The sequence below is a fragment of the Lacrimispora amygdalina genome (genome assembly GCF_900205965.1).
Classification (GTDB): Bacteria; Bacillota; Clostridia; order Lachnospirales; family Lachnospiraceae; genus Lacrimispora; species Lacrimispora amygdalina_A.
In genome coordinates this window covers 1-57671 of record NZ_OAOF01000019.1, presented here as the reverse complement: position 1 = coordinate 57671, position 57671 = coordinate 1, and the positions used below count along the sequence as shown (strand labels likewise).

The following is a 57671-nucleotide window of genomic DNA, read 5'->3' as shown; positions in this document are numbered from 1 at the left end:
TATTTACCCTGGTTTTTATACCTGGAAAAAACTGTGACCAGCAACTACCATATCATGCATATTGCCATTGATGACTATATTCCTTTTAATGAATATTTCATTGTTCCTTACCTTCTTTGGTTTGGTTATGTGGCTATTTCCATCTGTTACTTTTTCTTTTTTGATGTTAAAGAATATTACAGACTATGCACAATGCTTTTCACCGGAATGACCATCAGTCTGGTGATCTGCACCGTTTTTCCCAATGGAACGGATTTCAGGCCTTACATTGATCCGGGTAAGAATATTTTTTCTTCCATCGTAAAGGGACTCTACGCTGCAGATACCTGTACCAACGTATTTCCTAGTATACACGTTTACAATTCCATCTGTGTACACATTGCGGTCTGCCGCAGCCAGCGCTTGCAGAACAACAATTTGTTACGTGCAGGATCCTTCCTTTTAATGATTTTAATCTGCCTTGCAACTGTATTCTTAAAGCAGCATTCCGCTTTTGACGGACTCGGTTCCATTGCCATGGCATATATTATGTATCAGTTTGTTTATAGCGATTCTCTTGTACCAAAGAGGAAAAAGGTTTCCGAAAAAGCGATCAGTTAAAAAAAGGCTTTCCCACCTGCCGGGAAGGCCTTTTTAGATCCCACTCTAATTAAATCCAAAGAATTTCTGGGTCATTTTATAAATGGCGATGGGGAATTTCATTCCGCCTTTCCCAGGCAGATTTACTCCTTGTCCCAGGAATCCGTAACGCAGTCTTAGATAAAGCTTTAAATTCTGCTTTCTCAGACTCTGCCACAATTCTTCCTTTTTCTCCATATTTTCCTCTGTTCCGGACTTAATGGCAAGAATTGAGGTAATAACCATCATTATCTCTAAATACCTCACCATGTAACGGCGAAGTTTGCGCTGTTTTATCTTCGTTACATCATAATAGGATAGCATCAGCTTTGTCACCCGGATCTGCTGGTCAATACGCCCGATCATAACCTGTTCATTGACAGACTGATCATCCCTGCCTATAAAATAACGGTAAAAGTTTACATTCAGATAATACATTGTTTTTACATGGGGAAGCGGCTGGTAAACAAATATATTATCTACATAGAATGTATGTTTCGGTAATTCCAGGCCGCACTGCTTAAGCAGCTCAGTCCGGTAGATTACAGAGTGCATGAGAATGTACTGCCCCAGCACAAAAACCTTTACATCATCCCAGTCAATCAGCTCATTCTCCGGAAGTGCGGTCCGGTAATTCATGACTTTTTTCCGCTTTGAACCCTGTTTTTCATAGACAAAATTGCTCACCAGCATATCAAGCGTCTTCTCTCCAAAGACAAAGCGCCTGAGCGTGTTGAGAATTTCCATATAAGCAGATTCATCCACCCAGTCGTCGCTGTCCACTACCTTAAAATAAATTCCGGTTGCATTTCTTAATCCTGCATTCACCGCTTCTCCATGTCCGCCATTCTCCTGATGAATCGCCCTGCAGATGCCAGGATAATTCCGTTCATATTCATCTGCAATTTCAGCTGTACGGTCTTTTGTAGAACCGTCATCTACGATAAGAATCTCTACTTCTTCTCCACCTGGCAGCAGGGAATCGATGCAGTGCCTCATATAGGATTCTGAATTATAACATGGAATTGCTACAGATAAGAGTTTCACACAATATCCTCCTTTAGGTTATTTTTCCTATAAATCCGGACAAAACAGATTGCAGTCACAACGACTGCCGCAGCTATAACAGCTGCAGTCACTACAGCATGTTCTCTTTGAAACAGAAAATCAGACAGCTTCGTGTTCGTTATGAAAAGAGAAAATAGATTCGCCGAGATGTGAAGCATGCATGGCGCCAGCAAAGCTTTCGTTCTTTCATAAAGCCATGCTGCCGTAAGACCGATTAAAAATGCATAAACTCCCTGGGGAAGATTTCCGTGGTAAAGTCCGAATAATCCGGCTGATACCACTGCCGATAGTCCAAAAGAGAACTTATCCCGCAGGGAAGCAAATATCATCCCCCTGAAAATCAGCTCCTCTGCTGCCGGAATGATGAAACCGGATGCCGCAAGCTGAATCACAATCGGAGGAGTATACAGGGCATTCGCCGCTTCCTGATACGCCTTCGATATTCTGGTCAGTCCCATGAGTTCCACGATCGAATTTCCCAGAATACAAAGAGAGGCTCCAAGCAGAAAGATAAATATAAGACCACTTCCGGGTTTTCGGCTCTCTGACGGGGAATATCCTCTTCTTTTCTGATCATAGAAGTAAATCCACAGCAAAACCGGAATGTTAAGTGCTGCAGATAATCCCGTAGCTAAAAGAGGTTCAATGGGAACCGCCAGATACAGGAAAGTAGTAGTCAGCGTGTAGGTAAATAAGGGAAGAAGCAGATGCAAAATAATTCCTGTCATACGTACCACTCCTTTCATTTTCTGTATCTTCTTAAACATTATACCATCAGTTTTCAGGATATCCACTTAATTTTTTTAAAATTATTTCTAAATTCTATTGAAATCTTTTCTCAAACCCCCAGTTGTCCGAAAGCGGTTGCTTTTTTCCTCTCCTGATACTATAATATTTCTATAATTTTTGACTAAAATACATGAAACTGAGAGGAAATGATATGGCTAAAAAACGTATTGTGATAGCTTTGGGACACCATGCTTTGGGAACGAACCTTCCGGAACAGAAAACTGCAGTAGCCAAAACTTCCAAAGTAATTGCAGATTTTATTCAGTCCGGCTGGCAGGTAGCTGTTACTCACAGCAATGCCCCACAGGTAGGAATGATCCATACTGCAATGAATGAATTTGGAAAACAGCATGATGGTTACACCTCCGCTCCCATGTCAGTCTGTTCTGCCATGAGTCAGGGCTATATCGGCTATGATCTGCAAAATGGTATCCGTGCAGAACTTATGACCAGGGGGATCTATAAATCCGTAGCTACCATTTTAACCCAGATGATGGTAAACCCCTATGATGAGGCTTTCTACACACCCATGAAACCCATCGGCCGTTTCATGACAGCGGAGGAAGCAAAGGAAGAAGAGGAAAAGGGAAACTTTGTAGAAGAGGTTCCGAGTAAAGGATTCCGCAGAGTTGTTGCTTCTCCAAAACCGGTTTCCATCGTTGAGATTGATATTATAAAGGCAGTTATGGATGCAGATCAGATTGTAATCGCCTGCGGAGGCGGCGGGATCCCTGTCATGGAGCAGGGCTGCTACTTAAAAGGTGCCAGTGCTGTGATTGAGAAGGACAGAGCTGCAGGACTTCTGGCGAAAGAAATCGATGCTGATGTGCTCATGATATTAACAAACGTGGATAACGTAACCCTAAACTTCGGCAAGCCGGAAGAAAAACCCATCGGTCAGATGAACAGAGCGGAAGCTGCATCATATATAGAAGACAATCAGTTTGAATCCTCCTCTATGCTTCCAAAAATTGAGGCATCCTTAGATTTCATTCAGCACGGCAGGAATCGGAAAGCGGTCATTACTTCCCTTGAAAAAGCAGAGGAAAGTCTGATCGGAAAAGCCGGTACAGTCATAACGGAAGAATAAAGACAGAAAGGATTTTTACCTGGTCGGGGTAACCGCCGGATAAAAATCCTTTTTTTGTTATAATTCCAATTCTGTTGAGAAGACAATCACTGCTCTGCCTGTAATTTTTACTTTTACCGGCTTTCCCTGTGCGATTAATACCTTAACTCCAATCTTTCCCATACGCCCGATGGCTTCCCCCTGTACCGCTTCAAACGCAAATTCCTCTTTCTCTTTACCAAACAGTCCGTACGTAATGAAGTAAGCCCCTAAAGGTCCATTGGCATTTCCCGTCACAGGGTCTTCTGCAATTCCAATGGCCGGCGCGAACATTCTTCCATGAACAAGAATGGGTTCATCTGGGTGAAGTGTAAATACATAGTATCCATTGCAGCCGGTTCGAAAGCTGATTTCTGTGAGCTTTGCAAGGTCCGGTTTTAATTGATGAAGCAGGTTTGGCTCTGTGATGCCAATCATTACTTTGGAATGACCGGTTGATGCTATGGCAATTGGGCAATCCTTTCTCTGTTTTTCTGCCGGAATCCCCAGAGCTGCCAGTATCTCCATCTGAACGGGTAAAGGCAGCGGATCTCCGACCTTCACCTCTCCCTGTGTCATGGTGATGGTGTAATCTTCATTTTCAGACCAGATTTCAACAGGAAGAATTCCTGCCCCGGTTTTCTGGATAACCACCCCGGATGTCAGCCCTCTTTCTAACGCTCTGATATAATGGGCTGCGATTGTGGCATGACCACAGACAGGTACTTCGCACAGCGGTGTGAAAAAACGGACATGAACATCATACTCCCCTTCTGATCCGGAAAAAATAAATGCTGTCTCGGAATTATTTAACTCCCTTGCCATTTTAAGCATCATACTGTCACTTAAACCGTCAGCATTGGCCACCACTCCTGCGGGATTTCCTGTAAATCTCTCCCGTGTAAATGAATCTACCTGATAGATCCGATATGATTTTTTCATGATAAATCCTCCTGTTTTTTGTCTCTTCATCTTAATATCTTTTGTTTATCTTGACAAGTAATTACATTTTCGTTATATAATTACACAAAAGATACTAACTATCAAATGAATAATAGCAAGGAAGAAAAAATCATGAAGAATAAAGAAATAAAACCCAAAACCCTGGAATGTCATGTTGAAAAAATGTTTAACATCATTGGGGGGAAATGGTCCTTTCTTATTGTAAAAAATCTTTTCTCAGGCACAAAACGTTTCGGAGAACTTAGAATGAATTTACACGGGATCAGTCCCAAAACTCTGACTGCCTGTCTGCGTCTGTTAGAATCTCATGGTATTTTAACAAGAGAAGTCATCCCAACCATACCGCCAGCAGTTAATTACACCCTGACAGAGAAAGGCATGGATTTACAAAACGTGGTCAATCAGATGAAAATCTGGGGAGAGAAATGGTCTGAACAATAATCCTTCCGCATATATTTCCGAAACTCTGTCATATATTGAAACAAACGTACATAACGGAGTTTTACTATGAAATGGTTCAACCGATTAAGACTGGCCGATAAAATCAGAACAATTTCCGTTTCACCTGAAAAGGGAAAGAACGCCCTGAAGATATTTCTGTTCCTGTTCTGCGCCTTTTATGCCGGGCGAATGGGAGCTATGCTTACCGGGCATCATCGTGCTGTAGAAGCTGCTGCAGAGGGAAACTGGGGATTAAGCTTCCAGCAGGAAGGGCAGCCACCGGTAGCCAATGCTACCATGGATTACTTAAAACAGTTTAATGCTTACTATGCAGATAAAACCAAGGATAAGGTTTTATATTTAACCTTCGATGCCGGCTACGAAAACGGGAATACTGCTGCAATTCTGGATGCATTAAAAAAGCACCATGCACCTGCCACCTTTTTTGTTGTCGGCAACTACATAGAAACTGCACCAGATCTGGTTAAACGGATGATAGCGGAAGGACACACGGTAGGCAACCATACGTTTCATCACCCGGATATGTCCAAGATGAGTTCGAAGGAATCCTTTGAAAAAGAGCTGGGTGACTTAGAAACATTGTTTGAACAAACCACAGGGCAGCAGATGAAAAAATATTATCGTCCGCCTCAGGGCAAATACAGTGAATCTAACTTACAGATGGCAAATGAGATGGGATATAAAACTTTTTTCTGGAGTCTTGCCTATGTGGACTGGTATCAGGATAAACAGCCTACCAAGGAAGAGGCCTTTAAAAAGCTTTTAGGGCGGATTCACCCCGGAGCCATTGTGCTATTGCACAGTACTTCCAGTACGAATGCACAAATACTTGATGAGCTCCTGACCAAATGGGAAGAGCTGGGTTATCAGTTTAAATCCCTGGATCAATTAGTCGGTCAATAAAGAGATGGATGTTTAAAATAAGAGAGTGGCGAATTCTTATAAAATAAGATGCGCCACTCTTTTTATTAATAACTATACCTAAAATGTCAAAATTATCTTCATGGTTGATTCCGGTTCATTTTTTAATTTCTCAAAAGCCTTTTCTATCTCTGTAAAATGGAACCGGTCTGTAATAATCCTGCCCGGATCCAGCTTTCCGCTTTCAAACCATTCAATTACCTGGGGGAATTTATTATTATTGAGTCTGGAACCTCTGATATCCAGCTCTCTTGATGTGATCTGAAATTCGGTAATTGGCGTTAATGTGTCATGGAATCCCATCGTAACAACCACTCCACCGGAACGAACCGCCAGCGCCGCCTCTTCCAGGGTTTTCCCTACACACGCTGCATCTATGGCAACATCTGCACCAATTCCACCAGTTATTTCCTTTACTCTTGCCACCACATCTTCTTTTCCTGAATGGATGGTCTTAAACGCACCAAATTCCTCTGCCCGTTTTAAACGGTCCTCAACCAGATCTGTCATAATGCATCTGGCACCAAGAATATTGCAGACCTGTAAAATGGTCAATGCGATTTGTCCGCTTCCGCAGATCAAAACCGTATCTCCCGCTTCCACTCCTCCACGGGAAGTTACCTGCGCCGCTACCGTATATGGTTCCACGATTGCTGCTTTTTCCCATGGGATATCCTTACTGACGGCAAACACGTTCTTTGCGGGTACTTTTACATACTCTCCGTAGCCGCCATCTCTATGTACTCCCATCACCGATAAATTCGCGCATACATTTTCCCTTTTCTTCTGGCAGATCCGGCATGTTCCACAGCTGCATACCGGATTTACCACAACATGATCCCCGACCTTAAAATCCTTTATCCGGTTAACGTCTTGTCCCATCTGTGTTATTTCGCCAGTAAATTCATGCCCAATTATACGGGGATAAGTAGCAACCGGTGATGTACCTTTATAAATACTGATATCGGAACCGCATATTCCAGCTGCCTGAACTTTAATTATAACTTCATCGGCCTTTTCAATCACCGGTTTCGTATCATCTTGAACTTCTATAACTCCAGGATTTGTCACTCGTAAGACTTTCATTATATATCCTTTCAAAACAGAGCAGGACTTTATAAAACCCTGCTCTGCCGCTTTTATTGTTTTGTTTCAGACAACCACTTTGCATTATCCTTAAAATATTCCGGATAAAGCTCTCTCATCTGAGATTCGTCATCTACCGAATAACCGCTAAGATGCTTTTCCATGCATTTCTTAGCCGCTTCTTTGTCTTTATTCCGGATTGCTTCCAGAATAGTTTTATGATCATTCACGATTTTTAAATCTTTTACAGCATTCAGACTCATATTCCGGACGCGGTCAAAATGGATGGACATCATATCTTTAATCATAAAGATATCCTCCTTTTTGCACATCTTGTATAACTTAAAATGAAATTCGTTATCCAGCTGAAGCAGTTTACTATGCATATGGCTCTCAGCACAGACCTCCTGCATCTTTACATTCATTTCCAGTTCTACAATGTCCTCAGGCCTGACAATATCACATGCCAATTTCACTATAGCTACTTCCAGAACTGCTCTTAAGAATCTTGCCTCCTCTACCATATCCGTATCAATGTAAGCAATAATACTCCCCCTCTGGGGATATACTTCTATAATTCTTGCTCTGTTCAGCTCCAGCAGTGCCTCTCTGACAGGTGTCCTGCTGATTCCAAGCTCTTCTGATAACTCATAAACACTGACTGGGCTTCCTGGTTTTAATTCCATGGAAATAATATTCTCTCTTAACATTCTAAGCGCATACTCTCTGGCAGTTTCTTTCGCATATCGTGCAGTAATTTGCATGCAGTACCATCCTTATATTAAATATTTCTTTCTTATTTTAAAAAGACCTTTACCGGACTTCTTATCACATATTTTACCATATTTTGCATATGAAATCCAGATATATAACCGCGGACAGTCCTGTCCCCCCTGATAATCTTTATAAGATTTACCTATCTGCTGTCTATCTTAACTTTACAGATAATTTTTTTAACGAACTCAGATTTCTCTCCTGGATTGCACAAAGGTTTATGAGGTTCATATGGCCAAACCGCATAGAATTCCCCTGTACCAATGGTAATGGAATCCTTTGATTTACCAGGAAAAAATGTAATATCTGCTTCTTTATCATAACTGTGGGATTCTATATCCTGGGGAAGATCTGCCAGACAGCATAGTTCTTTACCCTTTAGCACATAATGGATGTCCATGAATTTTTTATGAATTTCCATCTCAGCAGACGACTGATTCACCGTATCTTTAGATACCACGAATGCCGTCACCTGATCTTTTATGATTTCATATTTTCCATCCGGCATCTCTGCCTCATCCTTATGGGAATAAATGAACTCCAGGGCTGCCTTTATCCCGTCATCCACAGCAATGTAGCGATTCAAATGAATGATCTGATCCAGTATCATAAGTTACCCCTTCCTGCCTTTATAAGGATTTTATCTCTTCCCATACACTGTCATCAACGAAAATACCGTTTGCATCATGATCCTTCCGGAACTGGATATAATCTTCACCTGGTGCGATAATGCCGGAAGACTTCTCTGACGGTGCAGAACTCTTAATATGCGCAATGGCCTTTTTCACTGTTTCAGACATCTCGTCCATGGTTGTAGTCTTATTCGGATCAATTACAATAATTACCTGAGAAGCGCCGCCGCAGCTTCCCATATTTTTCTGATCCAGATCTGCAGCACCAATTCCTCCTGTTAACGCTGAGCCAAGGATATCAAGCATGAAGGAAAAACTGGATCCTTTCCAATAACCAATGGGCATTATTCTCATAGACTCTTCAATCGCACCCGGATCATCAGTAACATTGCCATCTTTATCAAATCCACCTGGGAACGGAAGCTTTTTGCCAGCAAGTCTTGTAACCTGGAGCTTTCCGTATGCATACTGAGAGATAGCCATATCCATCTGGATTGGATCTCCACCGTCCGGACCTGGCATTGCCATCACAAATGGATTGTTACCAAGCTTACAGTCTTTTCCACCCCACGGCGGCATGCAGGACTCTGTATTGGTCCACATAATTGCAATGTAACCTTTCTTTGCTGCATAAAGTCCATAAGTGCCGCCCCTCATCCAATGGGTTGTATTCTTAAGTCCCACCATGCCGATACCAAACTGGTCTGCAAGTTCCATCGCACGGTCTGTTCCCTTTAAAGCATTTAAAATACCAGGTCCCATATTGCCATTCATGACCTCAATTGCTCCAAATGATTTTTCAACCGTTGGGTCCGCATTCACATCTACCCAGCCTTTTTTAATGTAGTCAACAAATCTTGCCACACGGTTGGTTCCATGTGAATAGATTCCGTCATTAGTAGATTCGGTGTGGATTCTGGCGCAGATCTCCGCCTTCTCTTCACTTAATCCGTATTTCATAAATACTCTTTTTATTTCACCTTGTATTTCCTCAAAAGACAATCTCATATTCTCTTATCCTTTCTTGCTATTAACCATAAACCAGATTTGGTATAAAAAGTACAATCTGCGGGAACAACGCCAATATGACTAAAAGCGCTACGACCGCGATGATAAACGGTAACGATTCTTTGGTGTAGACTTCAACCGGACAATCCAAAATTCCGCATGCCGTATACATCGTTACACCGATAGGTGGAGTCATGCCGCCCATTGTTACTAATATCATGAAAAGAATTCCGAAATGAACCGGATCAATTCCCAGCGTTGTCATAATAGGCAGGAAAATAGGTGTCAGAATCAATACATTAGCAGTTGCTTCCATGAACATTCCAACGACAAAAACAAATACCATTACAATTGCCAGAACCACATATTTATTTGAAGAGATTCCCGAAATCAGTGCTGCCAGCGTCTGAGGAACCTGTCCGGTTACCAGTGCATAGCCAAATGCATTGGAGCAGATGATAATAAACATAATAACTGCCAGGTCTACCCCTGTCTGCTTTAAAACGTGGAACAGTTTCTTAAGCGTCAGCTCTTTGTAAACAAAGATTCCAACCAGAAATGCATATACCACAGCAAACGCACCAGCCTCGGATGGGGTAAATAAACCAAACCGAATTCCCACAATTAATATAATCGGAAACATGATAGCCCAGATATTATCCGCAATCCCCGTAAATACATCCTTTAATGTCGGTGCCTTTTCAAACTCTTTTGCATAATTTCTCTTTTTGGATGTAACATGAACTGCAATCATCAGGAATATTGTCATAAGCAGACTGGGGATTACACCAGCCATAAACAGCCTTCCGATGGAAACTTCTCCTGTTACGCCATAAAGTATCAGGCCGACGCTGGGCGGAAATGTTGCAGTAATCAAACCTCCCATTGCAAGGATTGCTGCTGTAAAGCCTTTATTAAAGCCACGTTTTTCCATATCGGGTCCAAGAATCCGGCATTCCATAGCCGCATCCGCTGTAGCAGAACCGGAAATTCCACCCATCAGCAGGCTTAGAACAACGGATACCTGAGCCAGTCCACCAAGCATGTGTCCGGTAAGTACAGTAGAAAATTTAATTAACCGTTTTGTAATACCGGTCTCATTCATCAGATTACCAGCAAGAACGAAGAACGGAACTGCCAGCAGTGAGAATGACTGGGTGCTGCTTACCATTCTCTGTATTACGATCTGCACCGGTACCTGCTCCACTACAAAATATACCAGACTTGATATTCCCACGGAAAATGCAACCGGCATACCAATTGCTAATAAGAATACAAACGTTAATCCGAGCCAAATCACAGGATATCCCCTCCTTCCGTTTCTGCCTTTACAAGATTTGTATAGTCCTTCTTTATGAAGTTGCCAATATATTTTCTAATATTTGCAACCACAGTAAAAATCATAAGAAGACCACCAACGGGACCGCTTGCCGTTGCAAAGGAATAGCTGATGGGCAGTGTATTAAACTTTCTCTGAAAGTTGGTAACACACAAATTGGTTCCGTAATATACAACAAAAGCCAGAAAGCAAAGCATCAAAATACTATTGAAAAGGTAAATCCCGTTTCTTACTTTCAGTGGGAAACGGTTGACCAGCATATCAACACCCATATGCCTGTTTTTCCGGATTGCCAGATCTGCTCCTATAAAGCAGACCCAGGCAAAGGTAAGTTGTGCCAGATCTGTGGACCATGACATATCAACTCCAAAAAATCGTAATACTGCTGCTGAAAACACCAATACAATCAGCAGCGACAATCCGATGCTTTCAAAAATCTCTTCCACGTGTTCTAACATTTTAAAAACTCCGTTCTGTTATTTTCCAAGTTCAGCTACTAATTTATCCTTTAATTCCCGATAGCCCAGTTCATCATAAGCCTTATCTGCCGCTTTCTTTAACGCTTCCTTGTCACAGTCCACAACTTCTACCCCGCCATCGATACATTTCTGAAGAAATTCACTGTCTTTTTCAATTACAATTGAGGAAGCATGCTTACCGGCATTATAAGATTCTTCTTCCAGAATTTTCTGATAATCTTCCGGTAATTTGTTAAACCAGTCATTTGAGATTACCAGACCGGTGAGCAGCTGGAAATGACCTGTTAATGTAACGTAATCTGTAACTTCATAGATACTGGATCCAACGGCTGCGGAGTTATGTACTTCCACGCCCTCAATTACCTTCTGCTGCAGAGCCTGATATGCTTCTGACCAGGCAAGAACTGTTGTATTGGCTCCCATGGCTTCCAGTGATTTTGTAACTACATCAGAGCCTGAACTTCTGATTCTTAAACCATTTAAATCCTCTGGTTTGGAAACGGGAGTCTTTGTAAAGAGGTTTCTGCTGCCCTGATAATAGTTAAAGGATAAAATTTTAAAACCATCATTCTTAAACTCATCTGCAAGACCCTTATATACAGAAGTGTTCATAAGTGCCAGTGCACCCTCATAATCGTCTGCAAGATACGGACCGCTTAAGATACCAAAATCCTTAATGTAATTTGCCATACGTCCGGGATCTGTTATAATTCCTACACCTGCACCAACCTTAGCCTGCTCTAAAACATCTTCGTCTGCACCAAGCTGGGATCCGGAATAAAGCTCTACCTTTACATTCCCGCCTGTCTTTTCCTCGACATTTTTCTTAAATTGTTCCAGTCCTAAGAAGATTGGATCAGCTTCCGTTAAAACAGTACCTACTTTTAATGTATAGGTCTTTGATTTTCCAGACTGTCCGGAACCTGCTGTATTACCTCCATTTGATGCAGCGCCGCAGCCTGTGGCTGTAACTGCCATAGCCGCAATTAATAATGTTGCCATAATTTGTTTTTTCATGTGAAATCCTCCTCATTAATATGTTACTAACATACTAACATATTAGTATGTTAGTGTCAATATGTCTCTATTGCACATTTTTTCAATGTTTTTTTATGCATATTTCACAATTTATGGGGTTGTGCAAAAAAAGAAGAGATGGAACACACACAATTATCTGTGTTTGTTCCATCCCTTCTACAGTTTAAACTCTATTACAGATCAACCGCAAAAGAAAGCGCCTCATCAATACTCCCCGCCAGGTTTTCTCTTCCTACTAAATCCAGAAATCCAGCCCGATTCATCATGGACATGGGCTGCTCATTTACATGGGATAAAATCAGGGTTACATGCTTCTTCTTTAAATCCTGATGCAGTTTTTCCAGACTTTTTAACGCCGTGGCATCCATGGCAGGAACACTTCTCATACGAAGAATCAGCACGGTCTTTCTCTCATCAATAATCAGTTGGGAAAACTTCTGGGCAGCGCCGAAAAACATCGGGCCACTCACTTCAAAAACCGCCACGTGCTTTGGCACAGGCTTTAAATCTATAGAATCTTTGCTGTTTTCTCCTTCTTCCTCTATATACTTCCAGCTGCTCACTTCAGTGACATCTGCCATACGTTTCATAAACAGCAGGGAAGCAAATAAAATTCCAACTGCTATGGCTGTAACCAGATCAAATGCAACGGTAAATACAAATGTGACAAGAAGAACGGACCAGTCACTTTTGGGAGCTGTTTTCATGATGGAAAGAAAGGATCTCCACTCACTCATGTTATAAGCTACCACAAAGAGAATGGCTGCTATGGCCGGCATGGGTATAAGCGCAGCATAAGGCATTAAAAATACAAGAACCAGAAGAAGCATTACAGCATGAACCATTCCTGCAACAGGTGTTCTTCCTCCGTTTTTTATGTTTGCCGCAGTTCTTGCTATGGCTCCCGTAGCCGGAATCCCCCCAAAAAGTGCGGAACAGATATTTCCGGCACCCTGGGCAACCAGCTCCATATTGGAATTATGTCTGCTCCCAACCATTCCATCTGCAACAACACAGGACAGTAAGGATTCCACCGCTGCAAGCACCGCTATGGTAACTGCATCAGGCATCACCTTTTGCACCATACTCATAGTAAACACAGGAAAATGAAATCCAGGAAGATCCGATGATATGGTATATAAATCCCCTATGGTATTTACAGGAAGATGAAAAGCCTTCACAATCCCCGCTGTAAAGATAACTGCAATCAGTGACGGCGGTATGGTCTTAAAAAACCTGGGCCACACAATGAGAATAATGAGAGCTGTCAATCCTACTAAAAGCGCCATGGGATTAAGCGTACCCATGCTGTTTGTAACCTCACTGACTTTTTCAAGGGTTTCAATGGGCGCATGTTCGAAGGTAAGTCCCAGAAAATCCTTAATCTGCCCGATAAAAATAGTAACTGCAATTCCGGTTGTAAATCCTGTGGTTATTGTATAAGGAATAAAACGGATCAGGCTTCCCATCTGCAATAATCCCATGATAACCAGTAAGATTCCTGCCATGACAGTTGCAAGTACCAGTCCGTCAAAACCGTTTTTTGCGGCAATCCCCGCCACGATCGATGCAAATGCTGCGGTAGGACCTGCGATCTGGACCTTGCTGCCTCCCAGAAAAGAAATCACAAAACCGGCTGTAATGGCTGTATAAAGCCCTTGTTCCGGAGTGACACCGCTGGCTAATGCCAGGGCAATGGACAGCGGAAGCGCAATGATGGCAACAATAATTCCGGAGACAAAGTCTTTAAAAAACTGTTCCTTTGTATAATGCTTCATTGATAAAAAAAACTGAGGTGCCATATCTTTCATTTCTTCATCCTTTGTATATTATAAAATTTTTATAAACTTTTTATAATATAGCGTTCCAGATGACAGAAAGCAAGTTAATTTTCCATGTTCCTGAAATAATACATGAAATCTATCTTAGACTATGGGCAGCCAGCACTTCCAGTTCTTTTTCATCCAGCAGTTCCACCGTTCCCCGTGTAATCTTCACCAGATTTTCTCCCTGGAAGTGGCGAAGCAGGCGGGTTACCACTTCTCTTGCAGTACCTAAATGCCGCGCAATCTGTTCATGGGTAATGGAAAGTTCCTTTGTTTCATTGAGCCTGCACTCTTCCAGTAAAAATGCAGCAAGCCTTCCATCCATTTTTTTATTCATCACCTGATCCATCAGCCACATAACATCTGAGAATCTCGATGCCATCAGTTCATTGGTGAAGTTTGATATAACAGCTGATTCTTCCATTAAATCACGGTAGACATCGGCGGGAATCTGGAACACCACCGTATCCTGCTCTGCCTCCACAGTCACATCAAACTGAATGTTCTTTACCATGCAGGAACCGGAAAAAAGACAGATATCACGTTCAAACAACCGGTACAAAGTCAGTTCCCGCCCTTCATCCGATATGGTAAACACTCTTAACAGACCTTCTGTTACAAGAAGAAAACCACTGCATTCATCGGATTCCCCATGTACCAGCATTCCCTTTTCAAATCTGATTTTCTTTGTCTTTGATGACAGCCTCTCTCTCTGTTTGTCTGTCAGCTTATTCCAAAAGGGCAGATAATCTCCCAGTGTCATATTATCAAACCTCCTTGTCATTATTCATGTAAAAACAAAATCTCATCGTTGGTATCAAACAATCGGAAGAATTCTTCATATCTCATTGTTCCTGATTTTAACCTTTCTGCCAGGATAAGCAGATTCGCTGAATTCACAGCTGCCCCTTTTATACCGGAACGCATGGAAATATTGTTTAACCGGTCCCGGAAGCCGCCTGTAAACTCTCCGGACAAAAAAGCGAAATGATATGTTTTCACATCTTTGCCAAAAATATTCCACCAGCAGTTGGGGTTTAACAGCTCGCTGCGCTCCTTATTTTCTTCTATATAGCGGTACATCTCATCAGCCTGTTTTATGGGAAGAGAATATCCCTTTCCATATGCTTTATTGTCTATGATCAGTCCGTTGTCTTCGTAGTAAATACAGACATCAGGTTTTCTGGTATCCCCAAGCCTTCCCCCATGAAACGAAAGCTCTGCCGTAAGCAGCTGTGCAGTCTGGATCTCGTAATCCCGGTCTGAGGTGCCATCATAGCCTAAATCCACAAGAATTAAGTATTTGTGGTCTATATTGGTCAAATGGGACCGTAAATAATCTTTCAATATGGAAACTTCTGATTTCACGGGAAGAGAAGACTTAAGTGACTCCGGAAATGAAAGCCCGGTAATCTCATCTGTAATCCTGTATGTATCCCTTGTCTTTTGAACCTGTAGTCCGATATTTTCCAGACTCTTTAAATCATCGAGAATGGTTTCAGTCTCTTCATCCAATCCTTTCTGTTTTAAATAATCCTGAATCTGTAAAGGAGAACGGGAGGCTTTTTCCAGGCAAAAAATGATATGGGCCCTCCGGTTGCGTAAATATTCCCGGTCTGCTGCCTTGGTGGCCAGCATATCCCACATCACCCGCTTTGGTATCTTCCTGCATCTGGATCCCCCTGTTATATGGTTGCATATCGTCCTTCCCTTTAAAGTCAGCTGATAGGACTGGGGTATCACCTCTGTATTTCCTCCGCTTCCATTAAGTCCCGGAATCTCTTTTGGTATCTTCCTGACCCAGTCCACGCTAATCAGCCAGCTGCAGATGGTTCTGACGTATTTATCGCTGGTTCCTTCCGTATCCTGAAGCAGCTTTGTCTTTTCTTCCTTCTCTTCTGCAGCCGCAAGCCCCTCCACAATCATGGACTGGGGAATGGAAGTAAATCCCGCTTCTCCGATAAATCCCAGCCTTGCACCTATCTCAAATTTTGTCATATGTCCTTCTTTCATCAGAAGGGACAACACTCTGCACACCGGAGGATAGGAAAGAAGGGCTGTTTTTAATACTTCCTCCTCCTCTTTGCTTCCTCCCTCTGCCATGGCATACTGCTTTCCCAAAACAGATAAGGAACATTCATCCGCTGTCCTGTCATAATCCAGGAAACCAATGCTGACCGCCCATCTTAAAAAGGAATCTGCCGGCCAGTCCGACTGATACTCTTTTCTCTGCCCGGGAAGTACCGCCTGTATGATACCGGAACAGGGTGCATTGCTTCTGGTGTAGCCTTTTGGTGTACCTTTTCCTTTTAAGTGGGTATAGGGAATGCGGATTTCTTCCTGATCCAGTTCTTTTATAAATTCCTCTCGTTTCTCCTCATCCTCAATGAGCCTTGGAATCTTATCCGTTTTCAGCAGCCGGTTTATTCTGGAATCCGGTACAAATACGGATACCACATTTTTTAGATTGTCCAGGGTATAGGCCTCCTGTACCCAGCCAAATGTTCTCTCAGCCACGTTTCATTCCTCACTGTAGTTTTCTTACAGTATAACATAGGGAAAGCAGATAGGCAAAATATTTTGATCTCCATCGCCTCTTCCTGTATCATTATACATCCAATAACTTTGTGTAAAACTATGGTAAAAATTTGTCATTTGTTATATAATATAGGGAAATAACATCGTTATTCACCAAAATGTAACGTCATTTTTCGACTACTTTAGACATCAGTGCGTGGAATAAAAACTTATAAAGGAAGCAGTCGTTACAACCAACACAAAGGAGAAACGAATGAAATCAGTTTATTTCAAAGACAACCGCACTGCTCTTGATGCTGTTAACCATAGCAATGCTGCTTTTGTATTATTTTGTGCACCTTCCGCTGTGCATGAATTATCACAACAGGTCAAGCAATCCACTGTCTTATGTTCAGCAGCAGGTGAATATTGTTCCCTGGGTTATCAAAACGGTATTATATCAGGATTCGAATATGATCCCCAGATGGCCGAAATTGTACCGATTGATCCGGTTCCTGCCCTGAGCATAAAAGATATGAAACAGGCCTATCAGAAAGTAAAGAATAACCCAAATGCATTTTTACTGTTATTATGTGAGGGTCTGTCTAAAATTGAAGAGAAGATAATGACATCACTCTATTTTATGGACAAGGATTTTAAGGTGATCGGAGGTTCCGCCGGAGACGATTTATCTTTTACAGAAACTCCTGTTTATATAGGAAGAGAAAAGGTACATAGTGTGGGGTTGTTCTTTGACTGTAATAGAAGAACGTATTTAGCCAGGGAGAACATTTACAGGCCATCGGGTAAAGAAATGCTGGTAACTGATGCTGACCCTATGAACAGAATTGTCAGATCCTTTAACGGCAGCCCGGCAAGTACACAATATGCCAAAAATCTCGGAGTTTCTGAAAGGGATTTAAATAATCATTTCATGAATCATCCGTTAGGTATTGAATACGACTCAGAAATCTATATTGCATCACCCCAAAAGATAAACGGTAATCAGTCACTGTCATTTTATTGCCAGATCATGCCCAATTCCTTTGTGAAAATCTTAGAACCGTTATCGCCGGAAGAAGTCATAAAAGAAACGCTGAAGGGAATTCCCTTTAAACCCCAGTTTCTATTGGCAATTAACTGCATACTGAGATGTCTCAAATTCCAGCAGGAAGGTCTGTGGCCCGTAATTGATCAGAATCTGACCGGTGCATGCCAGAATACGACCGGATTCATCAGTTATGGCGAACAATTTTATCAGCGACACGTGAATCAGACCATGATATTGCTGGCAATAGAATAGGAGGCCGTTATGTTTAAATATGGGTATGAGAAGAAATTAATTAACGAAACTCAAAACAGATCCGAAGATATACAGGAATTCATTGGCGATTTAGCAATTGATGCCAACCGCAACATGAATGGTCTCCTAAAAGAAGAGGGGAACTTAACGCACGGGTTAAATGAGCTTCTGGCAGGGACTGAATTTACATTGAATGAAATACACAAGGTTGAGATGCAGCTGAAACGTCTTGATGACAGCATTAATACAACAAATGATTCGGTAGATGCCGTATCCGGCAGCTTAAAGTTATCCGCAGAAGCGATTGAGGATACGCGGAATGCTTACTTACGTATGTCAGGCAAGATGGATGAGGTTTCAAATGTATTTAAAGATTTCTACAGCCTGTTCGAACTGCTGAAGCTTCAATATAATGAGATCACCGGATTTACCAATATGATAACCAGTGTTGCCCAGCAGACCAGGCTTTTGTCGTTTAACGCATCCATAGAAGCTGCCAGAGCCGGTTCCGCAGGTGTGGGATTTGGTGTTGTGTCAAATGAAATCAAAAAACTTTCTGATGAGTCCCAGAAAAATGCTGACGATATCATTGAATCATTAAAAAACATGACGGAAACCTTCGAAAAACTGATTGAAAAATCCAGTGACGGTGGAAAGGTTGTGGAAGAAGCAAAATCTATGGTTGAAGAATCCGAAAAGCTGATCGACGGAATTGTAGATGCTGAGAATTATGTAGGGATTAAAGTTACCCATGTAAAAGAGTCTCAAAGCACAAATTTAGAGGCAGTGAAAAATATTACAGAAAATATGGCAAATGTGGCTCATAAATCGGCTGAGGAACGACTCAAGTTAAATGAACTGGTAACAGGCGTCAACCGAAAGACAAAATTTTATTCCTATATTTTAAATCATTTAGATCAGATAAAAAACATAATCAAAGGCTGTACGGTAAGATAATAGTTACAGCCTTTACTCTCTTCGGCCAGACAGTTGTATATTTCTTTCGGAAATAATTCTCCCGTCTGGTCCGAATTCTGACAGGCAATGAAGGTTATTCATCCGCCTCTTCTTCATAGGATCGTTGTGCCGCAATTGGTCTTACTGTTATTCCGTTAATCTCCACATGCTCACTGATCCCGATTACAATACAGGGACGCCCCTCAATCATCCGGTTTTCCACAAGATAGGTCTTATCCGGAGCCACCTTTATGCTCACATCTGTTGTCTTGATTTCAAAACTTCTTGCGTTTACGATATTGGAAGCAAGGAATCCAGAACTCCTTTCCTGTTCTTCCTTGGTAAAACGCTGTTCCAGCTCTTCAAGTTTCTCCTGTGATGCACCATTGTTCTCCAAAAGCTTCTTCATCTGGTATTTATCAATCGTAAAGGGAGCCGGTTCATCCTTAGTTTCTTCCAGCATCTCATTGATGGTTTCATGTATGTTCTTTACCGCCTCAAAATCACAGTTTTCTCCCAGAGTTTCCTCGATAATCGTCTGAAACGACTCTTTCTGGCTTTTTGCTGTCATTGGGATCACACAGCCTAAGAGCTCGTCAATCAGACGCTCCGGCAGCTGTTCCGGATTCTTGGAATAATAAACAAGTCCGTGAATGTCTGTATTGCGGTCTGTAAATGCCGGAAATAAAAAGCCTGTATCAGGAGCCTCTACAATCCAGTCCCTGTTCCTGTTCTCGATTACATTAGCCTGAGAATTATAACAGAGTCCTGCCTTTGACAGCTTCACCGGGCAGATGGTACACTGGATAAATTCATAAACAAAATCAGAGGCATCGTACATCTCAAGACCATCGGAAGATCTTGCCGGTATATCATAGGCACAATGGATCAGGATTATGTAATAGTTCTCACCGTAATCATAGCTTGCTATGACCTTATCGTAAAATTCCTCAATCAGGCTGTCATCCTTTAACTGGCTGTCCCTCAGCTTTAGCAGGAAATTCTGCGTTCCTCCCTCTTCCTCCGTATGGAGCGGAAATTCCATATTCACCAGATTCTTTCCAAGCGTGCCTGAAAGAGCACTTTTAAAGATGGTGAAATATTTAAATGCCTCCTCTTCCGGAAGGGAGAGAAAGGCCTCTTTTAACTCTGTCCGTTTATTCTTTTCCGCATCTACATAACATCCGCAGATCCGGCTGATGGCGCAATTGGCCGGCGTAAAAAGCTTTTTTAATTCGCTTGCTTCTTTCTTATTCATGGAAGATATTCTCCTGTCTTATTGCTTTTTTGTTTCCCTGGATATCACCAAAAAGCCCACACACCAGAGGTCTGTGAGCTTTTTATTTTATTTATTTCTCTGCTTTCCATAATCCGTGAAGATTGCAGTATTCATAGGCTGCCAGGACCTCATCGCCTTCGACCATCATGAACTTTGCAACCGGTTTGTCACCCGGATTTAAGATCTTTCTCTGGTTGCCCGTCTTTGTCTCTAATACAATCCAGCCAATGAAATGTTCAGGAAGCATGGGATGTTCTACAGAACCAACGGTAACAGTAACGCTCTGGCCATCAACCTCAATAACCGGAACATGTTTTTCAGTCGCCGCATCTGTGGTATTGGCTTTCATCTCCTGCATGTTGTCTCCGCAGCAGGTAATGGTGCCGCCTTTTTCTTCTACTACCGCTACAATATTTCCGCAATGATTACACTTTAAAAACTTCATGTGAATACCCTCCTTTTTCTTTTGACTGCTGTAAAACTGCATGGTAATTATACCATAAATCCCACAATCTTACAACATAATCCTCCGCTATCCGATTGACCAGTTCTGGCTCTGATTCTGCAAGTCAGTCATATGGCGGTAGATTCCTCCTTTCTTATAAAGAGCTTCAGGACTCCCCTCTTCTGCCACTCTTCCGTCTTTTAAAACCACGATTTTATCGGCCTGGGCAACGGTTCTCATACGATGGGCGATAATAAGAACCGTCTTGTTCCGGATCAGGTTTGATATGGCGTTCTGAATCAAGGATTCATTTTCCACATCAAGAGATGCGGTGGCTTCATCAAGAATAATGACAGGTGCATCCTTTAATAAAGCTCTTGCAATAGACAGCCTCTGCCTCTCTCCTCCGGAAAGTGCTGACCCGTTCTCACCAATTCTGGTCTGAAAACCTTCCGGCAGCCGGTTGATAAATTCCATACACCTGGCTGCCTCTGCCGCTTCCATCACCTCTTTATCCGATGCATCCTTTCTGCCGATCCGTATATTTTCCATAACTGTATTATTAAAAAGCATCACATCCTGAAATACAACGGAAATATGCTTTAAAAGATGTTCGGGATCAAACTCTTTTACATCTGCGCCTCCAATTGTAACTCTCCCTTTCTCCACATCCCAGAAACGTGCCGCCAGCCTGGCTGCCGTACTTTTTCCTCCGCCTGACGGACCTACCAGTGCGGTTACCTGGCCCTGTCTGGCACAAAAGGACACATCTTCTAAAACTGTCTCATTCTGATGGTAGGAAAATCCCACATGTTCATATACAATATCATATCCATTCAGCGCTTTCATCTCTGCTCCGTCCTGGACCGGTTCCTCCTCAATCGCCCGCATCCGCTCGACCTGCAGCAGCGTGGAATAAACAGCTGATAAATTATTTAAGCAGCCCGTGAGCGGACCGTAAATACGGGTGGCTGCAACCATGAATATAAGAAATACCATAAGATCCAGCTTCTTCTCCGTCATAAGAAATGCACCGGTAAGAACAGTTGTTGCCATACCAAGGCGCAATACCATCTGAGATGCTGTTACAAAACTGCCGTTTAATGTTTCCATTCTGACTGTTCCTTTTTCCACTGCTATAATCTCTGAATCTAATTCCTTTAAATAAGATTCTCTTTGATTGTTCGCCTTGATATCCTGTAGGTTCTCGATACACTCCTGGATTCCATCAGAGACAGCCAGCTTCTTAAATTTTTCCTTCCGTTCCAGCCGGTCAATAACGGGCCTGGTTCCTGCTGAAAGCATAAATGCGGCAGGAATCACCCACAAAAGAGCCAACGCCATTTTATAGTCCAGAAAGAACATTCCCAATCCGACAAAAGCGGTGGAAAGAAGCGCACCAATGAGTTCCGGAATAAAATGTGAGAAAGCCGTCTCCATCCAGGCACAGTCTGACATAATGGTGGTTGTTAAATCTGCCAGATCTCTCTTGCCAAAGAAGGAAAGTGGGATCTTTCTTAATTTTTCCGCCAGCCGTATGCGTAAATTGGCGCTTTCCTGATAGGAGGCAAGGAACGTTTTGTTATATTGGATATACTGAAGAATAAAAATAAGAAACAGAAAAAGCACGCTCATTCCTATAAATCCCATAAGCCCCATTTCCGTTCCTTTTAATCCTGTAACGGGTGACAGCAGCTTCTCAAGAAAAATAATCAAAAGTCCCATGGGAAAAATAAGACCCACATTTGCCGCTGCGCAGGCAAAAACTGCTCTTGTAAGATCTTTTCCTCCCTGCTGGCTGAGTGCAAATCGTCTCTGTAAATACTTACTCATGCTTTTCACCTACTTTCCATGAAACTGAGGTCTGATAATTCTTCCACATGGCGGCATAAAGCCCCTGCTTTTGTATCAGTTCCTCATGTCTTCCTTCCTCTTCTATCCTTCCCTGATTCATGACTAAAATCCGGTCGGCCCCCCTGACAGTGGAAAGGCGGTGGGCAATCATCAGTACTGTCTTTCCTTTTACCAGAGTTTCAAAAGCTTTCTGAATCTGATATTCATTGTCAGGGTCTGCAAATGCCGTTGCTTCATCAAGCAGGACAACAGGTGCATTCTTCAGTACAGCTCTGGCTATTGCGATTCTCTGACACTCTCCTCCCGATAAGTAAACACCCCCGGTGCCGACAACGGTCTCATAGCCATCGGGGAACTTGTCGATGATATCCTGACAGCAGGCCGCTTTTACTGCCTGTTCTACTTCCGCTTCCGATGCTTCCGGTCTTGCTGCCCGGATATTATTAAGGATGGTATCTTTAAAGAGATGGCTGTCCTGAAATACAAAGCTGATATTTTCCATCAGCTTTTCTGTGTTCATTTCCCTGATATCCACTCCACCCAGACAGATGCTTCCGCCATCCACATCATAAAAGCGGGGGATGAGTCTGGCTGCTGTTGTCTTTCCGCCTCCCGATGGACCTACAATTGCTACAGTGGCTCCCTGGGGAATCTGAAATGATACATTTTTCAAAACAGGTTCCTTTTCCTCTTCATAAGAAAAGGTTACATTTTTAAATTCCACAGAGGAATCCATGGGAACTTTAGATTGCTCCGGTTCTTTTAAAAGATTTTCCTTTACAATGGTCATCACCCGGTTTAAAGCATCTTTCGCTTTTAAGGTATTCTCACTGGTCCACATGATTTTATCCATCATGGTAACGCAGACAGGTGTAAACAGAACATAAAAGATAATATCCAAAATGACCTTAAGGTAAGAGGCTCCATAACCTGAATCTGCAGCCACAATAAGCCCTGCCGGGATGAGAAAAGCAAAAATCCCATTTATACTGACGGTATAGGCACACATAGGAATCCGTAAAGAAATGGTATAGTTAACTACCCAGTTTTTATAACGAAGTATGGCCTCATGAAAATTTTTAAAGGAAAAAATGCTTTGCTGAAATGTTTTCACAACAGGAATTCCTCTGATATATTCCACAGCCTCATTATTCATATCCTCCAGAGCGTTCTGATACTGCGCCATGGTTTCTTCCATGTTTCCCATCATTACACGGCTTAAGATAAAGAGCCCTGCTGCCATGGGCAGAAGACTTACAAGCCCAAGCCTCCAGTCGAAAAACAAAAGGAGAAATAAAACCGCGGCAGGGGTCACCATGGCTCCCACTAAATCAGGAAGCTGATGGGCCAGATAGGTTTCCGTCTGTCCGGCCCCGTCATCAATAATCCGGCGCAGTTTCCCGCTTCCCACCCGTTTCATATAACCTACAGGCAGTTTTGTTAAATGATGAAGGGCAACTGTCTTCATATTCCTTGCTGTGCGGAATGCGGATAAATGGGTGCACATGAGAGCGGCGAAATAAATGACCATACTCCCAAGCGCAGCTGCCACAGCATACCAGCCATACGTAATCATCTCACCCGCTTCATTGACATCCGGCCAGGCCGTTACTGCTGCTCTCACCGCCTTCCACATAAATACATACGGAAACAGTCCAACAACAGCACTGATTCCGGAAAGAATACATCCCAGCCACGTTAAATATTTGTAATTCCCTGCAAACGTCAGGAGTGTGACCGTTCCGGTATCCGGAAGTTCTGTCATCACATTCATTTTTTCTTCCACCTTTTTTCCTCCTCTGGCATATGTTGATCAGCCATTAGTTAGTTGTGACTAATCTAAGATTAAAATAATATGGGGCATTAAAGCCCCATAATCTTTTTCCAGCCCGCATGCTGGAATGTTCCAAGTACCAGCCCGTAAGACAGGGCCTTTTGTCTGGGAACGTCATGTGCTACAAACTCCCAGAGCTGCTGAAAAAATGACCTGGACAAAATATGAATGATGGTGCTGTCAATATCCATGACCTCATGCCCCAATTCCTTCATCGCCTTAACAAATTCCCAGGTCGAGGCTTCTTCAATTTCAGTCAGCTGGCTTAAGTAGCTGTCACAGTATTCTTTGCTGCTTTTACAAAAAATCAGTTTAAATAAATCAAACCGGTCGTAAACATAATCCACCATCCATGGAATGTTTTCGTCTGAAATCACATCAAGGGCTGCTGCCTGTTTTTCGGGAGGCAGAGCGGCAAAATCCACATGCATTTTTCTGTAACCTTCCATCAGCCCGTCTGCAGCATCTCCGGTCAGTTCCTCAAAAAGCGCCTCCTTGCCTGGAAAATACCCGTAAATCGCCCCTGTTGTGACACACGCATCTCTGGCAATCCGCCTTAATGAAGCCCCTTCATATCCGTATTTTAAAAACTCCTGTTTTCCCGCTTCCAGGATAGCGAGACGTGTATCATTTCCCTGAGTACCCATTTAAGCTCCTTTATAACACTGTTATATAACAATGTTATTATCTTACAAAAAATGCAGGGCGTCAACACTAAAACAGTTTATTGATAATTTTTTCATATCAGCTGAGTTTAAATCTTCCTGCCTCATCCTGAAGAGTCTGCGCCTGTGCGGCCAGCTCTTCGCTGGAAGCGGAGCTTTCCTCTGCAGTCGCTGCATTGGACTGTACCACTGCAGATACCTGACTGAGTCCCAGAGACATCTGTTTTGCTGCTTCTGCCTGTGATTGAGAGGCTGCTTCTATCTCTCCAATAACCTGTTCCACAAAACCAGAGTTAACTGCTACCTCATTTAATGTCTCAGATGTAACACCAACCAGTTTTTCTCCTCTGGAAACGGTATCTGCTGAATGAACAATAATTGCTGCAGTCTGTCCTGCTGCCTGGGCCGATTTTTCAGCCAGACTGCGGACTTCATCGGCGACCACTGCAAATCCCTTTCCTGCTTCTCCCGCCCTTGCGGCCTCCACTGCGGCATTTAAGGCGAGAATATTGGTCTGGAAAGCGATGTCTTCAATCACCTTTGTTATGCTGTTAATCTTATCGGAGGAGCTGCTGATATCTTTCATTGCTGATCTTAGCTGTTCCATAAATTCATTGCTTTTTGAAAGTCCCTGTGATGATTCCTGAACGGATACGGCTGCTTTCTTCACCTGCTCTAAATTTTGATCAGCCTGTTCAGACATTGATTCAATTGCAGCCGTTAATTCTTCAATAGTCGCTGCCTGCTGTGCGGAACCTGAGGCCAGGGTCTGAGCTCCCTGAGATACCTGGTCCGCACCGGTTCCTACCTCATCAGCACTGGCCTGAATCAGTTTTAAAGTCCTGTTCAAAGACCTGGAGATGGTTAAAAGCGCGTCTTTTACAGGGGCAAATTCTCCTTTATAATCCTGATGAAGCTCTATCTGCATATTCCCTTCTGCCATAACCTCAAGCACCTGGGTGATCTCACGGATATATCCGATATACCGGTTTAGCTGTACCACAGTTCGGTTTAATGCAAGAGCCATCTGCCCTGTTTCATCGCCGGAACTTACCTCAGCTGATATATCCAGTCTGCCGTCAGCGATTAAATCAGCTGTCCGGGTCAGCTTCCTGATTGGTGCAACTATCATTCTGGATATCACAAGAATCATAATTACCACCACCAGAACAGCAGCAGCAAATACCGCAATCATCGATGCCGTGATTGCCCGGTATCCTTCATAAAACTCCTTTACCGGAAGTCCCGCGGCTACTGTCCAGCCTGTATCTCCCACTTTTCGTACATACCCTTCCGTCCCCGATTTTTCCGAGGTAAACGAAAGGAACCCTTCCGATGAAGAAGCAAGTGCTTCTTTCATATTCTGGGACATATCCAGATCAGCAATTTTTTTGTTCACCATAGCCTTGTCCGGATGGTAGATTACCTGTCCTTCTTTTGATGTAAGTATGTAAAATCCAGTCTCCCCAAGCTCATAGGAACCAATGGTGTTTACCAGTCCATCGAGAGAAAAATCAATTCCTACCGCACCAATGATTTCTTTTCCATCCGTTCCATAAACAGGTGATATGATACTTACAATCTGTGCCTTTGTGGCAAAATCCTCAAAAGGCTCAGTCATAATTGTACTCCCCGAATCCACTAAAAGCTGGTACCAGGGACGTTTTGTGACATGATAGGTGTTATCAGAAACAAACCCGTCAGACTGGGCCAGCTGGCTGGAATCTATATCTGCAATCCAAAATGCCACGATGGAATCTTTATCTTTTTCATAGGATTTGACCATGGTTTGTTTGATATCTTCAAATCCTGATTCCTCAGAAATAACTGTTCCAGGCTTTAAATCCAGAAAGAATTTCTCAAGTGCAACGGACTGGGCCAGCTGACCTGCTTTGTTTTTATATTGATTAAAGTAGCCTTTCATCTCCTCCGCTGCAACCTGTGATCTCGCAATCAGTTCTTTTTTTGTCAAATCTTCCACACTGGTTTTAACCAGAAACAAAATGACCGTTCCTACAATACAAAAAGACACAATAACAGGGATTCCGACGAAAAAAAGTATTTTAGTCAGAAGACTTTTTAAACCGAATTTGTGAAACCTCTTCACGTTTTTTTCTGTAGTATGCTTCGTCATAGTTTTCTCCTTTTTAGTCAACATATTGCTGGGCGTGCAGGAATCTTATACTGCGAAATGGGGCTGCAGGGGTTTGTATATTATTCACGCCAATATTAGTCGCAGTATACTTGATACTGCGTAAAGCAAGAAAAAAACCGCCATTTCCATACTTTTTTATATAAAAGACGATGGAAATGACGTTTTATGGATTCATATCTTTTTAATATAGCAGGTGTGTTCATATACTGAATATACCATCAACAGATTTTCAGTGACGCAGTTTTTGACGGTTAATTAAGATTGTTTAAGTAAATCAATCTTCACATATTAAAACAACTTGATTCTTTTGATTGAATATACATAATTCTACATATTATACTAATATTTGACAATTAATTAGAAGTGTTGTATCATCTAAATATACTAATTTTTTATACATTTTTCACTACGCAGTATCAAGTATACTGCGACATTTTTATGCATATTTACCAATAAAACTATAGAAATAATATGATTTAACTCTTATCAGAATTACTTTAATAACTTTCTGTAAAATTTCTGTTTCTCATCAAATATATAGCCATTCCACATCAGCACATGGTTGGAAGCATGATTTTCTTTTTCCGGTTTCACAATAATCTGTCTGGCATTTTCCTCTGTTTGAATAGTATTGGTCAGTAGCCTGACGATTTCTTTCCCGTACCCTTTGTTCAGATACGCTTCATTACCAATTAAATAATCAATCGAGAACGTATCTCCAGATATAGTTACATGATACCAATTCTCTAAGTCCCCTGCATCATAGCAGTCGTAATACTGGCAAAAACCAATTGGGGTTTTGAAATCCATGACGATAAAGTGATGTATCCAGCAATACGTTTCATTGCGTTGGCTGATTTCAGCAAGCCACTCGTCTGCATCATGATACCAATTTATAATATAGTCTTTTTTTAGCCATACGGTCATCAAATTAATATCTGCATCATTGAAGGGACGAAGTGTCAGTTCTCTGTTTTTCATTCCTTGCACCTCCTTTTAACAGCTGTGATTATTATAACGTGTTTTTAGAATCATCACAATCCCATAGACATATAACTGCAGTGAAAAAAGCTGCTTCCCTCCCAAAATCAAGGCGGAAAACAGCTATTGTTTATAGACTTATATAATCCAGAAATTTTCATTGCAGACAATCCGTCTGTATGTTTCGAATTTTGACCATTTATTATGGAAAGCAATTTTATTTTCAGAAGTCAGATTTTTATATTCAGTCAGGCAGTTTAACAGATCTTCACTGGAACCGATTTTTAATGCAAAGCCTCTCTCATCCAGAATCGGCAATCCTGTATAGCCATAATCATCAAGACTTATGATATCCTGTATTGTCCGGTTCCGTACCAGAACCGCCACAGAGTCATCCAAAGATATTATATCAAAAAAGTCTGGATATTGGAAACTGTCTCCCGAAACAGGTACGAGATCACCCTGGTGGTACGTGGTCTCCTTTGTCTTCTGTCTGGAAAGGAAGGCATTTTCCAGATTAAAATAGAACTCTTCAAAAATATATCCACCTGCCCGCAGCCCATGGTTTTCAAAGTATGGTTTTTCTTCTCCGCTCTCAACATGCTCTACCACGCCGCAGGCTGATGTCATATGGCTGACTCTGTCTATTAAAATCAGTTCACCAAGGGTTTTATTCCTTTTAAATTCATCAACCGGAATTCTTTGGGAAAATTCAATCATACAGGAGGCAATCTCATTCTTACCGATCTCCTGAGCAGGCAAATGTTCACCTGTGTTTATATCCACCCGGTAATCAATGCGCTTCACCACGGCAGGAAGCATTCTTGTTCCAAGCTTCAGAAGATAGTCATTGCCTTCCTTAAGCGGTGCTTCATCCATCCACAGAATGGAAGCTTTCACCTCTTTGCTTACCGGCAGCTGATCCTGAACCGTCAGAACGCTTCCCCGGCTCACATCCACCTCTCTGTCAAGCTGTATGGTAACCGCCTGGCCTGCAGCTGCCTGGTCAGATAACCGGTCTCCCACCAGAATGCTCTTTACCTTTGCTGTCTCATTTCCGGGGAGTATTGTAAGGATTTGTCCGGCTGAGACGATTCCTGATTCCACCTGACCCTGAAATCCCCGAAATTCATGGTCAGGACGGCATACTCTCTGAACAGGCATATAAAAACCATTTCCATCCTCCTCAGTCACTTCCGTCTGCTCCAGACTGGCAAGGAGCGTCTCGCCCTGATACCATGGCATATGTTCCGATTTTACAGTTACATTATCCCCCTGCGTGGCACTGACCGGAATTATGGTTACATGTCTTAAGGACAATTCCTCGGTCAAAGCTGCAATACTCTTACTGATCTCTTCAAACCGCTCCTGACTGTATTCTGCCAGATCCATCTTGTTGACTGCGAAGATAAAATGACGGATTCCCATGAGGGAACAGATCCTTAAATGACGCCTCGTCTGTACCAGAACACCCTGCTTTGCATCCACAAGAATGACTGCTAACTGGGCAAAGGAAGCTCCTACCGCCATATTTCTTGTATATTCCTCATGTCCCGGCGTATCCGCCACGATAAAGCTCCTTCTCTCCGTTGTGAAGTAACGGTATGCCACATCGATGGTAATCCCCTGCTCCCGTTCCGCCATCAGTCCGTCTAAAAGCAGGGAATAATCGATCTCACCGCCCCTGGACCCTACCTTACTGTCAAGCAGCAGTGCCTTTTCCTGATCTGCATACAGCAGTTTGGAGTCGTAAAGTATATGCCCGATCAGAGTTGATTTTCCATCATCCACACTTCCGCATGTAATAAATTTCAGCAATCCGTTCATTAGAAATAGCCCTCCCTCTTTCTCTTTTCCATACTGGCGGCTCCGCCGTCTTTGTCAATCACCCGGCTGGTCCGTTCTGATTCTACGGAGCTTAGAGTCTCTTCAATAATCTGATCAATGGTAACTGCTTCCGAAAGAACTCCACCGGAAAGAGGATAACAGCCCAGTGTACGGAAACGAACCTTTTTAAGCTGGGGAACCTCTCCGGGACTTAGCCGCATCCGGTCATCATCCACCATGATAATATCGTGATCCCGGTAAACAACTGGTCTCTCCGCTGCAAAATACAATGGAACAATGGGAATATTTTCCTGTTTTATGTACTGCCAGATGTCTTTTTCCGTCCAGTTGGAAATAGGGAATACACGTATGCTCTCTCCTTTATAAATCTCTGTATTATAAAGCTTCCACATCTCCGGTCTCTGATTCTTGGGGTCCCAGGCGTGGGAGGCATTGCGAAAGGAAAAGATCCGCTCTTTGGCCCTGCTTTTTTCCTCGTCTCTTCTTCCGCCTCCAAAAGCTGCTGTAAAGCCATATTTATTAAGCGCCTGCTTTAATGCCTGGGTCTTCATGATGTCAGTATAGGAAGAACCGTGGTCAAATGGATTGATCCCCCGTGCAACACCATCTTCATTGATGTATTCCAACAGCTCAATCCCCAGCTCCTTTGCTGTCCTGTCCCGGAATTCAATCATTTCTCTAAACTTCCATGTGGTGTTGACATGGAGAAATGGGAAAGGCGGCTTCTCCGGATAGAATGCCTTTAACGCCAGATGAAGCATGACGGAACTGTCCTTTCCGATTGAATAAAGCATAACCGGCTTCTCACACTGGGCGGCTACTTCTCTGATAATATAAATTGCTTCTGCTTCCAATTCATCAAGATGGGATAATCTGCTCATAATAATTTCTCCTCTAATACTTATTCGAATTTTTACCGTCCACTTCAATGATGCGTTCGGTTCCCTCAGGTCTTATGATTTTCCAGAGAAGGAGGTCTCCCTTCTCCAACACGTTCATCACAGTTCCATTTCCTCCCAGATCAGCTCCCAGATAAAAATCAATGGCTCCGAACCGGCACTCCTTCACGCAGGAGGCGCAGCCCCAGCAGTCCCTGGGATATTTAATAAATGCTTTGCCGTCTTTTTCCTTTATGAGACTGCCCGGACAGACACGGGTGCAGGCAAGACAGCCCACGCATGACTCTTTAGAAATCCGTATGCTCATATCTGTTCTCCTTTCCTATCTCCCGCAGCTTTAATATCAGCCTGCCGTCTTTCATTGTGGAATTAACAAATTTATGGTAGGCCTCATCCGGCCTGGGATAGTCCAGATTCTCCTGGAAGGAATGCCACCTGGTTTCCTTTCGATATCCCAGATGGGCAATAACAAAACGGCATACAATCAGGCGCTCCTTCAGTTCATAGACAAACATCAGCTCATGCATATCAGAGGCATTTAAACATCTGGTCAGACTCGTGATCTCCTTTATTTTTTCTGCAGCTATCTCTAACTGCTTTTCATTAAACTGATAATTGACTGAAATGCCTCCTGCATACTCATCCATCACCTTCTGCATTGCCTCCTCCAGTTCTTCTGCTGTATAAGCAGCATCCGGACCATTTAAAATACTTTCATACTCCCGGATTTTTTCATCTGCAAAAAGTGTAGCCTGATCCGAAATTTCAGTCTTCCGGCCTTTTTCTATAATATCAAGTGCAGCTATTTCCCCCTCTGCCAGGGCTCCGGTCACATACTTCTGGGGACAGCCCCCTGCTGCATCTCCTGCTGCATATAAACCTCCAAGCGTTGTTTCTCTGTTTGTATTAATCCAGTATCCGCTTGCAGTATGGCCTCCGACAATATAAGGCTCCGTTCCCGTTATTTCCACATCCTCTTTTCCAGGTGTCCTGTCATTTTGCAGCCATTTAAGAGTCTGGCTGGGAGCCATATTTAAGTATGCCTTCAGTAAATCCTCCTCCGTATCTTTGTCAATTCCTTTGGTACGTAGATAGCAGGGACCATTGCCAAGCTGATTCTCCCTTACGGTTCCATATACCCGTTCACTGGTGGTGATTCCGTATTTATCTTCATAGATTTCACCCCTGGAATTGATCTGTTTTGCCCTGACTCCCTGGGCAATTGTTCCGGTGGGGGCAATGGTGTCTTTGCAGCGGAGAGCAATAAAACGCATTTCAAACGATGTCATTTCTGCACCAGCTTTCATTCCCATGGCATAACCGGCTCCCGTGTTAAATGGGGGGTACCACATCTTATGGCGGGAAAATCCAGGATTGTTGGGTTTATAAAGACCGGCTGCTCCTCCGGTGGAAACAATGACTGCAGCTGCCCTTATCTCATAAGCGGTGTTTTCTTCCATATGAAAGCCCACGGCTCCCTTTACTTCATTGTTATCAGCCAGCAGATCCGTTATATTAACATGTTCCAATACTGTGACATTGGATGCCTGCAATACGGCGTCTGCAAGTATTGGCTTTATATTTTCTCCGTTAATCTTAATGTTGCGTTTTCCTCTGGTCACGTAATTGCCCGATTCATCCTTTAGAATGACAAGACCCAGCCGTTCTAAATCAGCTGTCACTTCATTGAATCTACTGGCTGCCGTAAACAAAAGATCTTTTCTTGCAATGCCTGCCGCATCTTTCATCGCGTAATCCACATAGTCTTTGGGGGTCTGCCCATCAGTAATATAGGCATTGATTGCATTTACCCCTGCCGCAAGACAGCCGCTGCGCCTGATCCCGGCTTTTTCGGCAATAATAACCCTTAAATCCGATCTTCTTGAAAGAGTCAGCGCCGCATAACAACCTGCTGTCCCTCCTCCTATAATCAGAACATCTGCAGTCATAACTTCCCGTTTCAATCTTATACTCATCTTTAACTCCTCTGTCTGATTCTTTTTTCTATGTCAGAATGTGACGATATTGACTCCGTTTAACAATGAATTTTCCAGCAGATACGCCTTTTTGTCATCGTAAGCATAAATCCTGTAAACAATTACATTCATTTTCTCACCAATGGCAACAGGGCGCCTCTCCAGAGATCTGCGGGTCGTGAGGGTAACTCCATTTACATTCAGCCGTACCTCCAGATAGTTTCCCCGAAAGGAGATGTCTTCAATGGTTCCTTCCTGGGAATATTTAATCACATCCTGGAATTTTGAATTGTCACTTTTAAACGCTTCCACAAACTCGGGCCGGATAATCGCTCCTGTAAAATCACCTTTTTCAAAGCCCCTCAGCCTGTGATATACGTCCATTCTGGCAGACTGACCGATAAATTCAGCTACAAATGGGGTTGCCGGATTTTTATAGATCTCAAATGGGGTTGCGATCTGTTCGATTCTTCCCTGATTGGTGACAATGATCTCATCTGCCACCTCCACCGCTTCATCCTGATCATGGGTAACAAAGATACTGGTAATACCCACCTTGTGAATCATTTCCTTTAACCAGCTGCGAAGTTCCTGACGCACCTTCGAATCAATGGCTGCAAATGGTTCATCAAGCAGCAAAAGGCCTGGGTTTGGTGCCAGTGCTCTGGCAAATGCAACCCTCTGACGCTGTCCGCCGGAAAGCTGATTGGGATAGCGTTTCTCTAACCCCTCCAGACCAGTTAAGGACAGCAGCTCCATGACCCGTTCCCTGATCAGCTTTTTATGAACTTTTTTTACTTCCAGACCAAAAGCGATATTTTCATAAACCGTCATGTACCGGAACAGTGCATAATTCTGAAATACAAAACCGATTCCTCTCTCAGCAGCCGGGAGATCATTAACTCTCTTCTGATCGATCATGATATCTCCGGAGTCCGGTGTTTCAAAACCTGCAATCATCCGTAAAATAGTTGTTTTACCGCTTCCGCTGGGTCCCAGAAGGGCAGCCAGCGTTCCTTTTTTCAGACCAAAATTCACTTCTTTTGAGGCCTTAAAATCTCCATATGATTTTTCAATATTTTTCATTTCTATGTACATAAAACCCTCCTGGTGAAGCCTTTACGCCTCTTTCCCATTCTTTTTTGCCTGATGCTCCGCAATATTGCGTATGATCAGCACTGCAACCGCCATAAGTACCAGAATGGAAGAGACAGCAAATGCCGAAGTAATGGATTCCGATGAACTGGAAAGATAAAGAGCATCGATTTCAAGAGGAAGGGTGAACGTCTCCCCTCTGGTTTTCGACAGGGCATGGACGGCCCCGAACTCTCCAAATGCCCTCGCTGTACAGAGAATCACCCCATAAAGAAGTGCAAAACGTATATGAGGAAACGTAATCCTACGGAATATGGTAAATCCGCCAGCCCCCATCAGTGCTGCCGCTTCTTCCTCTTCTTTTCCTTTTGAGAGAAGAACCGGTATGATTTCCCTTGATACAAATGGAAATGTGACAAATACAGTTGCAAGCACAACCCCCGGAACGGCAAATACGATCCGGATATTTGTTCCGAGGACTTCATTCAGCCTGGCAATCAGACCACCAGCCCACCCCATTCTCCCGAACGTCATTAAAAAAGCAAGCCCTGCAATAACGGGAGATATGGAAAACGGAATATCAATGACTGCAGAAAGAATCTGCTTCCCTCTAAATGAAAATCTGGTTATCAGCCATGCTGCCGAGATACCAAAGATTGTATTGACTGTAACTGCAATTACAGCTGCCAGTACAGTGACCCCTAACGCTGATTTCACAGTAGGGGATGCCAATGATCTGAAATAAAATCCCAGTCCCTCTTTCAGTGAATTGACGATAACTGAGATTAAAGGCAGCACCAGCATGAAAAAGAGAAATATGCCGCTGATTCCAATAAGAATCCATTTACTTTTTATTTTCATCTAATTCCCTCCTATAAGCTGCTGGTCCGCTTCGCCTGATGCACCTGAATCATATTTACAAACAGTAAAACCAGAAAGGACAGAAAAAGCAGCACCAGAGCAATTGCCGTTGCGCCAGGATAATCCAAATAATTGAGTTTCTGCGTAATCACATAGGAAACCACCTGTGTCTGATCCCTGGCGTTGTTTCCGGATATATAGATTACGCTGCCGTACTCCCCCACCCCTCTTGCGAATGCAAGACCAAATCCGGTTAAAAGCGCAGGTCCAAGCTCCGGCAGAATCACCCTTCTGAATGTATAAAACTTTCCTGCTCCCAGAATTGCTGCCGCCTCTTCGTATCTTGGATCAAGGGTCTTAAGAACCGGCTGAATGGAACGCACTACAAATGGTATTCCAATAAAAATCAGAGCGATGGTCAGTCCGGTCTTCGTATATGCTGCTTTTATCCCCAACAGCCCCAGAAACCGGCCCATAATACCCGTATCTGAATACAATTTGGACAGAGTGATTCCTGCCACTGCAGTGGGAAGGGCAAAGGGAAGTTCGATGAGTCCATCCATAATCCGTTTGCCTGGAAACTCATAGCGCACCAGCACCCAGGCAAGAATCAGCCCGAACACACTGTTGACAAATGCGGCAAAAACGGAACATAACAGGCTGGTTTTAAACGCATTTACCACATTGGTTTTTGTAATCAGGTTTATAAACTCCCGCGGTGATAACTGAAAAGAATACACCAGCACTGAGGCAAGAGGAATGATTATAAAGCCGGAAAGCATGAACAGAGTGATCCCCATACTCAGTCCGAATCCCGGTATGACACGCTGTTTTTTTTCTTTTGGATCTGACAGTTTTGTCATGTAACTTTCCTCCCTCTAATTACCGTAAATCTCGTCAAAGATTCCTTCGTCTGCAAAATAGGTTTTATAAGCAGTATCCCAGCCGCCAAAATCATCAATGGTACAAAGATTTACATTCAGATCAAACGTTTCGGAAAACTCAGAAAGAATCTTCCTATTTGAGGGTCTGTATCCGTATTTACCGATCAGTCTCTGGGCTTCATCGGAATAGAGATATTTTATGTATTCCTCTGAAGCCTTCTCCGCTTTGTCTCTGAGTGCGTTTTCATCCACCACCGCCACACTGGGTTGTGCAAGAATACTGATTCCGGGCGTAATAATTTCATATTGATCCGGATACTCTTTCACCGTGTTGATGGCTTCATTCTCCCAGGCAATCAGCACATCTCCCTGACCGTTTTCCACAAAGGTAGTGGTGGCTCCCCTTGCACCTGAATCCATAACAGAAACATTCCTGTATAGGTCCGCTGCAAATGATTTCATTTTCTCCTCATCTCCATGATAAGTGACTTTTGCATACTGCCATGCAGCCAGGAAATTCCAACAGGCACCGCCGCTGCTCTTTGGATCCGGGGCGATAATCTCCACACCTGGCTTTACCAGATCAGACCAATCCTTTATCTTTTTTTTATTCCCTTTCCTAACCAGAAACACAATTGCTGAGGTATAGGGTGATGAATTATCCTCAAATTCCTTAATCCATTCGGAATTAATCAGACCTGACTTTTCAATCATGGTAATATCTTGACCCAGAGCCAGAGTCACCACGTCTGCTTTTGCCCCTTCTATGACCGAACGTGCCTGACCTCCCGACCCTCCATGGGACTGCACTACCGTTATTTTTGTCTTATAGGTGTCCCGGTAATAAGATTCGAAGATCCTGTTGTATTCCTGATAAAACTCTCTGGTTGCATCGTATGAAACATTGGTAATTGTAATTGTTTTAACCTTTTCGGAACCTGTCTGCCCTGCGCATCCGGTAAGCACTGCTGCTGCCAGCAGTGTAAGGACACCTGCACATGTTTTTCCTCTTTTTCTCATTCATCAGCCTCCCTATGCTCCCTGCGTTATCTGGAAGTTTAATCCCTATTTACACATTTGTAAAGTATGTTATTGTTTTTTCTCAGACTGTATGGTAGAATTTCCTTATCTATTTTACTTGAATCATATTTTTTTGCTTATATATCATATATAACCTGTATGTTAATATGGATATTAGATAGGAGGCAGTCATGTCGATTAAAACCCTGATCATTTTTGTTACGGTTTATAAGGAAGAAAGCATCTCAGCGGCTGCAAAGAAGCTGAGTATCAGCCAGCCTGCAGTAAGTCTGGCAATCCGGGAACTGGAACAGGAATATTCCATCCGCTTATTTGAACGCGCCGGAAGAGGTATTCAAAAGACCGGTGCAGCCCGCCATTTATATGAATTCGCTTCCCATATCACCTCTCTTTATCAGGAAATGGATCTGGAATTTAAAAAAAAGGAACAAACCACACCGCTGCGGATCGGATTTTCCAGCACGATCGGAATCTGTCTGATGCCTGATTTAATGAATCGTTATACAAATAAAGGCCAGCTACCCGCTCCTTACATAAAAGTCGACACCTCTGACCGCATCGAGGCTGCCGTTCTGGAAAACCAGCTTGACCTGGCACTCACAGAGGGCGTAAGCAGTTCTGATAAAATTCTGAAGGAACCGTTTGACAGAGAACAGTTAATTTTAGTATGCAGTTCTTCCCATCCATTCTCCCAGATGAAAAATGTCACACTGGATGACTTAAAAGAAGAACATTTTCTTTTACGGGAAAAAGGCAGTCAGACCAGAAAACTGGCTGAATCTGCCTTTCATCTCCACGATTTTATTCTCCGTCCTGCCCTGGAAAGCAGCAGCTATGAAGCAATCCTATGGGGCGTACATTCAAATCTGGGGATAGCCATACTGCCGGAACGGCAAGTGCGAAAATACCTGGAAAAGGGCACTCTGTTTCCTATTGCCCTGCATGGAATTGATCTCAATCGGGAATATCAGATGATTTATCACCAGAATAAGTATCTGAATCCGGAAATGCTTCGTTTCATGGAGCTGGTAAAGCAAAAATAAAAACGCCCTGAAAGGATTTCCTCTCAGGACGCATCTTATGTATAATTGTCTTTACTTAGTATGTAAACAGCTGTACCCAGTACTGTGTTCCGGCACTGTTTTGTAAATTGCCAACGCCGATATGTGTAAAGTTCTTATTTAAGATGTTAGCGCGGTGTCCGGCACTGTTCATCCATGCATTCATTACTTCTTGCGGAGTCTGCTGTCCCCAGGCAATGTTTTCGCCTGCACCCTGGAAGTTAACGTTCTGCTCTCTTAAGGCAGTAGAGAAGGAGCTTCCGTTTGGACGTACATGCTCAAAGGAAGTCTGAATTTCACCAGCTCTTACATTAGCTGCTTTTTCCACATTTGCATCAATGGTAAGAGGGGCAAGTCCGGCTTTTGCTCTTTCTGCATTTACCAGATCTACAACCTGCTGGGTATAGGTCTTGTTGGTAGTAGAGCCGTTATCGGTATTACCATTATCGGTGTTTCCGTTATCGGTATTTCCATTATCGGTATTTCCGTTATCGGTATTTCCATTATCGGTATTTCCATTATCGGTATTTCCGTTGTTGGTATTTCCGTTGTTGGTATTTCCATTATTGCAATTTTTATTATAGCGATTGTTAAATGATGACCAGTCGAAATTATTTAAATTGTTTATATCGTTTAAATTGATTCCAAACTGCTGAAGCTTTGCTTTTAAATCACTGACATTGCCGGAGCCATAAATTGCAGTCACATTTCTTCCGCCATAGCACTGTCTGAAAGAATTATTCACCGCTGCGTTTGCTGTTAATGGAAGCATGCTTGTTAATGTTAACGTAATCAATCCAATTGCTTTTAGTCTCTTCAATGTTATTTCCTCCTTATGGGTTTGTTACAAAATTATTACATTTGTGTTACAGGAATATAATAGCACTGTTACTTCCATTTTTCCAGTGGTAATACATGGTAATTATTTTTCCATTTTCCAAAAACGGTAAAAGGAATTTATTTAGTACCCTTATAGAATTCATCAGCTTTGCAAGTTCTGCCGGATTATATATATTTCAATACATCAAAAAAGAGTGGCAGGCCAAAATCAAAGCCTGCCACCCCCCAATTTTAAAATCAGGAAATTTCTTTCCATTTGGTATTTAATGTCGTTCCGTATACCTCATAGCTTTTGCGTACAGGAGCATCAAATCCAACGGTAAAAATACTGGACCATGAGCCAATAAACCACGCTGCCAGTGCTTCAACCTGGATGTCTGTGGAACCTGACGGAATATCCAGCTGTTTGTTCACACCTGCCGTAAAGTTTCCGCTGTCTTTTTCGATACGCTGTCCGTTGAGAGTAAAAGTAACCTTAAATTTCGCAACATAACCACCTGTATTTCGAACGGTAATACTGCCCCCCACATTATCGCTTTGCAGCGCATGCATGGCTGAGGCAACATTTCCTCCGTCTGCTGCATTTTGTACTGAAGGCACCATCTGTACACTCGTGTTGCCCCAGTGAACTTCCCTATTATATGAAAAAGCTCCCTTCATGGAGGAATCAGATAAAATTCATCCATGAAGGGAGCTTCCTATTAAAAATCCATTCATTCACCTATATCACATAATTATTCATATAATCATTCTTATGAATCAGATCAGCAATGGTAATCCCGTCAAAGTAATCATTAATCAGCTTATTAAGGCCTTCCCACATCTCCAGAGTCTGACACTGACTGGCTCTGCTGCAGTTATTGGTCTCTCCCTCCAGACAGGACACTGGCGCAAGCGAACCTTCCGTAAGCCGTAAAATGCTTCCCACCGTATAAAGCTCCGGATCCTTAGCCAGCTTATAGCCGCCGCCCTTTCCTCTCAAAGAGATAAGGAGATTATTCTTACTTAAAATTGATACAATGGATTCTAAATATTTTTCTGATATCTCCTGCCTTTGGGCAATATCCATCAGAGTAATAAATTCACCGTTATTGTGCTCCGCCAGATCAATCATCAGTCTGATGGCATAACGGCCTTTCGTTGAAATTTTCATATGGCATAACCTCCTTATCATAATTTACCACAAGGTTAATATGTTTTTCAAGTCTATTTTCGATTATTCTTCCGGATTTTCAGTTTTATCTGCTGCTTTCTCATCATAATCATCCAGAAAGTGATGAACAGCCCCTTCCTTCTTATAAGCAATTATAGTATTAAGATTAACATTCTCCACACTTTTAAATATGTTGCTTTCAATGTAGGGGTTGGTCTCCTTTAACTGGCTGATCAGGTTTTTAATCTCCACCCGTTTGGAACCGGTGTTTCCATCTGTCCTGCAGGTAGTGCAGGTATCGGTAAACCGGCATGCACACTGGATGAAATGAAGGTCATTATAATCCCTCCACCGTTTGATGTCATCCTCTCTGATGAGGTACAGCGGACGAATCAGCTCCATCCCTTCAAAATTAGTGCTGTGAAGCTTAGGCATCATGGTCTGGATCTGGCCTCCGTACATCATTCCCATGAGTATAGTCTCGATTACATCATCATAATGGTGGCCCAGTGCAATCTTATTGCAGCCCAGTTCCTTCGCCTTACTGTATAAGTGTCCCCGCCTCATTCTTGCACACAGATAACAGGGGGATTTCTCCACTTCATAGACTGCATCAAAAATCTGTGTTTCAAATACGGTAATAGGAATATTTAAAAGTCTGGCATTGTTTTCAATGACCTGACGGTTTGTCTCATGATATCCGGGATCCATCACAAGAAATACCAGCTCAAACGGAAACTTGTTGTGGCGTCTGATCTCCTGAAACAGCTTTGCCATCAGCATGGAATCCTTACCTCCGGAGATGCATACCGCAATCTTGTCACTTTCCTTTACAAGCTCATATTCATTAATCGCTTTGGCAAATTTACTGAACAACTCTTTATGGAATTTCTTTCGGATACTTTTTTCAATCTCCTCCAGACGGCCCAGTCCCTTTTCTTCTTTCTTCATGGTCTGAATGAGCCAGGTTCCATAGCCTCCTTCCAGGCTATAGGCCATGTATCCCTTTTCTCTTAAAGTCTCTGCCGCTTCCTCGCTGATTACACCCTTTAAGCAATATAAAACAATCTTTTTCTCTTTGGGAAGCGTGCACTCATCTGCTGATAATGCTTCCATATCCATGTGAATGGCGCCGGGAATAAAACCATGCTGATAGGCTCTTTCCTCTCTGATATCCACCAGAATATATTCTGCCTGATCCATCTGCTCCAGCTGTTGTAATGACAGACTGCATTCACACGTATCCATGTATTCTGAACCCATATCCTTATCTCCTCATTCCTTTACGCTTTCTGCTGCCCGCCTGAAAGGTCTTTAATCACCTCACCGGCGATAATCAGACCTGCAACAGACGGCACAAATGCCAGGCTGCCGGGAATATCCCGTCTCTCCGTACACTTATGAGCAGCTCCGGGAGGGCAGATGCAGTTTGTCCTGCAGCTGATGGACATATCCTCGATGGGCCTGGTTGGTATTTCCTTTGAATAGACCACCTTTAGCTTTTTCACTCCCCGCTTCTTTAACTCTCTTCTCATAACCTTCGCCAGGGGGCAAACCGATGTTTTATAAATGTCGGCAACCTCAAACCTGGTAGGATCTAACTTGTTGCCGGCGCCCATACAGCTGATAACCGGAACACCTGCTTCTTTTGCCTGCATCACAAGCTGAAGCTTGGCTGTCACCGTATCCACAGCATCCACTACATAATCATAGTCCTGAAAGGAAAAATCTCCTGCATTCTCAGGCAGAAAGAAGCACTTGTGCATCTCCACCTCAGCATCCGGATTAATCTCTAATATCCGTTCTTTCATTACTTCAACCTTATATTTGCCCACCGTTTTTCTGGTGGCTATTATCTGTCTGTTAATATTGGTCAGACATACCTTATCATCATCAACAAGAACAAAGGAACGGACTCCGCTTCTTACAAGAGCTTCTACAACATATCCGCCCACTCCGCCTATTCCAAATACGGCAACTTTCGCCTCTGACAGACGCTTCATAGCGTCTTCCCCCAGTAACAGCTGGGTTCTGGAAAACTGATTTAACAAATGAATCTACCTCTTTCTACATTTTCTGCCTGGTGGTATAAAAAAACACACTTCAAGTAATTATACTTCGAAAAGTGTGTTTGGGCAATTCATTTTTACTGGATAAGGTTTCCTTCAGATGGGAATTGGTTTATTTAATAAAACGGTCTATGGCCTTGTTTAAATCCTCAATTGCCTGCTTGTCTCCAGATTCCACCGCGTCCACAATACAATGTTCAATATGATCCTTAATAATCACTTTTCCTGTCTGATTCAGTGCGGATATGACTGCTGACAGCTGAATCAGTACCTCACTGCAGTCTCTTTCGTCACTGACCATACGTTTCACAGATTCTAAATGTCCGATCGCACGGGACAGCCGGTTTATAACCATCTTTGTATTCGTATGCTTATGCGGGTGTCCGGGTAAATGGGAATGGGTATATTCAGTTCCATCCTCTGCCTTATGTGTGTGATATTCCATGTTCTCGTTCATATTTGCTACTCTCCTCCATACTCCCCTATTGTACTCCAGATTTCATTTTTTCACAAGATGTGGTATGAAAATCAGGCATTATTGACATACACGCACGTTTATGCTATGCTTTTACTCCAAAATTTCAATACTACAGGAGGAAAACATGTCAACAATTTATGAAACCCAGCGGCTTTTACTAAGAACACCGGAACTGTCATTTGCCCCTATGGTCACAGACTATTATCAAAGAAACCGTGGATTTTTATCGGAATGGGAGCCTGTCAGAGAAGAAGAATTTTACACTCTGGAATATCAGAAAAAGCAGCTGGAAAACCAAATCGCAGACAGCAATGCATTAAAGCTGTGGATCTCAAAAAAGGGTGAGGAAAACAAAGTGATCGGCGCCCTGGCATTTAACAATATCGTAAAAGGAGTGTTCCTCTCCTGCTTCCTTGGCTATAACCTGGATAAAGATGAGATAAACATGGGCTATATGACAGAAGCTGTAAAAAAAGGAATTGAAATCATGTTTCAGGACTATGGTCTTCATCGGATTGAAGCCAATATTATGCCACGTAATATCAGGTCTCTAAAAGTGACAAAAAAACTTGGCTTTCAGGAAGAAGGACTTGCTTCCCAGTACTTAAAAATCAATGGAAAATGGGAAGATCACATACATATGGTATTATTAAATTATGAAATGATCGAATAAGGGCTAAAAACATTTTTACTGTTTCCAGCCCCTATCCAACCACTTAAGTTTAAGTATATAGTGTAATTGGACCCTCTATCCCGAAAGGCTCAATGACCAGGTATTGAGACAAACCATCCCTGATCTGGGTTCCCAGAGTATTGGTCACTTCTACCCTCAGTAAGTGCTTCCCCTGTTCCACCAGTCCGGTTAAATCAAATATATAGGGAGGGCACAATTTTACTCCGGCAGATTTGTTATTTACAAATACTTCCGCAATTTCGTATACAGCCCCTAAATCCAGAAATACCTCGCCTTGCTCTTCCTTAAAGGTAAGAACCGTCTCATACGATACTGTCCCGCATTTATCCTCATATCCGTCAATCGTATTTACCGTGACCGCTTCTCTGACCGGCAGAGTCTCTTTAAAATCCGGGTAAGAAAAGCTGTCTGCAAAGGAAACCTTCCAGTCCGCCGTCAATTGCTGCGGTTTCCCATGGCATACTGGTTTTACCGTTTCATCAGCAATTGCGATGGGATCTTCCGAGAAGATCCAAACACAGGATTCATAAGGAGCCAGTTTTAGCCGATAACCGTCTTCTTTCTTCTCCAATTTATACAATGTATTGGAAAATGCATCATAGGAGTATGCATAGGCAGCATCCGGGATCTCTATAATTGTATCAACGGTTTTTGACAGATGTTCATTAAAAAACATCCAGTTCTGTGTTCCCTGATCATAGTGGTAATAGACCAGCTCACGAAAAGGTGCTTCCAGCTTGATTTCTGCCAGATCCCTGCACAGAACTTCCAAATCGTTGACAGCTCCCGCCAGACAGACTTGTTTCAGTATGTGCCATTCTTCCTCTGACAGCTCCCCTCCCAGCGTTCTTGACGGATAATCATTAAGAAAAATAACCCGTATTCCTGACTTGGCATATTCAGTTACTTTCCTTATTACGTTTACAGGGATCGCTTCGCCATAAGGAATAATTACAGTCTTAAAATATTCCTTATGAATCTTAAGCATATTTCCTTCGATCACAGCATTAAAAAGATAATCCGCAGATACAATATCACAGTCGATCTGATGTTCCAGCAGTTCCCTCACCGGTTTTTCCACCGGCATATAGTTCCCTGCCCATTCCTGCTCTGCCGGATATAAAACCGCGGCAGAGGCTCTGTGAACTCCACTTTGAAACAGGTTCATAAGACGGTTTGCATAATTGCTGTAGACATTAAAATACCGAAACTGAGGATTATGTCCCTGGGCATAAAAATGGGGAGGACAGTCCCAATCCGGAAATTCCCTAGGGCTAAACGCATGGGGCACCAGATAATTAATCCCCCGCACGACCAGATGATCTGTAATCCATTTCATCAGCTTAAGCCCCTCATTCCATCCATAAGCGCCAAACGCCTCACACATCGCCCGGCCATTTTTCACCGGATCCAGATGAGCAGCGGAAGATCCCAGTTTTGCAAGGGCAAAATGATAAAATTCCCCGTCACACCCGCCTGTTGAAAAAGAATCATGATGATACGGCATTCCCGGAACAATCTGGGTCCCGATCACATCAATTCCTGAAAAGTCCTGCTCTGTCTGCCCCCGGAAGTAGTGACCGGTTCCATATCCAAGTCTTGTATGTGCACCGTTGTCTTCAATATTATGTCCCAGATAGCAGATACCTCTGTCATGACACCATTTTGCCAGTACACCTGTAAAATTTTCATGATATAATCTTGTGATAAGATTCATGTACTGATACCGGATTTCCCCTTCAAGCCCCTCTCCTCTCACCCATAAAAGGGGAAGAAATTTCAGTTCAAAGGGGAGTTCTTTCTCAAGTCCTAATCTCCATGGAAGAACCATATCCTGTCCTATCCCTGCCAAAAAGCCTTTTTTATTACCAAACCTGGGTTCATCTGAAAAAAATCCTGTAATTGTTTTTCCAAAATCGTTTTTATATTTTTCATAATGGGGTTTATAAACTGTATCGATCAGAACCTGTGTAGCCTTCGCAGACAACGGATTCAAATAGTCAGCTGTGGTTTCCTCTCCACCATCTCTGGTATAAAAGACTGTAAATATGCAAAAGGCACCCTCTGGAATATCAATGGATATAATTCCATCTTTTAATGCATAAGTCTTATCCGCAAGTGTATCAACGACAATCTCTTCTTTTCCTGTGTTCCGGTCACTTATACGTTTTGCCATGTAAACTCCGATTACATGATTGATATCTTTACTGACTCCATCCCAGGGCCTTCCTGCAAGATAACTGATATTGATTCTGGCTCCCTTTACAGGTCCGGCTACATCGAAGCGCCGCATGTAAAGGTACCATTTTCTGTGTTCCGGATATTTTTCTTTTATGGCACCATTGGCGTATCCTGTTGGGAAATGAGAATCATCAAGAATCCATATTTTCATGTCCCTTTTTCTGGCTTCATCCAATATAATGTCTAAATCAGTCCACCATTTTTCTCCCAGAAAGTCCGGATGAGGTCTTGCTTCAATGCATATGGCCTTCATTCCGCTTTCCTGTATTTTTCCCATATACTTACGGAGCACAGCCTCTGTTTCTCCGTGCTGCCAGAAAAATGGATAAAAGCAGTTTTCTATCTTCCCCTCTAAAATTTCTTCTATTCTGTTGTACATGATCACTTACTCCGATCTGTATTTTTTGTATCCTCACCAGCCAGTATAAACGCCAGAACTGCTGATATTGAAAAAGATATGGCAGCGCATACGGCAAAACCGTAAAAGCTGATATCCAGTCCAGCCGGATTAATCATTGCCGGAAAACGAAAGATTCCATCCCCGATGAATGAATACATTCTGCCTCCCAGTGCCGCCATAATTCCACCTCCGACGCCTCCTCCCACAAAGGCTGCGATAAACAGCTTAAAATTCGGAAGAGCAATGGAATAAATGGTCGGTTCCGTAATACCGAATAAACAGGATACCAGATTTCCAAACCCCAGGGATTTTTTCTCCTTATCCTTCATCCTTAACGCATATCCCAGTGAAACTCCAGCTAAAGCCCAGACAGTAAGTCCTAATACCGCATTGACCGGATCACTGCCCAACGTAAATAAATTGTTCATTAACACGGGTATAAAAGCAGAGTGTAAACCCAAAAGAACGATGAGCTGCCAGAATGCACCGAAAAGTACTCCTCCCAAAACCGGAACATGATTAAATATGAACATCACTCCGGCACTTAAGTAATTGGACACATAGGTCATAACCGGTCCGATTACCAGATAGGACAGCGGTACGGTAACCATAAGAACAATTGTGGGCACAAAAAACAACTGGAGCATCTGGGGGACGATTTTTTTCGCGCCCTTCTCGATTTTAGAAGCAACCCAGGATGCAGCTACAACGGGGAGCAGGCTGCTGCTATAATTGATCAGCATAACCGGTATCTTTAAAAAGGTCAGTGCTGTGCCTGCTGTCTGAGCTGCCAGCATATCCGGATAGATCAGGGAGGCACCGATAATAGCAGTAACAAATTGACTGCAGCCAAATACCTTTCCCGCATTAAAGCCTACAATGACAGGCAAAAAATACATGATGGAATTTGCTGCTGCGTATAAAATCAGATAAGTACCGTCTGTCGCCTGAAGGACTTTGGCAGTTGTGAGAACTGCCAGCAGACCCTTAATCATACCAGAGGCAACCATGACTCCGATCATCGGCATAATACAGCCGCTGATAATTTTAAAGATCCGGTCAAACAGATTGCCATCCTTTAAAAGCTTCATATCCTGTTTCTCATCACCCTCCGTGATTCCCGCTTCTTTTCTTACATCATCTATCACAGCATTTACATGAGTGCCAATAATAATCTGATACTGACCTCCCTGTTGGATAACCCCTTTTACCTCCTTATTTGCTTTTATCTCATCTGTTTTTGCAACATTCTCATCCTTTAAAACAAACCGCAGCCGGGTCATGCAATTGGTAACACTGATAATATTATCCCTGCCTCCAACCATTCTGACAAGATCTGATGCCAACTGAGTATAGCTGTTTTTTCCCATTTTCATCTTCTCCTTCTTTCTCTAAAATAGTGTCTGGGTACTTTGTATTTTTATACTACCATACGTGAATGCTTATAATAATAACGAAAACACTTCTGTTTATTGACCAAACTAACGATGGAGCATATACTTGTCCTATAGACTCTGCCATATCATTCAGTCACCCTTAAAGGAGCATCAAATGGATTTAAACAGCCTTGATCTGACACTTCGCAGCTTAAGTACAAGCGAGAAAAAATATAAAAACGGATTTATTCCGGATTTTTGGGATCATATGCCAAAAATCAAAATCGACGGGGAGACCGTCAACTGCATCTACTTTGAAGAAAAACATAATATGATGGAAAAACACAGTGTTTTATCTGGCTGGCAATCCACTGCACTTGATATCAGCATCAAAAAAAATTCCCGCTTTATTCCGGTACCCGTACATGTTCATGACTATATTGAGATTAACTACGTCTATTCCGGCATCTGCCCCCAGACCATAAATAACACAGATATCACGTTAAAGCAGGGACAGGTGCTGATTATTGATCCATACGTTCCCCACTCCATAAAAGCAACGGGTGAAGATGATATAATGATCAGTTTCATGGTATCAAAAAATTATCTGCGCGAGAATCTTCTGGATCATTTTTCCACAGACAGTATCTTATCTCACTTTTTTATCAATGCTATGAACGAAAAAAGCCATGAAAACAAATATTTATTTTTTCAATCGGAAAACAGCAGAAGAACACAATTATTTACCCAGGAGCTTCTCTGCGAGTGCTTTGACCCATCCGTAAATTCCACGGATTTTATAAAGAATCTGTTCAGTTTAATCATTGCCGAGCTTATCAATGTATATAAAAATCAACTTGTCCGGGAGGAAAGTGAATCCAGTACCCCTTCTATTCTTAGTATAATCCGGTTCATTGAAACTAATTTTAAAAGCTGTACTTTAATTTCAGTTGCCGCGTTTTTCCATCTAAGCCCGAATTATCTCACTTCTCTTATTAAGAAGCATACAGGTATGACCTATAAGCAGCTAGTACAGTCACAGAAATTAAAATACGCAGCTAAATTTCTGAGAAATACAAATATGTCAGTTACAGAGATTGCAAATGAAGCAGGTTATGAAAATATCAGCTTTTTCTATCAAAAATTTCAGGAACACTATGGCTGCAGTCCCAAAGAATACCGGTCTTGAATAACCACCGGACAGAAATTTAATGCCAAAAAGAATGGAGCAGAATAACTGATACCTTAGTTATTCTACTCCACTTAGTTCTTCATACAAGCCGGTATAAATCTTTTTCTTCTTTATCCATACGCTGCTCGATGGACTGTATAATTCTATTTGATTCATTTATAAAGCGATCTCTGTCTGACAAGATTTTTATCTTTGTATTAAAAGTGTTTTTAAATACCGTAAAATCTGCCAGAAGGTTTCCCATCTCATTCTGATACTCATGCGCTTTGTTAACCAGATTTACATCATTGCCTTTAAAAAAGAAAGGGTATAAATATTGATCTTCAGAAGTCAGATGAATATTTAACTTTCCGGCAAGTCCGCTGATATGGAATGCCAGTTCTGCAGCATTCTGCTCCAGGTCCTGCTTTGCAAGAAGTATTTTCAGATCCGACAGTTCTTCTTTGATTCGGTCATGCTGCTCTAAATAATGTTTAAGTTCCATTGGAAACATTCACCTCTTTTGTATAATTTAAGCTGGCTAAAATTATCCCAGCTTACTGCGAAGCCAGCTTTCGTAGTGTTCCTGGATTCCGTCTTCTCTCGCCTTAACTTCAAAGCTTTCTGTCTCTGCATCCACATCATTCATTTTATCTGCTGGAAGAGCGCGGGCAGCAAAGGCATAAGCAGCCTGATCTTCTTTCTCTATATGGCGCTGTAACAGCGCCCCATATCCTACTGCATTGGAAATGATATCCAGCTTATGGTCTGTGATGGGATTTTTTTCATACTCTTCAATTGCTGCTTCCAATTGGGTCAGATGAAGTCTCCCCAGATCGTGTTCCACCAGCATTCCATTGCGGATCAGCTTATCTGCAACAGGCCCCATATTCTCCATCATAATCCGGAATAAGATTTTCTCTTCCTTCCCATGATGATGCTTGTCTGCATAATTTCTGCCAAAATCGATGCATTCTCTAAGAAGAGCCCCGTCGACTTCCCCGCCTTCTACAATACCTGCACAGATTTTTCTTAAAAAACCGTTGAAAGCCAGAATATTTTCATGTTCCTTCATTAAAATATCGATTCCATTCATTGGCGGCTCCTTAATTCATACTCCTGATTTCCTGTATGATAAAATTGCACACTTAACCCCTCAAGCATTCCCTCAATCAGGGCTTCTCTCAGTTCATAGTAATGTTTTACATCGCCATGGATCATATCCCAGTATGGTTCATGAATTTCCACAACCTGACGATAAACTAACAGATCCGCCTCTTCCTTTACCAGCTGATTGACTCTGTCACAGGGCATTCCGTTTAACAACGTATTTTCCAGATGATCATAAGCCTGTTTTACAGATACAGTCCCTTCTGCTCTGCGGCTTTTTCCAAATTCCTTCACTGCCTGTTTCATCTCGTCAATACGTTCCGGGTCTTCTTCAAGAAGAGTGGTGACTGCATAAGCAAGACGGTTTTCCACCAGGCTGACACGCTCCTGCAGCCATCCGTGAATGTTATCCGTATTAATATTATCCTCTAAATTGCCTGTTTCCAGAGTACCATATCTGGAATCCATCTTCTCTCCTAATCCATCTGTCCAGCCCTTTTCTTCTGCTAAGGCCACAATCGTATCTGTCATATCGTTCTGAAGCAGAATTTTATTATATAACCAGATGTGAATTGGTCCTAAAAATGCGCTCATCTCATTCCTCTTTTCTCTATTTGTTTAATTGCTCCAGCACCTCATCCGCATCAAGTCCGTGAACCATGCAGGCATCCTCTAAGGATTCCATCTGTGAAGACGGACAGCCAAGGCAGTGCATTCCGCAGCCCATTAAAATCTCTGCTGCTTCCGGTTTACTTCTTAAAATTTCTCCAATATACATTTCTTTCGTTATCATTATTTCTTCCTCCTGTTAATGAAAAGTTAATTGATCGGTTATTTTCTTTAAATCTTCCTTTGGCATGGGTATCAGAGAAATATGATAGTTCTCTTTAAGCATTGCCAGTATCTTAGGTGTAAAGAATTCATACATGGATTCGTAATCCGGTATTGCGATAAATAATCCAGCCTGTCTGGTGTTATTGCAGATCTGATTCATCTCTGCTGTTTCCGCCACCACCGGTAGAAGATCTTCCATTGCTAAGTCATAGCTTATGATAGACAAAGCTTTGTAAAAGAATTCATTTATTTTATCATTTTCATATCCCTTTTCCATGACAGGAAGGGCATAAACTGCGATTCCTTTGATGCCAGACAAGATCAGGAGCTTTAATAAACGAATCTCTTCGTCGCAGGTCCAGATGTTTTTTATGTCATAATCAGAGGTATTGCCGCAGACACTTTTACAAATGGCACATCCCGGGGCAATCCTGTTTTTTTCCTTTTTGACTTTTTTAAGCATATCTGCCACAGCCTGGTCATGAAAACCAGCATCTTTAATTGTTGTGATTAAACCTTCCATCAGAAGTCTGGTTACGGCTGCCTGGCGGATATTCATTTTACACGCCTTTGCCAGGCCGATGAGCGAACCAGTCAGCTCATCCTGAAAACCGGACATTTGATTTTTCATCTTTTGCATTCGGCCTTTCTTTAAAATACTACTACCAATGACATCTTAAAGCACTCCTGGGCGTACACAGCATGTGGCTTCTTCGCCGGCATAACCAATGTCTCCCCTTCATTTAAAATATATTCTGCTCCATCTACAGTGAATTTTCCTGTTCCTTCTAAGACAGTGACCATGGCATCTCCATTGGACTCATGAGAGCTGATCTCTTCGCCCTGATCAAAGGCGAACAGGGTAACGCTTACGGACTGATTCTGAACCAGGGTTTTACTTACAATCTGGCCATTTTGGATCTCAACTAAATCTGCTAATTTAAGTACTTCTTCCTGAGCTATATTTTTCAAGAGTTTCTCTGACATTTGTCTCCCTCCTTATTTTGTTCTTGTGTTTCTATAGCGATTATAATATAATATTATCATCATTTCTGTTGTTTCTACAACATTTTGAAATTAATATATGAAAAATGGAAAATTTATACACAGGAGGGCGATTCATATGGAAGAATTTCTTCACGTTCTAAAAAAATCCAGCTTGTTTTCAGGTGTTTCACCTGATGAAATCAAAAGCATGTTAAAATGCTTATCCGCCCGGATGAAGCATTTTAAAAAAGATGAATTTATAATAAGAAGCGGCGATTACATTCATTCGGTGGGAATGGTCCTTTCCGGAACAGCGTTGATTATTCAGGAAGATTTCTGGGGAAAACGAAGCATCATTTCAGAAGTCATGCCTGGAACCGTGTTTGCAGAGACCTATGCCTGTATTTCCTCTGTCCCCATTGAAATGAGCGTAATCGCTGATTCTGAGTGTGAGATTTTATTTCTTGATTTTAATAAGATTTTAACTGTGTGCACCTCTGCCTGCGGCTTTCATACCCGCCTGATCCAGAATTTCCTGTCAGCCATAGCCGGCAGGAACTTAGTTCTCACAAAAAAGATGCAGCACATGTCAAAAAAGACGATTCGGGAGAAACTGCTTTCCTACCTCTCTGCAGAGTCCTTAAAAAGCAATTCCTCCACCTTTGATATTCCGTTTAACAGACAGCAGCTGGCTGATTATCTTTCCGTAGACCGCAGCGCACTGTCCAATGAACTGAGTAAATTACAGGCAGAAGAAATTCTTACCTTCACAAAGAACCGGTTCACTCTGAAGGAGCAGAGTCCTGAAGGATATCTCTAAATCATACTACTGACTTTGGAATCGAGACTGTAAAACAGCTTCCCGATTCCTCTTTACTTTCTGCTGTTACAGTACCTCCGTGGGATTCCACAATGGACTTTACAATGGCAAGACCGATTCCGGCACCACCTGTTTTCCTGTTTCTGGATTTATCTGTGCGGTAAAACCGTTCAAATATAAGAGGCAGTTCTTCCTCTCTGATTCCGATACCGGTATCCGTTATTGTTACAACTCCATATTCACTGGTTTCCCATACTTCGATCCGGATACTGCCGCCCTCTGGTGTATACTTGACCGCATTAGAAAGCAGATTGGAGAACACCTGCCCCAGCCTGTTTTTATCCCCATCCACAAAAACCGGTTCCCCCTTGATACTGAGAGCCAGTTTCTTTTTGTTAATTTCTCCTGTCATATTTTCTGATACTGTCCGCACTGCCAAAAACAGATCCATGGGATTTTTGTTCAGGCTGAAGCTTTCCCCCTCAATCCTGGCCAGCTGCTCTAAATCGGCAACTAATGTTCCCAGACGTTTTACTTCCTCGTGGCAGCTTTCCAAACGCTCCGGTGTCGCCTCCCACAGCCCCTCAATCATGGCCTCTAAATGAGACCCCAGCGCGGTCAAAGGAGTCCGCAGTTCATGGGCCACATCTGCAGTCAGCTGCTTGCGCAGACGCTCCTGATCCTTCAACGCTCCGGATAAATGATTAATGGCAATCCCCAGATCATCAAGCTCCCGGATCCTGGTACCTGGCTCAAACCGGAGTTCATAATTGCCTTTGGATATCTGCTTTGCAATAAAGGCAGTTTTTGTGACCGGGCGGGAAATTCTGCTTCCCAGAATACAGCCCACAGCCACTGCGCAGATTCCGGACATTACCCCTATCACAAGGAGAACGGTATTCATCACCTGAATAAAGTTAAAATCTGCCTCATTCATAAAAAACGGACCATAATACTTAATGGAGACTGCTCCTGTCTTTTTCCCATCCCGTTCCAGTTCATAGGTATGATTAATGAAACCGCCTTCTGTTCCCCGTTCCTTCATGCGTTGTGAGATTTCATCCATGATCTGGCCGCAAAGACTCATGTCATGATTCTCTGCATCCCATACCACATTCCCGTTTGCATCATAAAGTTTTATAATATATCCGTCATACAAAGAGTTCATGCCGATTGCATGAACGTAATCCTGTCTCCAGCTTCTTTGAAAACCATCATACTGTTTTCCCAGCTCTTCAACAATGTTATCCCGTCTTTCCTCACCGATTCTGGTTATATATTTTTCAAATTCCCAGTTAATCAACCAGTTAGAGGCAAGTCCGATCAGTGCGATGGTAACAAGCAGTGTCAGGAGAATGGTAAGGGAAAGCTGTTTTCTTAAGGTCTTCATATCCATCAGCCTCCAAACTTGTATCCCAATCCCGGAATCGTTAAAACATAGGCTGGGTTTCTTGGATCATCCTCTATCTTTTTTCTTATATTCTTAATGTGGCTGTCAATCGCTCTGTCATAACCGGCAAAATCCTCACCCAGAGCAGAATCAATCAGCTCATCTCTGGTAAACACTTTACCAGGGTATTTAATCAGTGCCGACAGAATCTTCATCTCGCTGGGTGTCAGAGCCAGACTGTTTCCTTTTTTCTTTACCTCATTACGTTCAAAATCCACCACAAGATCTCCCTCTCTCCAGGAATTCCTCTTTACGAGAGGTATCAGATCGCTTTCGGTGCGCCTTAGTACGGCTTCCACCCTGGCATACAGTTCTTTTAAGCCAAACGGTTTCATAATATAATCGTCTGCTCCCAGCTCCAGTCCGCCAACCACGTCCTCTTCCTCTACCCTTGCAGTCAGCATTATGACAGGAACACGGGATTTTTTGCGGATAATCGTACAGACCTCTTCTCCCGATACATCAGGAAGCATTAAATCCAGTATAATAAGAGAAATATTCTCCGAATCAAAAATTTCCAGAGCCTTTTTCCCGTTTTCGGCGGGAAATACCACAAATCCTTTGCTTTCCAATAGCATACATACTACTTCAAGTATCTTCGGCTCATCATCTACTACCAGCACTTGCCTGCTGTTTTTGTGCATTCTTTCACCTCAATCTGACGGATCTTTCCGGTATGAAAGACGGGAACCGGACATTTTCCGGTTCCCGTCTTTCTTTATTCTACCACATCGTAGCCCTGATCTTCAATCTCTGCTTTGATTTTTTCTACAGATGCTTCCTCTGGATTGTGGTCCACAGTCACTGTCTTCGCAGATAAATCAACCGCTACACCGGAAACTCCGTTTAGTGCTCCTACTGCACCGGTAATAGCCTTTACACAATGCTCACACGCCATTCCATCTACGTTAATTACTGTCTTTGCCATATTAAATTCCTCCATGATTTTTTATTGTATATTAAAAGGCTTTAAAAACTTTAAGACCTCTGTTTTTTTCCCATTCTCCATAACGGGAACAGGAGCATAAACCCAGCCTTCCACCTTTTCGGGATTAACTCCAGCTGCTATAAACGGCTCCGGATTAAGAACAAATACAATGTCTTTATCCTGATCCTTTCCGGTTGCTGCACTGGTTTTCATATTCTTTGCCCATTCAAACATATTCCCGCCGCCAAGCTTCACTCCGAAGTGGTCCATATCCATATGATAATTAATCAGACTACGGTCATTATAAACCATGCTTTCATATGCATCAAGAGCAGATTTACCTTCCTTTACAGAACTGCTGTTATCAAGCTTTAAGCCTGCCGTAATAAAATCGCCGCTTACGTCATATTCCTCAGGCAGCTTTCCCGTATCCAGACCTGCAGCAACAAAGGGCGCTGCATCAGCCTGAAGCATCACATCAAAACGGGAATCAGAATTGTTGGCACTGTTCCAGATAAAACGAACACTGCCGTCAGGAGCTGTCAGGGTAAAGTCTTTCCCTTCGCTTTCCTGGCTTACCTGTTCAGGAATTGCGTTTAATACCTGCTCAAAGGACTGTATGGACCTTTTTCCTACTACATCAAAGGTACCTCCGGCGCTCTCAACTGTCAGAAACACAATTGCACAAACCACCAGTAACCCTGCAGCAATCGCTGCGATTGCTTTCTTATTATTCATCATGTTTCTGTCACCTCTTTCCTGTATCGGGTTTAAATCTCTTTAACCGCAGTGCATTGGTCAGTACGGATACAGAGCTTAAGCTCATGGCAGCCGCCGCAAACATGGGGTTTAAGAGGGGGCCGTTGAACAGCAGGTGCAATATTCCCGCTGCAATGGGAATTCCGATTACATTATAACCGAATGCCCAGAAGAGATTCTGCTTAATATTGCGAATGGTATGCTTGCTTAAATCAATGGCAGTGGGTACATCCATTAAATCCGAACGCATCAGAACAATATCTGCCGATTCCATGGCAACATCCGTACCGGACCCGATGGCAATTCCGATATCTGCCTGGGCAAGTGCCGGAGCATCATTAATTCCATCTCCAACCATGGCTACTTTCCGTCTTTCTGACTGAAGTTTTTTCACCTCGTTGGATTTATCCTGGGGAAGCACCTCGGCCAGTACCCGGTCAATTCCTACCTGTTTTGCAATAGCTGCTGCAGTCTTCTGATTGTCACCGGTAATCATAGCAACTTCAATTCCCATTTTATGAAGCCGCAGAATAGCTGCCCGACTGGATTCTTTCACCACATCAGCAACCGCTACAATTCCTGCCAGTGCTCCGTTTACTGCCACGTACATGGGAGTCTTCCCTTCTTCTGCCAGTTTATCCGAAATCTCTTCCAGACCTGCAAGGGAGATATTCTGCTCCACCATCAGCTTCCTGTTTCCTGCAAGTATCTCTTCACCTTCCAGCCTGGCTTTAATCCCCCGTCCTGTCAGGGAGTCAAACTGCTCTGCCTCTAAAAGAGAAAGTCCTGCTTCCTTTGCTCCATTTACAATTGCCTGCCCCAGGGGATGTTCGGACCCCCGCTCCGCAGATGCAGTAAGCTGGAAAAGGCGGTCTTTGGAAATTTCTCCAGCAGTAATAATATCAGTAACTTTGGGCTTTCCTTCTGTTATGGTTCCTGTTTTATCAAATACAATGGTATTAATTTTATGGGCAGTCTCTAACGCTTCTCCGCCTTTGATTAAAATACCGTTTTCCGCACCTTTTCCAGTACCTACCATGATGGCAGTCGGTGTAGCCAGACCAAGCGCACAGGGGCAGGCGATTACCAGAACGGATATAAAGATGGTGAGTGCAAACTTTAAGTCTCCTGCCGTACCGATATACCAGGCAATTCCGGCGAGAAGCGCAATCACGCAGACCACTGGAACAAAATATCCGGATACAATATCAGCCATCTGGGCAATGGGTGCTTTGGATCCCTGTGCATCTTCCACCAGCTTGATGATCTGGGCAAGCGCCGTATCACTTCCGATTTTTTCGGCCCTGAACTGGATCACACCTGTCGTATTGATAGATGCAGCATAAACCGGATCACCTTCGCTTTTATCCACCGGCATACTCTCACCGGTGAGCATGGATTCATCTATTGCCGTGTGTCCGCCTAAAACAGTACCATCCACAGGAATCTTATCACCTGGCTTTACCAGAATAATATCACCGATTTCCACTTCGTCAATGGGAATTTCCTTTTCCTGGCCATCTTCTAAAATCACCGCAGTCTTAGGTGCCAGGCCCATCAGCTTTTTAATTGCTTCACTGGTTCTGCCTTTGGAAACAGCTTCTAAGGATTTACCAAGAAGAATCAGGGTAATGATTACACCTGCTGATTCATAGTAAAGCGCATCTACTGCAGCAAAATGACCGTTTGCGATCTGAAAAGTATTATAAATGCTGTATAGAACAGCCGCTGTGGTTCCGATTGCAATCAGAGAATCCATATTGGGGCTTCTCTGAAACAGAGCCTTAAAGCCAATGGTATAAAATTTATATCCCACACCGATTACCGGTGCAACTAAAATCAATTCTGCCAGAGCATAGATAAGCGGATAATTCATGGGTGCTATGGCTGATGGAAATGGTAAACGGATAAAGCTGATCATAGGTGCCATTGCTATATAAAAAAGAGGAAGAGCGAATACCGCAGAAATAATGAATTTTGTCCAGAGTGTTTTTATCTCCCTCTGCTTTCTGGCTCTGTCTTCGTCTGCTGCATCGGCTTTGTTAACCTCCAATGCCTGATACCCCGCTTTTTCAATGGCACTTTTAATTGCAGACAGCCTTACCTTTTGGGGGTCATAGGCAACCGTGGCTTTTTCTGTCGCAAAGTTCACAGAAGACTGTTCCACACCGTCCAGCTTTCCAATGGCTTTCTCCACACGTCTGGCACAGGCAGCACAGGTCATTCCTCCGATGGGGATCGTGACATCTGTATTGGCCGATTTTTCTGCGACCTCATATCCAATTTTTGTAACCGCTGCCTTTATATCAGATAAATCCAGGTTGCTGTTATCGTATTCTACGAACAGCTTTTCACTGGCAAAGTTTACAGAAGCCTGATCGATACCCGGCAGCTTTCGCACTGTCTTTTCAATTCTTTGTGCACAGGCTGCACAGGTCATACCTCTTATATCCAAAGTTTTATTTTCCATATTTTTCACGTATAATCCAATTATCTTAGATGGTAATTGGATTTTTCCTTTCTCCCAGATTCTCTGGGCATTTTAATCCATCTCTGATATATTTTGAAAAGGCACTGTGGATCTGTACCTATATA

General features: G+C 42.8%; 57 protein-coding genes (1 of these 57 running past the window's edge). 10 read left to right on the top strand and 47 right to left on the bottom strand.

The features are described from left to right. Positions 1–600, top strand: partial view of a phosphatase PAP2 family protein gene (locus tag CRO04_RS20725; protein ID WP_166432628.1) — the 3' portion only. Its footprint begins 63 nt before the window's first position; 600 of the gene's 663 nt are visible here — the last part of the coding sequence; its start codon lies beyond the left edge, outside the window; the stop codon is at positions 598–600. A gap of 45 nt (positions 601–645) precedes the next feature. Here CRO04_RS20725 and CRO04_RS20720 read toward each other — a convergent pair whose 3' ends face one another. Together CRO04_RS20720 and CRO04_RS20715 are read right to left on the bottom strand one after the other, a co-directional pair. Beyond that, entirely contained in the window at positions 646–1665 is a 1020-nt protein-coding gene (locus CRO04_RS20720; RefSeq protein ID WP_097006145.1) for a glycosyltransferase family 2 protein, read from the bottom strand. After that, positions 1662–2414 (bottom strand): CPBP family intramembrane glutamic endopeptidase, encoded by a 753-nt coding sequence (locus CRO04_RS20715; RefSeq protein ID WP_166432627.1) that lies wholly within the window; start codon positions 2412–2414, stop codon positions 1662–1664. The genes CRO04_RS20720 and CRO04_RS20715 overlap by 4 nt, the downstream gene beginning before the upstream one ends. 212 nt (positions 2415–2626) lie before the next feature. Between CRO04_RS20715 and arcC the strand changes: the two genes are divergently transcribed. Next, entirely contained in the window at positions 2627–3565 is a 939-nt protein-coding gene (gene arcC / locus CRO04_RS20710) for a carbamate kinase (RefSeq protein ID WP_097006143.1), read from the top strand. 57 nt (positions 3566–3622) lie between these two features. Here arcC and CRO04_RS20705 read toward each other — a convergent pair whose 3' ends face one another. Beyond that, positions 3623–4525, bottom strand: coding sequence for a PhzF family isomerase (locus CRO04_RS20705; protein ID WP_097006142.1), 903 nt, complete (start codon positions 4523–4525; stop codon positions 3623–3625). A gap of 132 nt (positions 4526–4657) precedes the next feature. Between CRO04_RS20705 and CRO04_RS20700 the strand changes: the two genes are divergently transcribed. Both CRO04_RS20700 and pdaA read left to right on the top strand, forming a co-directional pair. Further along, positions 4658–4987, top strand: a complete 330-nt coding sequence (locus tag CRO04_RS20700) for a winged helix-turn-helix transcriptional regulator (RefSeq protein ID WP_097006141.1) — start codon at positions 4658–4660, stop codon at positions 4985–4987. Positions 4988–5053: 66 nt separating this feature from the next. Next, a complete protein-coding gene (gene pdaA, locus CRO04_RS20695; RefSeq protein WP_097006140.1) occupies positions 5054–5911 on the top strand; it encodes a delta-lactam-biosynthetic de-N-acetylase in 858 nt (285 codons plus the stop codon). A gap of 78 nt (positions 5912–5989) precedes the next feature. Here pdaA and CRO04_RS20690 read toward each other — a convergent pair whose 3' ends face one another. From CRO04_RS20690 to CRO04_RS20645, 10 genes are all read right to left on the bottom strand, one after another. Beyond that, a complete protein-coding gene (locus CRO04_RS20690; RefSeq protein WP_097006139.1) occupies positions 5990–7015 on the bottom strand; it encodes a zinc-binding alcohol dehydrogenase family protein in 1026 nt (341 codons plus the stop codon). Positions 7016–7068: 53 nt separating this feature from the next. Next, entirely contained in the window at positions 7069–7779 is a 711-nt protein-coding gene (locus tag CRO04_RS20685) for a GntR family transcriptional regulator (RefSeq protein WP_097006138.1), read from the bottom strand. 152 nt (positions 7780–7931) lie between these two features. Beyond that, positions 7932–8399 carry a YhcH/YjgK/YiaL family protein gene (locus tag CRO04_RS20680; protein ID WP_097006137.1) on the bottom strand — a complete coding sequence of 156 codons (468 nt, stop codon included), beginning with the start codon at positions 8397–8399 and terminating at the stop codon, positions 7932–7934. Between the two features lie 19 nt (positions 8400–8418). Next, positions 8419–9429 (bottom strand): 3-dehydro-L-gulonate 2-dehydrogenase, encoded by a 1011-nt coding sequence (yiaK, locus tag CRO04_RS20675; RefSeq protein WP_097006136.1) that lies wholly within the window; start codon positions 9427–9429, stop codon positions 8419–8421. A gap of 22 nt (positions 9430–9451) precedes the next feature. Continuing rightward, entirely contained in the window at positions 9452–10729 is a 1278-nt protein-coding gene (locus CRO04_RS20670; protein ID WP_097006135.1) for a TRAP transporter large permease, read from the bottom strand. After that, positions 10726–11226 (bottom strand): TRAP transporter small permease, encoded by a 501-nt coding sequence (locus tag CRO04_RS20665; protein WP_097006134.1) that lies wholly within the window; start codon positions 11224–11226, stop codon positions 10726–10728. Before CRO04_RS20665 ends, CRO04_RS20670 begins: the two co-directional genes overlap by 4 nt. Before the next feature lie 18 nt (positions 11227–11244). Further along, complete coding sequence (locus tag CRO04_RS20660) at positions 11245–12264, bottom strand: C4-dicarboxylate TRAP transporter substrate-binding protein (RefSeq protein ID WP_097006133.1); 1020 nt, start codon at positions 12262–12264, stop codon at positions 11245–11247. Between the two features lie 194 nt (positions 12265–12458). Beyond that, the gene (locus CRO04_RS20655; protein WP_097006132.1) at positions 12459–14096 is read right to left on the bottom strand and encodes a SulP family inorganic anion transporter; all 1638 of its coding nucleotides are present in this window, start codon (positions 14094–14096) and stop codon (positions 12459–12461) included. A 109-nt stretch (positions 14097–14205) separates the two neighbouring features. Further along, positions 14206–14874, bottom strand: a complete 669-nt coding sequence (locus CRO04_RS20650) for a Crp/Fnr family transcriptional regulator (RefSeq protein WP_097006131.1) — start codon at positions 14872–14874, stop codon at positions 14206–14208. 20 nt (positions 14875–14894) lie between these two features. After that, on the bottom strand, positions 14895–16628 hold the full coding sequence (locus CRO04_RS20645) for a restriction endonuclease FokI C-terminal domain-containing protein (protein WP_097006130.1): 1734 nt from the start codon (positions 16626–16628) through the stop codon (positions 14895–14897). A 274-nt stretch (positions 16629–16902) separates the two neighbouring features. On the opposite strand from CRO04_RS20645, the gene CRO04_RS20640 reads away from it, so the two are divergent. Together CRO04_RS20640 and CRO04_RS20635 are read left to right on the top strand one after the other, a co-directional pair. After that, positions 16903–17931 carry an FIST signal transduction protein gene (locus CRO04_RS20640; protein WP_097006129.1) on the top strand — a complete coding sequence of 343 codons (1029 nt, stop codon included), beginning with the start codon at positions 16903–16905 and terminating at the stop codon, positions 17929–17931. Positions 17932–17940: 9 nt separating this feature from the next. Continuing rightward, positions 17941–18888 (top strand): methyl-accepting chemotaxis protein, encoded by a 948-nt coding sequence (locus CRO04_RS20635; RefSeq protein WP_097006128.1) that lies wholly within the window; start codon positions 17941–17943, stop codon positions 18886–18888. A 94-nt stretch (positions 18889–18982) separates the two neighbouring features. Here CRO04_RS20635 and CRO04_RS20630 read toward each other — a convergent pair whose 3' ends face one another. From CRO04_RS20630 to CRO04_RS20560, 15 genes are all read right to left on the bottom strand, one after another. Further along, the gene (locus CRO04_RS20630) at positions 18983–20146 is read right to left on the bottom strand and encodes a DUF4317 domain-containing protein (RefSeq protein WP_097006127.1); all 1164 of its coding nucleotides are present in this window, start codon (positions 20144–20146) and stop codon (positions 18983–18985) included. A 91-nt stretch (positions 20147–20237) separates the two neighbouring features. Beyond that, entirely contained in the window at positions 20238–20612 is a 375-nt protein-coding gene (locus CRO04_RS20625; protein ID WP_097006126.1) for a desulfoferrodoxin family protein, read from the bottom strand. Positions 20613–20699: 87 nt separating this feature from the next. After that, positions 20700–22445, bottom strand: a complete 1746-nt coding sequence (locus CRO04_RS20620) for an ABC transporter ATP-binding protein (protein WP_097006125.1) — start codon at positions 22443–22445, stop codon at positions 20700–20702. After that, positions 22438–24231 (bottom strand): ABC transporter ATP-binding protein, encoded by a 1794-nt coding sequence (locus CRO04_RS20615; RefSeq protein WP_097006176.1) that lies wholly within the window; start codon positions 24229–24231, stop codon positions 22438–22440. The genes CRO04_RS20620 and CRO04_RS20615 overlap by 8 nt, the downstream gene beginning before the upstream one ends. Positions 24232–24329: 98 nt before the next feature. Further along, a complete protein-coding gene (locus tag CRO04_RS20610) occupies positions 24330–24947 on the bottom strand; it encodes a TetR/AcrR family transcriptional regulator (protein WP_097006124.1) in 618 nt (205 codons plus the stop codon). Between the two features lie 97 nt (positions 24948–25044). Continuing rightward, positions 25045–27099 carry a methyl-accepting chemotaxis protein gene (locus tag CRO04_RS20605; protein ID WP_166432626.1) on the bottom strand — a complete coding sequence of 685 codons (2055 nt, stop codon included), beginning with the start codon at positions 27097–27099 and terminating at the stop codon, positions 25045–25047. A 513-nt stretch (positions 27100–27612) separates the two neighbouring features. Continuing rightward, positions 27613–28101 carry a GNAT family N-acetyltransferase gene (locus CRO04_RS20600; protein ID WP_097006122.1) on the bottom strand — a complete coding sequence of 163 codons (489 nt, stop codon included), beginning with the start codon at positions 28099–28101 and terminating at the stop codon, positions 27613–27615. Between the two features lie 138 nt (positions 28102–28239). Then, positions 28240–29928 carry a sulfate adenylyltransferase subunit 1 gene (locus CRO04_RS20595; protein ID WP_097006121.1) on the bottom strand — a complete coding sequence of 563 codons (1689 nt, stop codon included), beginning with the start codon at positions 29926–29928 and terminating at the stop codon, positions 28240–28242. Then, positions 29928–30830, bottom strand: a complete 903-nt coding sequence (gene cysD / locus CRO04_RS20590) for a sulfate adenylyltransferase subunit CysD (protein ID WP_097006120.1) — start codon at positions 30828–30830, stop codon at positions 29928–29930. The genes CRO04_RS20595 and cysD overlap by 1 nt, the downstream gene beginning before the upstream one ends. A 13-nt stretch (positions 30831–30843) precedes the next feature. Continuing rightward, complete coding sequence (locus tag CRO04_RS20585; protein WP_097006119.1) at positions 30844–31155, bottom strand: indolepyruvate ferredoxin oxidoreductase subunit alpha; 312 nt, start codon at positions 31153–31155, stop codon at positions 30844–30846. Continuing rightward, complete coding sequence (locus tag CRO04_RS20580; RefSeq protein ID WP_097006118.1) at positions 31136–32824, bottom strand: adenylyl-sulfate reductase subunit alpha; 1689 nt, start codon at positions 32822–32824, stop codon at positions 31136–31138. The genes CRO04_RS20585 and CRO04_RS20580 overlap by 20 nt, the downstream gene beginning before the upstream one ends. Positions 32825–32857: 33 nt before the next feature. Beyond that, positions 32858–33922 (bottom strand): ABC transporter ATP-binding protein, encoded by a 1065-nt coding sequence (locus CRO04_RS20575; protein WP_097006117.1) that lies wholly within the window; start codon positions 33920–33922, stop codon positions 32858–32860. Positions 33923–33943: 21 nt separating this feature from the next. Continuing rightward, positions 33944–34780, bottom strand: a complete 837-nt coding sequence (locus tag CRO04_RS20570; RefSeq protein WP_097006116.1) for a sulfate ABC transporter permease — start codon at positions 34778–34780, stop codon at positions 33944–33946. 11 nt (positions 34781–34791) lie between these two features. After that, positions 34792–35643 carry a sulfate ABC transporter permease subunit CysT gene (cysT, locus tag CRO04_RS20565; protein WP_097006115.1) on the bottom strand — a complete coding sequence of 284 codons (852 nt, stop codon included), beginning with the start codon at positions 35641–35643 and terminating at the stop codon, positions 34792–34794. Positions 35644–35658: 15 nt separating this feature from the next. Next, entirely contained in the window at positions 35659–36684 is a 1026-nt protein-coding gene (locus CRO04_RS20560) for a sulfate ABC transporter substrate-binding protein (protein ID WP_097006114.1), read from the bottom strand. 191 nt (positions 36685–36875) lie between these two features. On the opposite strand from CRO04_RS20560, the gene CRO04_RS20555 reads away from it, so the two are divergent. Further along, entirely contained in the window at positions 36876–37748 is an 873-nt protein-coding gene (locus CRO04_RS20555; RefSeq protein ID WP_097006113.1) for a LysR family transcriptional regulator, read from the top strand. 55 nt (positions 37749–37803) lie between these two features. Here CRO04_RS20555 and CRO04_RS25920 read toward each other — a convergent pair whose 3' ends face one another. The 6 genes from CRO04_RS25920 to CRO04_RS20520 form a co-directional block, all read right to left on the bottom strand. After that, complete coding sequence (locus CRO04_RS25920) at positions 37804–38586, bottom strand: CAP domain-containing protein (RefSeq protein WP_242974581.1); 783 nt, start codon at positions 38584–38586, stop codon at positions 37804–37806. 257 nt (positions 38587–38843) lie between these two features. Beyond that, positions 38844–39209: a hypothetical protein gene (locus tag CRO04_RS20540; RefSeq protein WP_141401010.1), complete on the bottom strand. Its 366-nt coding sequence runs from the start codon at positions 39207–39209 to the stop codon at positions 38844–38846. A gap of 118 nt (positions 39210–39327) precedes the next feature. Then, entirely contained in the window at positions 39328–39759 is a 432-nt protein-coding gene (locus CRO04_RS20535; RefSeq protein ID WP_097006110.1) for an RrF2 family transcriptional regulator, read from the bottom strand. A gap of 63 nt (positions 39760–39822) precedes the next feature. Then, a complete protein-coding gene (locus CRO04_RS20530) occupies positions 39823–41022 on the bottom strand; it encodes an ATP-binding protein (RefSeq protein WP_242974580.1) in 1200 nt (399 codons plus the stop codon). A gap of 20 nt (positions 41023–41042) precedes the next feature. Further along, on the bottom strand, positions 41043–41810 hold the full coding sequence (locus CRO04_RS20525; RefSeq protein ID WP_097006109.1) for a tRNA threonylcarbamoyladenosine dehydratase: 768 nt from the start codon (positions 41808–41810) through the stop codon (positions 41043–41045). Positions 41811–41940: 130 nt separating this feature from the next. Next, a complete protein-coding gene (locus CRO04_RS20520) occupies positions 41941–42285 on the bottom strand; it encodes a metal-sensing transcriptional repressor (protein WP_097006108.1) in 345 nt (114 codons plus the stop codon). Between the two features lie 145 nt (positions 42286–42430). On the opposite strand from CRO04_RS20520, the gene CRO04_RS20515 reads away from it, so the two are divergent. Then, a complete protein-coding gene (locus CRO04_RS20515; protein ID WP_097006107.1) occupies positions 42431–42979 on the top strand; it encodes a GNAT family N-acetyltransferase in 549 nt (182 codons plus the stop codon). Between the two features lie 49 nt (positions 42980–43028). On the opposite strand, the gene CRO04_RS20510 is transcribed toward CRO04_RS20515, so the two are convergent. Both CRO04_RS20510 and CRO04_RS20505 read right to left on the bottom strand, forming a co-directional pair. Then, complete coding sequence (locus CRO04_RS20510; RefSeq protein ID WP_097006106.1) at positions 43029–45620, bottom strand: glycosylhydrolase-like jelly roll fold domain-containing protein; 2592 nt, start codon at positions 45618–45620, stop codon at positions 43029–43031. A gap of 2 nt (positions 45621–45622) precedes the next feature. Next, on the bottom strand, positions 45623–47011 hold the full coding sequence (locus CRO04_RS20505) for a PTS transporter subunit EIIC (protein WP_097006105.1): 1389 nt from the start codon (positions 47009–47011) through the stop codon (positions 45623–45625). 181 nt (positions 47012–47192) lie between these two features. Between CRO04_RS20505 and CRO04_RS20500 the strand changes: the two genes are divergently transcribed. Next, on the top strand, positions 47193–48206 hold the full coding sequence (locus tag CRO04_RS20500) for an AraC family transcriptional regulator (protein WP_097006104.1): 1014 nt from the start codon (positions 47193–47195) through the stop codon (positions 48204–48206). Positions 48207–48288: 82 nt separating this feature from the next. Here the strand turns inward: CRO04_RS20500 and CRO04_RS20495 are convergent, their stop codons facing one another. The 6 genes from CRO04_RS20495 to CRO04_RS20470 are packed head-to-tail and all read right to left on the bottom strand — an operon-like array spanning position 48289 to position 51119. Then, positions 48289–48693, bottom strand: a complete 405-nt coding sequence (locus tag CRO04_RS20495; protein WP_166432625.1) for a hemerythrin domain-containing protein — start codon at positions 48691–48693, stop codon at positions 48289–48291. A gap of 42 nt (positions 48694–48735) precedes the next feature. Further along, positions 48736–49284: a hemerythrin domain-containing protein gene (locus CRO04_RS20490; RefSeq protein ID WP_097006102.1), complete on the bottom strand. Its 549-nt coding sequence runs from the start codon at positions 49282–49284 to the stop codon at positions 48736–48738. After that, entirely contained in the window at positions 49281–49892 is a 612-nt protein-coding gene (locus CRO04_RS20485; protein WP_097006101.1) for a hypothetical protein, read from the bottom strand. The genes CRO04_RS20490 and CRO04_RS20485 overlap by 4 nt, the downstream gene beginning before the upstream one ends. A 16-nt stretch (positions 49893–49908) precedes the next feature. Next, complete coding sequence (locus CRO04_RS20480; RefSeq protein WP_170823777.1) at positions 49909–50091, bottom strand: DUF1858 domain-containing protein; 183 nt, start codon at positions 50089–50091, stop codon at positions 49909–49911. Between the two features lie 15 nt (positions 50092–50106). Further along, entirely contained in the window at positions 50107–50772 is a 666-nt protein-coding gene (locus CRO04_RS20475; RefSeq protein WP_097006099.1) for a hypothetical protein, read from the bottom strand. Positions 50773–50783: 11 nt separating this feature from the next. Next, the gene (locus CRO04_RS20470) at positions 50784–51119 is read right to left on the bottom strand and encodes a cupin domain-containing protein (RefSeq protein ID WP_097006098.1); all 336 of its coding nucleotides are present in this window, start codon (positions 51117–51119) and stop codon (positions 50784–50786) included. Positions 51120–51255: 136 nt separating this feature from the next. Here CRO04_RS20470 and CRO04_RS20465 point away from each other — a divergent pair, with 136 nt between their 5' ends. Continuing rightward, entirely contained in the window at positions 51256–51939 is a 684-nt protein-coding gene (locus tag CRO04_RS20465) for a Crp/Fnr family transcriptional regulator (RefSeq protein WP_097006097.1), read from the top strand. Between the two features lies 1 nt (position 51940). Here the strand turns inward: CRO04_RS20465 and CRO04_RS20460 are convergent, their stop codons facing one another. The 5 genes from CRO04_RS20460 to CRO04_RS20440 form a co-directional block, all read right to left on the bottom strand. Continuing rightward, positions 51941–53329: a HAMP domain-containing sensor histidine kinase gene (locus tag CRO04_RS20460; protein WP_097006173.1), complete on the bottom strand. Its 1389-nt coding sequence runs from the start codon at positions 53327–53329 to the stop codon at positions 51941–51943. Between the two features lie 5 nt (positions 53330–53334). Continuing rightward, positions 53335–54033 (bottom strand): response regulator transcription factor, encoded by a 699-nt coding sequence (locus CRO04_RS20455; RefSeq protein WP_097006096.1) that lies wholly within the window; start codon positions 54031–54033, stop codon positions 53335–53337. Between the two features lie 74 nt (positions 54034–54107). Continuing rightward, complete coding sequence (copZ, locus tag CRO04_RS20450) at positions 54108–54317, bottom strand: copper chaperone CopZ (RefSeq protein WP_097006095.1); 210 nt, start codon at positions 54315–54317, stop codon at positions 54108–54110. Between the two features lie 21 nt (positions 54318–54338). Continuing rightward, a complete protein-coding gene (locus CRO04_RS20445; protein WP_097006094.1) occupies positions 54339–55058 on the bottom strand; it encodes a hypothetical protein in 720 nt (239 codons plus the stop codon). Between the two features lie 7 nt (positions 55059–55065). Next, on the bottom strand, positions 55066–57546 hold the full coding sequence (locus tag CRO04_RS20440; RefSeq protein WP_097006172.1) for a heavy metal translocating P-type ATPase: 2481 nt from the start codon (positions 57544–57546) through the stop codon (positions 55066–55068). Positions 57547–57671: the final 125 nt, after the last annotated feature.

Bases quoted from the DNA above. Each gene is read 5' to 3' on its own strand.
- CRO04_RS20715 (WP_166432627.1), bottom strand. From the start codon at position 2,414: ATGACAGGAATTATTTTGCATCTGCTTCTTCCCTTATTTACCTACACG.
- CRO04_RS20700 (WP_097006141.1), top strand. From the start codon at position 4,658: ATGAAGAATAAAGAAATAAAACCCAAAACCCTGGAATGTCATGTTGAA.
- CRO04_RS20685 (WP_097006138.1), bottom strand. From the start codon at position 7,779: ATGCAAATTACTGCACGATATGCGAAAGAAACTGCCAGAGAGTATGCG.
- yiaK (WP_097006136.1), bottom strand. From the start codon at position 9,429: ATGAGATTGTCTTTTGAGGAAATACAAGGTGAAATAAAAAGAGTATTT.
- CRO04_RS20530 (WP_242974580.1), bottom strand. From the start codon at position 41,022: ATGGGTTCAGAATACATGGATACGTGTGAATGCAGTCTGTCATTACAA.
- CRO04_RS20650 (WP_097006131.1), bottom strand. From the start codon at position 14,874: ATGACACTGGGAGATTATCTGCCCTTTTGGAATAAGCTGACAGACAAA.
- CRO04_RS20540 (WP_141401010.1), bottom strand. From the start codon at position 39,209: ATGGTGCCTTCAGTACAAAATGCAGCAGACGGAGGAAATGTTGCCTCA.
- CRO04_RS20575 (WP_097006117.1), bottom strand. From the start codon at position 33,922: ATGTACATAGAAATGAAAAATATTGAAAAATCATATGGAGATTTTAAG.
- CRO04_RS20605 (WP_166432626.1), bottom strand. From the start codon at position 27,099: ATGACGAAGCATACTACAGAAAAAAACGTGAAGAGGTTTCACAAATTC.
- CRO04_RS20510 (WP_097006106.1), bottom strand. From the start codon at position 45,620: ATGTACAACAGAATAGAAGAAATTTTAGAGGGGAAGATAGAAAACTGC.
- CRO04_RS20580 (WP_097006118.1), bottom strand. From the start codon at position 32,824: ATGAGTATAAGATTGAAACGGGAAGTTATGACTGCAGATGTTCTGATT.
- copZ (WP_097006095.1), bottom strand. From the start codon at position 54,317: ATGGCAAAGACAGTAATTAACGTAGATGGAATGGCGTGTGAGCATTGT.
- CRO04_RS20515 (WP_097006107.1), top strand. From the start codon at position 42,431: ATGTCAACAATTTATGAAACCCAGCGGCTTTTACTAAGAACACCGGAA.
- CRO04_RS20680 (WP_097006137.1), bottom strand. From the start codon at position 8,399: ATGATACTGGATCAGATCATTCATTTGAATCGCTACATTGCTGTGGAT.
- CRO04_RS20595 (WP_097006121.1), bottom strand. From the start codon at position 29,928: ATGAACGGATTGCTGAAATTTATTACATGCGGAAGTGTGGATGATGGA.
- CRO04_RS20600 (WP_097006122.1), bottom strand. From the start codon at position 28,101: ATGAAAAACAGAGAACTGACACTTCGTCCCTTCAATGATGCAGATATT.
- CRO04_RS20465 (WP_097006097.1), top strand. From the start codon at position 51,256: ATGGAAGAATTTCTTCACGTTCTAAAAAAATCCAGCTTGTTTTCAGGT.
- CRO04_RS20705 (WP_097006142.1), bottom strand. From the start codon at position 4,525: ATGAAAAAATCATATCGGATCTATCAGGTAGATTCATTTACACGGGAG.
- CRO04_RS20475 (WP_097006099.1), bottom strand. From the start codon at position 50,772: ATGCAAAAGATGAAAAATCAAATGTCCGGTTTTCAGGATGAGCTGACT.
- CRO04_RS20620 (WP_097006125.1), bottom strand. From the start codon at position 22,445: ATGAGTAAGTATTTACAGAGACGATTTGCACTCAGCCAGCAGGGAGGA.
- CRO04_RS20495 (WP_166432625.1), bottom strand. From the start codon at position 48,693: ATGGAACTTAAACATTATTTAGAGCAGCATGACCGAATCAAAGAAGAA.
- CRO04_RS20555 (WP_097006113.1), top strand. From the start codon at position 36,876: ATGTCGATTAAAACCCTGATCATTTTTGTTACGGTTTATAAGGAAGAA.
- cysD (WP_097006120.1), bottom strand. From the start codon at position 30,830: ATGAGCAGATTATCCCATCTTGATGAATTGGAAGCAGAAGCAATTTAT.
- CRO04_RS20490 (WP_097006102.1), bottom strand. From the start codon at position 49,284: ATGAATGGAATCGATATTTTAATGAAGGAACATGAAAATATTCTGGCT.
- CRO04_RS20535 (WP_097006110.1), bottom strand. From the start codon at position 39,759: ATGAAAATTTCAACGAAAGGCCGTTATGCCATCAGACTGATGATTGAT.
- CRO04_RS20570 (WP_097006116.1), bottom strand. From the start codon at position 34,780: ATGAAAATAAAAAGTAAATGGATTCTTATTGGAATCAGCGGCATATTT.
- arcC (WP_097006143.1), top strand. From the start codon at position 2,627: ATGGCTAAAAAACGTATTGTGATAGCTTTGGGACACCATGCTTTGGGA.
- CRO04_RS20445 (WP_097006094.1), bottom strand. From the start codon at position 55,058: ATGATGAATAATAAGAAAGCAATCGCAGCGATTGCTGCAGGGTTACTG.
- pdaA (WP_097006140.1), top strand. From the start codon at position 5,054: ATGAAATGGTTCAACCGATTAAGACTGGCCGATAAAATCAGAACAATT.
- CRO04_RS20500 (WP_097006104.1), top strand. From the start codon at position 47,193: ATGGATTTAAACAGCCTTGATCTGACACTTCGCAGCTTAAGTACAAGC.
- CRO04_RS20625 (WP_097006126.1), bottom strand. From the start codon at position 20,612: ATGAAGTTTTTAAAGTGTAATCATTGCGGAAATATTGTAGCGGTAGTA.
- CRO04_RS20505 (WP_097006105.1), bottom strand. From the start codon at position 47,011: ATGGGAAAAAACAGCTATACTCAGTTGGCATCAGATCTTGTCAGAATG.
- CRO04_RS20655 (WP_097006132.1), bottom strand. From the start codon at position 14,096: ATGAAAGATATGGCACCTCAGTTTTTTTTATCAATGAAGCATTATACA.
- CRO04_RS20665 (WP_097006134.1), bottom strand. From the start codon at position 11,226: ATGTTAGAACACGTGGAAGAGATTTTTGAAAGCATCGGATTGTCGCTG.
- CRO04_RS20520 (WP_097006108.1), bottom strand. From the start codon at position 42,285: ATGAACGAGAACATGGAATATCACACACATAAGGCAGAGGATGGAACT.
- CRO04_RS20470 (WP_097006098.1), bottom strand. From the start codon at position 51,119: ATGTCAGAGAAACTCTTGAAAAATATAGCTCAGGAAGAAGTACTTAAA.
- CRO04_RS20440 (WP_097006172.1), bottom strand. From the start codon at position 57,546: ATGGAAAATAAAACTTTGGATATAAGAGGTATGACCTGTGCAGCCTGT.
- CRO04_RS20585 (WP_097006119.1), bottom strand. From the start codon at position 31,155: ATGAGCATACGGATTTCTAAAGAGTCATGCGTGGGCTGTCTTGCCTGC.
- CRO04_RS20615 (WP_097006176.1), bottom strand. From the start codon at position 24,231: ATGACAGAACTTCCGGATACCGGAACGGTCACACTCCTGACGTTTGCA.
- cysT (WP_097006115.1), bottom strand. From the start codon at position 35,643: ATGACAAAACTGTCAGATCCAAAAGAAAAAAAACAGCGTGTCATACCG.
- CRO04_RS20485 (WP_097006101.1), bottom strand. From the start codon at position 49,892: ATGAGCGCATTTTTAGGACCAATTCACATCTGGTTATATAATAAAATT.
- CRO04_RS20660 (WP_097006133.1), bottom strand. From the start codon at position 12,264: ATGAAAAAACAAATTATGGCAACATTATTAATTGCGGCTATGGCAGTT.
- CRO04_RS20635 (WP_097006128.1), top strand. From the start codon at position 17,941: ATGTTTAAATATGGGTATGAGAAGAAATTAATTAACGAAACTCAAAAC.
- CRO04_RS20480 (WP_170823777.1), bottom strand. From the start codon at position 50,091: ATGATAACGAAAGAAATGTATATTGGAGAAATTTTAAGAAGTAAACCG.
- CRO04_RS20690 (WP_097006139.1), bottom strand. From the start codon at position 7,015: ATGAAAGTCTTACGAGTGACAAATCCTGGAGTTATAGAAGTTCAAGAT.
- CRO04_RS20560 (WP_097006114.1), bottom strand. From the start codon at position 36,684: ATGAGAAAAAGAGGAAAAACATGTGCAGGTGTCCTTACACTGCTGGCA.
- CRO04_RS20460 (WP_097006173.1), bottom strand. From the start codon at position 53,329: ATGAAGACCTTAAGAAAACAGCTTTCCCTTACCATTCTCCTGACACTG.
- CRO04_RS20630 (WP_097006127.1), bottom strand. From the start codon at position 20,146: ATGAATAAGAAAGAAGCAAGCGAATTAAAAAAGCTTTTTACGCCGGCC.
- CRO04_RS20610 (WP_097006124.1), bottom strand. From the start codon at position 24,947: ATGGGTACTCAGGGAAATGATACACGTCTCGCTATCCTGGAAGCGGGA.
- CRO04_RS20455 (WP_097006096.1), bottom strand. From the start codon at position 54,033: ATGCACAAAAACAGCAGGCAAGTGCTGGTAGTAGATGATGAGCCGAAG.
- CRO04_RS20640 (WP_097006129.1), top strand. From the start codon at position 16,903: ATGAAATCAGTTTATTTCAAAGACAACCGCACTGCTCTTGATGCTGTT.